The organism is Variovorax sp. GW531-E2 (assembly GCF_059423125.1).
In genome coordinates, this window is sequence record NZ_JBWKXQ010000021.1 from 1 (window position 1) to 53,750 (window position 53,750).

The window sequence follows — 53,750 nt, forward strand, 5'->3', positions numbered from 1 at the left end:
CCCCTGAAAAGCTCGTCGTCCCGCCCCGCCTTCGACAGCGAGGCGCTGCTGCGCGGCAGCGGGCTGCGCGTGACGCGCGCCGCCCAGACCGTGCTCGAGCTGCTCGAACACGGCTCGCAGCCGCTGACCCACGAGGAAGTGGCCGCCGCCTACACCGCCGCCACGGGCGAGCCGCCCGACCGCGTCACGCTCTACCGCGTGCTCGACCGGCTGGTCGAGGCCGGCCTGTGCGACCGCCGCGTGGGCGCCGACCGGGTCAACCGCTTCGCGCGGCACGTCGACACCGCCTCGGGCAACACCTTCGAATGCGACCAGTGCCACAAGGTGCTGGCCCTGCCCTCCGACCCCGAACTGCCCAAGGTGATGGGTCGGCTCGGCAAGGCGCTGCGCAAGCAGGGCATCGACACGCGGCACACGGCGCTCACGCTGCACGGCATGTGCGGCGACTGCGCCCGATAGCGTCATCGCGCTGCGCGATGTACGTCTCCCGGCACCACCGCCAGCCCGACCTCGGCGCGAGCCACGCGCTGATCGACGCGCACCCGCTGGGCGCCTGGGTCGTTCAGGGCGCCGACGGGCTGGTCGCCAACCACCTGCCCTTTCTGCTCGACCGCTCGCGCGGCCCGTTCGGCACGCTGCTCGGCCACGTGTCGCGTGCCAATCCCGTGTGGCGTCAGCTCGATGCCCCGGCCCCGTCGGTCGTGATGTTCCAGGGACCGCAGGCCTACATCACGCCCGGCTGGTACCCCGGCAAGGCCGAGCACGGCCAGGTGGTGCCGACCTGGAACTACGCCGTCGCCCACGCGCACGGCATCGCGCGCGCCATCGACGACGAAGCCTGGCTGCTCGACCTGCTCGCGCGGCTGACCGCGGCGAACGAGGCAGGCCAGCCCGTGCCCTGGCGGACCACGGACGCGCCCGAGACCTTCATCCGCAAGCTGGCGCGCGCCGTGGTGGGCATCGAGATCCCCATCGACCGCCTCGAAGGCAAGCTCAAGGCCAGCCAGGACGAAGCCCTGCCGGACCGTCAAGGCACCGTGCAGGGCCTGGCCGCCGTCGGCAGCGAGAACGCGTCGGCCATGGCGCGGCTGGTACAGCAGGCGATGCAGCCCGGCGCCGCCGACGACTGAACTTCGCCTTTACACGTTCCACGACGGAAACGGATCGGGCAGGTTCTGCCACCACGAGGGGCCGAAGCGCATCTCGTTGGGCGTGAGCAGGCAGGCATCGAGCCGCGCGCGCAGTGCGGCTTCGTCCATGCCGATGCCGATCAGCACCAGCTCCTGGCGCGCGTCGCCGGTGGCGTCGTCCCAGTTCTTGCGGATGAGTTCGAGCCCGTCGGGGTCGGTCGGCCAGTGTTCGCGCGGCACGGCCGCCCACCACAGGCCCGCCACGCCGTAGCGGCAGGCGCCGCCGGCCTGCGACCACGCACCCGCGCGGGTCGGCCGGCTCGCGAGCCAGAAGAAGCCCTTGGAGCGCACCACGCCCTCCCACTCGCTCTGCACCAGGTCCCAGAAGCGCTGCGGATGGAACGGCAGGCGCGACCGGTAGACGAAGCTGCGGATGCCGTAGGCCTCGCTCTCGGGCACGTGCTCGCCGCGCAGCTCGGCCAGCCAGCCCGGCGCCTGCTCGGCCTGCTCGAAATCGAACAGGCCCGTGTCGAGCACGCGGTCGAGCGCGACGCGGCCGAATTCCGATTCTTCGATGCGCGCACGCGGGTTGAGGCTGCGCAGGATGGCCATCAGCCGCTCGCGCTCCTCGCCCTTCACGAGGTCGGTCTTGTTGACCACGAGCACGTCGCAGAACTCGATCTGCTCGATCAGCAGGTCGACCACCGTGCGCGTGTCTTCGTCGCCCAGCGACTGGCCGCGCTGGCCCAGGCTGTCGGGCGAGCCGTAGTCGCGCAGGAAGTTGAAGGCATCGACCACCGTGACCATGGTGTCCAGCCGCGCCACGTCGGCCAGGCTCTGGCCGTCTTCGCCCGCGAAGGTGAAGGTCTCGGCCACGGGCAAGGGCTCGGAGATGCCGGTCGACTCGATCACGAGCTGGTCGAAGCGCCCTTCCTTGGCGAGCCGCTTCACCTCGATCAGCAGGTCTTCGCGCAGCGTGCAGCAGATGCAGCCGTTGCTCATCTCGACCAGCTTCTCGTCGGTGCGCGACAGCGCGGCGCCGCCTTCGCGCACCAGCGCGGCGTCGATGTTGACCTCGCTCATGTCGTTGACGATCACCGCCACGCGGCGGCCCTCGCGGTTGTGCAGGATGTGGTTGAGCAGCGTGGTCTTGCCGGCGCCCAGGAAGCCGGACAGCACGGTGACGGGAAGGCGATCGGCCATGAGGGCAGGCTCCATAGTTGCAACAGAATTGCATTATATGGATTGACGCAACTCAGTTGCATTTCATGCGAACGTGACCGACAGGCGCACGCTCGCCTACCATCCGGCACATGACCGATTTCTCTGCCTTCGTCGCCCCGCCGCCCTCCGACGCGCCGCACGCGGCCGTCGTCGCCGCCGCGTCGGCCTGCCTCGACCGTTTCACGGCCGCGTTCAACGCCTCGGACACGCGCAGCATGGACGCCGAGCTGCACTTTCCGCACACGATGCTTTCGGGCGCGCAGCGGCTCGACTGGCCCGCGCCCGGCCGGCACCCGGTGGATTTCTTCGACACGCTCAAGGCCAGCGGCTGGGCCTCCACACAGTACGAGAAGAAGGAACCCGTGCTCGTGAGCCACGACAAGGTGCACTTCGTCGTGCACTACACGCGGCGCGATGCGGCCGGCGCGGTGCTCAGCACGCACGCCAACCTCTGGATCGTCGTGCAGGCCGAGGGGCGCTGGGGCATCGCCCTGCGCTCGTACTGATCAAAAAACAAGGACCGTCTCCCATGTCCCTTTCCGCACTGCAGCTCGTCTGGCCCTCGCCCGAGCATTTACCCGGCTACATCGCTGCGCTCGAGCGCGGCTGGTCGCCCAACAACCTGCGCGCCGAAGCCGGCCGCGAAGAACTGGCGCTGATCCGCACCGACCCCGACGGCTTTCTCGCCGGCCTCGTCGACCGCGAAGCCAAGGGCCCGCCCATCGCGCTGCCCACAGGCGGCACCGTGCCCCGGTTGCCGGGCTACCGGCGCTGGCTCTGGGACGGCGAGTTCTGCGGCAGCATCCAGCTGCGCTGGCAGCCGGGCACCAACGCCCTGCCTTCGTACTGCCTGGGCCACATCGGCTACGGCGTGGTGCCGTGGAAAAGCGGCCGGGGCTATGCCACCGCCGCACTGCGCGCGCTGCTGCCCGACGCGCGCGCCATCGGCCTGGACCATGTCGAGATCACGACCAGCCCCGACAACCTCGCCTCGCAGCGCGTGATCCGTGCCAACGGCGGCGTGCTGGTCGAGGAGTTCATCACCGAGCCCGGGCTCGGCGGCGCGCCCGAGCTGCGCTTTCGCATCGACGTGCGCGCACTCGGCTGACGCTACATCTCGAACGGCTCGACCTGCCGCCCGTCGATGTCGGTGAAGCCGTAGGCACGCGCGAGGTCGGCCACGCGCAGCACCTGGCCGGTCTTGTCGAGCACCTGCGCATCGCCCGCCAGCGCGGCCACGGCTCGGCCCAGGTAGCGCGGCGATTCGGTGCGCGCCAGCGCGGGGCGTTCCTGCCAGTGCGCCTCGTCGGTCTTGTGGCCCGCGAGCACGAACTCGGTGCGCATCCAGCCCGGCGACACCGCCACCGAAGCCACGCCGTGCGGCTGCAGTTCCTGCGCGATGCCGAAGGCCAGCCGCGTCATCGACGCCTTGGCGAGGTCGTAGAACAGGTTGCCGCGCAGGTAGTGGCCGCGGTCCCAGAAGGTGGTGGTGACGATCAGGCCCTGCTTGCGCGCCACCATGCCCGGTGCAGCGCAGCGGCTGGCCACGAGGTGGTTGCGCACGCCGCGGTCGAACATCGAATCCCAGTTGGCGAGCGGGTGTTCCCAGAACGGCGCCTCGAAGACACCGGTGAAGCTTTCGTGGCCGCCCCAGGCGTTGTTCACGAGCAGGTCGAGCCGGCCCTGCTCGCGCTCGACGCGCGCGAACAGCGCCGCCACTTCGTCTTCCTTCGTGTGGTCGCAGGCCACAGCAATGCCGTGCCCGCCGAATTGCGTGACCTCGTCGGCGGTGTCGTCGATGGTGCCGGGCAAGGCGGCCAGCTCGGACAGGGCGAGCAGCTGCCCGTAGCTGTCGGCCGGCCGCGCGCGGGTGCTGCGCCCGGTCACGTACACGGTGGCGCCGGCCGCGCCCAGTTCCTGCGCGATGCCGCGGCCCGCGCCGCGGCTGGCGCCGGTGACCACGGCCACGCGGCCCGCCAGCGGACGGTGCGCGGCGTCAGGGGTGGAGGGGGCTGCTGTCATGTGTCGTTGCTCCTTCGTTCGGTGAGGGTCCTTGGGCAGGACAGGCCGCCACGATAGGCCGGCCTCAGCGCGCCGTCTTGGAAGAAACCGAAACCCGGCGCGCCCGAGGAACTCGGTGGGCGTCACGCCGCACAGGGCGCGGAACTCGTTGACGAGGTGCGACTGGTCGTAGAACCCGTGGTCCAGCGCCATGTCGGCCCAGGCCGGCGCGCTGTGCAGGCGCAGTGCGCGCAGGCAGGCATGCAGCCGCGCCAGCCGGCCCCAGGCGCGCGGCGACAGCCCGACGTGCGCATGAAAGAGCTGCTGCAGCCGGCGCTCGCCCACGCCGACCGCCTGCGCCACCTCGCGCAAGGCCTGGCGACCGTCGGTGGTGGCGATGAGCCGTGCGGCGTGCATCGCGGCGGCCGGTGGCGTGCCGTCACCGGCTTTCTGCAGGCGCTTCATCAGGGCCTGCTGCAGCAGCTGCGCGCGTGCGGCATCGTCGCGCGCTTCGGCCATGCGCGCGAGCAGCGTCGTGCCCTCGCCGCCCCAGAGTTCGTCCAGGTGCACCGCGCGGCCCGCGATCTCGCCGGCCGGCACGCCGAGCAACGCAGCTGCCGCGCCGGGGCGCAGCGCCACCGACAGGCCTTCGACCGTGTCGCGCATCCGCACCACGGCGGGTGCGGCGAAGGCGCCGATGGCTTCGACCGCCTGCCCCGGCGCGTCGTCGGCCGAGGGCGCATCGCCGAAGTTGAAGACCAGCCGGATCGCGCCGTCGGGCAGCACGCGCTCGCGCACCTCGTGGCCGGGCGCGAAGGTCTCGCGGTACATCAGCAGGTGCGAGACATGCGACTGCAGGGCCGGCGCGACCGGCAGCACGTGCAGCGTGTCGTCGGGCACGCCCGATTCCGGCCCGTGCAGCGGGTCGTCGTGAAGCCGGAGGAAAAGGCGTTCGCCCATGGCAGTCGATTGTGAGGAAAAACCCGCCGCCGCGCGACCCGGCGGGCACGGGCCGACAATCGGCCGGCGCCCCTTGTCCACCCGTCGTTCACATGCCCGATTCCGCCCTCCCCGTGCTCTATTCGTTCCGCCGCTGCCCCTATGCGATGCGGGCCCGGCTCGCGCTGGTGGCGAGCGGGCAGCACTGCGAGCTGCGCGAGATCGAGCTCAAGCGCAAACCCGCCGAGATGCTCGCGGCCTCGCCCAAGGGCACGGTGCCCGTGCTGGTGCTCGACGGCGGCGCGGCGGTGCTGGAGCAGAGCCTGGACGTGATGCTGTGGGCGCTGCGCCGCCACGATCCGCTGCGCTGGCTGACGCCGGAGCGCGGCACGCTCGACGACCTGCTCGCGCTGGTGGCGGCCTGCGACAACGATTTCAAGCCGCTGCTCGACCGCTACAAGTACCCGGCGCGCTACCCCGCATCGGAAGGCTCCGCGCGCGACGACGGCGCGCGCTTCCTGCAAGGGCTCGAAGACCGGCTCGCGATGTCGGCGCAGCTGGCCGGCACGCACGCCACGCTGGCCGACGCGGCGTTGATGCCGTTCGTTCGCCAGTTCGCGATGGTCGATGCGGCCTGGTTCGACACGCAACCGTGGCCGCGCCTGCAGGCCTGGCTCGCGGGCTGGACCGCGTCGGACATGTTCGCGCGCATCATGACCAAGTACACGCCCTGGCAGGCGGGCGAACCGGGCGTGAGCTTTCCGCCCGCCTGATCAGTACACGTCGCGGCGGTAGCGGCCTTCGGCGATGAGCGCGTCCATGCCGCTCTCGCCCAGCACCTCGGTGAGCGCCGCATCCACGCCCGGCGCCATGCCTTCGAGGCTGCCGCAGACGAAGACGATCGCGCCCTCTTCGTCCACCCACTGCTTCAGCACCTCGCCAGCCTCGCGCAGGCGGTCCTGCACATACACACGCTGCGCCTGGTCGCGCGAGTAGACGAAATCGGCGCGCGCCACGAGGCCGCCGGCCTGCCATGCCGCGACCTCGTCCGCGCCGAAGCTGTCGTGCGCCGCCTGCCGCTCGCCGAACACCAGCCAGTTACGGCCATGCCCTCGGCGCGCACGCTCGCGCAGCAGCGCGCGCAGGCCCGCAAAGCCCGAGCCGTTGCCGATGAAGATGCAGGGCCGCGCGTCGTCGGGCAGCGCGAAGCCCGGGTTGGCGACGAGGCGCAGCGCGAGTTCCGCGCCCATGGGCGCGCCGACCGTGAGCCAACCCGAGGCCACGCCCAGGCCGTTGTCGTGCCGTGCCTGGCGCACCAGCAGCTGGACGGCACCGTCGGACGGAATCGACGCGACCGAGTAGCTGCGCGGCGCGGGCGCCGGGGCGCCGTCGTCGTGCATCTGGCGCGGCACGATCTCGACCAGTGCGCCGGGCACCCAGTCCATCGCGCCACTGCCATCGACGCGCCGCAGCTCGATTTCGAACAGCGGATCGCCCTGGCTGCCCGCATTGAGCAGGCGCCGGCCATCGAGCCGCCAGGCGTCGAAGGCCGGTGCGGTCGGCACAGGCCACGTGGCATCACGCACCCCGAAGGTTTCGCGCAGCGCATCGTGCCAACGCGCGAGCGCTGCCGGGTCTTCGCCGTCCACCTCGATCATGGGGAACAGCGGCTGCGCGCCCTGGTTGTGCAGGTCATGGTCGAGCTTGCGGCCGAAGCCGCAGAAGGTCGCGTAGTGGCGATCGCCGAGCGCGAGCAGGCCGTAGCGCAGGTGGCGCAGGCCCGGACCGCCTTGCCGCGCGAACGCGCGGGCGAAGGCACGCGCGCTGTCGGGCGCCTCGCCTTCGCCGAAGCTGCTCGCCACCCACAGCACCTGGCGGAAATGCAGCAGCGCGTCAGCGCTCAGTGACGACACAGGCCGCACCACCGCCGCGACACCGGCGGCCTGCAACGCGCCGGCCGTCTGCAGCGCGAGGCGCTCGGCATGGCCGGTCTGGCTCGCGAAGGCGACCAGCACCTGCCCAGCGTCGCCCGCCGGGGCGGGCACGGCGACCGCATCGAGCCGCGCACGCTCGGCGCGCACGGCCTTCGCGATGCGGCGACGGCCGAGGTACATCATCCAGCCGCTGATCGCGAAGAGCGCCAGCCCCAGGCTCGTGAGCATCATCACGATGCGCCCCGGCAGGCCCCAGTAGGTGCCCATGTGCAGCGGGTAGATGCTGTTCACGAAGCGGCCCAGGGGCGGCTTGTCGGCATAGCGTTCGTGGCGCAGCGTCTCGCCGGTCGCTGCCTGCAGGTACAGGCGGTTGCGCGCGCGCTCGTGCTCGGCATGCATGCGCAGGTAGACGGCCTCCACCTGTGTGCCGTTGCGCGCGGGCAGCCGCAGCGTCACCTGGGTCCAGTCGCCGCCCGTGGTGTCGACGAAGGCCTGCCAGACGCGCGCCAGGTCGAGCGTCACCGGGGCATCGGCCGGCGCGCGTTCGGCGCGCACCACGCGGCCCTCGCCGACCGCGCCGTCGACCGCCTTGCGCAAGCCGTCGAAGGCCCAGTACATGCCGGTGGTGGTCGACACCACGTAGGCCAGCAGCGCGACGGTGCCGACCACCGCATGCAGGTTCCACAGGAAGGCACGGCCGCGCAGCGCGAAGTCGATGCGCAGCCACTGGCGCCACGCGAAGGGCCGGCGCGGCCAGCGCAGGTACAGACCCGACAGCGCGAGCAGCAGCAACAGGCCGGCCAGCGAGCCGGTGAGGGGCTTGCCGTCGTCGCGCGGCAGCAGCAGCCAACGGTGCAGCTCTTCCACGAACTCGAAGAAGTGCTCGCCCACGGGGTCGGGCAGCAGCGCGCCGGTGGCAGGATCGGCGAAGCGCGTCTCGCCGCGCCGCTGGCCGGGCGGCGGCGCGAAGCCGACGCGCGCGGGGCGCCCGGGCTCGGTCGACACGGCGACGGTCGCGATGCGCCGCCCGGGCATCTCGGCCTGCACGCGCGCAACGAGCGCAGGCGGGGCCAATGCGGGCGCGGCCGAGGCCGCGGGGATCGGGTTCAGCAGGTCGGTGATCTCGGCACGGAACGACAGCGTCGCCCCGCTCAGGCCGATGACGACCAGCACGCTGCCCGCCGTGATGCCGATGAACCAATGGATCTGGAACCAGACGCGACGCAGCAAAGCCATGAAAAACAGAAGAAAACGGGAAACAGGAAGCCCCGCCAAGGCGGGGCGCGCGGGTTCAAAGATCGATCTTGACCAGGGCCTTGATCGTACGCGGCGTGCCCACCGCCAGCCGCGTGCCGGCCGCCGACCAGTAGCGCTTGTCGCCCACGTTGTCGATGTTCAGCTGGAAGGTGGTGCGCTTGCCCATGAGCTGCGCCACGTAGCGCGCGCCGAGACCGAAGACCGTCGCACCGCCGATGAAGCCCTGGTTCAGGTCGTCGACAGGACGGCGCCCCGTGAAGTACGCGCCGCCGTTGACCGACAGCCCCGGCACGGCCGCGATGTCGTACGAGAGGAAGGCGCTCGCCGTGGTGCGCGCCGTGTTCTCGGGCCGCTTGCCGTCGTACTGCGCGTTGATGCGGCGGAACTCGGCATCGAGCCACTGGCCCGAGAGCTGCCACGCCAGCGCGGGCGTGAGCCGCCCCTGTGCCGACACCTCGAGGCCGCGGTAGCGCTGGCGCCCGCTGGCCACGAAGGTGTTGGCGCTGTCGGTGTAGGCGCCGGGCCGTTCGATGTCGAACAGCGCGCCCGACAGCAGCGTGCCGCCGCCGGTCAGCCAGCGCAGGCCGATTTCCTTCTGCCGGCTCACGCCCGGCGGCATGCGCGTGTTCTGGTTGGCGGTGCCGGCCGGCGCCACCTCGCCCTCTTCCACGCCCTGCGAGTACGACACGTAGGCCATGAGCTCGGGCGTGAACTTGTAGCTCAGCGCCGCCAGCGGCGTGGTCTTGCGCACGCTGTAGTCGAGGGCCGGCAGCGTGGCGCTCGCGCCCTGCCAGCTCTGGTAGCGCGTGTGGCGCAGGCCGGCCACCAGTTGCCACTGCGGCGAGAAGGTGATGCGGTCGAGCGCGTACAGGCCCAGCTCCTCGCTGTCCTGCGCGCCCGAGGTGGGCCGCGACGGCATCGCGCTCAGCGCCAGCGCGCCGATGGGCACGGGGCTGTACAGGTTCTGCAGCGTGGTCGCGCCGCCGTAGTTGCGCTGGAACACGGGCGCCTGCGTCTTGTCGCTGCGTGCCGCGCCGAGCGTCAGCTCATGCTGCAGCGCGCCGGTGGCGAAGGTGCCGAACAGCTCGGCGCGCAGCAGGTCGGAGCGTTGCTCGAGATGCTGCACGTTGCCCGTGAGGCGGCCGAGGCCGGTGCGCACGTTGTAGGTGCCGAACTGCGCCAGACGCCGGTCGCGCTCGGCCTCGGAATGGCCGGCTTCCACGCTGAGCGCCCACTGATCACTCAAGGCGTAGTCGGCGCGCAGCTGCGTGTTGGTGACCTCGGCCTCGAACACGGCCCAGGGCGGCGCGATCAGCTGGTGCGGATCGGGCAGCGCCGGCAGCGCGATGACGCCGTTCACGGCCGCAAGCCGCGCGATGCCGGCCTGCTCGGTGATGCGCTTGCGGTAGTGCTCGATGTCGGCCTTCAGCGTGAGCCGCCGGTTCACGCGCCAGTCGAGCGCGGCCGAGATGAACTTGCGGTCACCGTCCACGCCGTCGATGGTCGAGCCCAGCTGGCCGCCCGCCGCGTTCAGCCGCAGCCCGAACTGGTCGTTCTCGCCGAACTGGCGGCCGATGTCGACCTGCCCCTGCAGCCCGCCCTGGTTGTCGACGCTCATCCCGAGCGAGGTGACGGGCGTGCGCCCCGCGCGCTTGGTGACGAAGTTGATCACCCCGGCCGGCGTGGTGAAGCCGTAGTACAGCGCCGACGCGCCCTTGAGCACCTCGACGCGCTCCTTGTTCTCCATCGGAATTTCCGACACGTTGGGGATTGCGAGCGCGCCGTTGAGCCGGTAGTTGGTGCGGTTCTCCACGGCAATGCCGCGGATGACAAGCTGGTCGAAGGTGTCGCCGCCGTTCTGCTGGCGCGTCACGCCGGCCGTGTTGCGCAGCACGTCGTACACGCCCGCCGCGCCCTGCAGCTCGATCACCTCGCGCGTCACGGTGTTGACCGTGGCCGGCACGTCCATCACGGACGCGCCCCGGAACGTGCCCGCCTCGACCGTCTCGGCCAGGAAGCCGTTGGCGCGCGAGGCCTCGACGTTGACGGTGCTCAGTTCGCTTGCCCGCGATTCGGGGGCAGCGGACGCAGGCACGGATTGCGCCTGCGCTGCCTGCACGGCGGCGAGCGCAAGGCTCACACAAACTCTCTTCATTCAAATCCCTTGGATGTTCTTGGCGGCGCGCCTCCCGGCGGCCTGGTGACGCTTCCGGCGTGCGGAAGCGGGAGGGATTATGAATGAGAGGAGTTCTCATTTGACAACAGTTGCCGGACCCTGCCGATAGGATCGGACGCCAGAGCGTTCCATGTCGAAACGCCATCAAGGAGGAATTCATGGCTGCCAGTGAAACATCGACCGGACGGGACGCCCTGCGATGAAGACGGCCGGACGCCTGGCGCTCGGCGTGCTCGCCTGGGTCACCATGGTCCCGTTGCTGGGACTTCTGTGCATGTGGCTGGGCCCGTCGGTCCTTGACTCGCCCGAAGCCTCGCACGTCACCATGTATGCGGTCCAGGCCATCAACCTCGGCGCGGCCGCGCTGCTCTACTGGTATGCCGTGCCGAGCGTGCCGCACTGGGGCCGACGCGTGGCCTACTTCGTCGCCTTCGTGGTGCTGATGGTGGTCGCCAGCGCCCTCGTGGCCTTCGGCGTCAAACTGCTTTTCGTGGCGCTGGTGTTGTTCTGGCCTTGAGCTGGGGCCATGGAGACTTGGCCCGGTGGCACTTGCGGTGCGCGGAAGCGGCAGGGATCCCGGATGAGCGGAAGCCTCATTTGACAACAGTGTTTTGGCGCTCGCGCCCCTAGCATCGCCTCCAGAGCGTTCCATTTCGAAACGCCAATCAGGGAGGAAATTCATGAACACCAATGAAAACTCGGTGGGGCGTGCGCAGCACTCGACACCGACATTCACACTGTACGGCCGGGTGGCGGCCGGTCCTGCCGGGCTTGTGGGGACCCCTTATCCCAGCCTGCACATCTCGCTGGTCATCGATGACGCCTATTCGGGCCTCACGGTGATCGATGGTCAACCGACGATGGGCGAAGCGGGATTGCACAACGTGTTGCGGATCCGAACCAACATCTATGCCAACACGCTGCCCACCGAAGTCGTCGTCAAGATTCCGCTGGCGCCGCCCGGTGGCATGAGCCCCGAGGCGTTCGCGCGCACGCTGATGAGGCGCGCCACGGATTTTTCAAGCTACGTGTCCCCCTACAGCTTCCCCGCGCGCCTGCGAGGCGACCGAATGAACCCCGGCGAATACAACAGCAGTTCGTACCTCGCCGCACTGCTGCGCAGCGTGATGGGCTCGGTCCCCGATCTCGGGGTGTCCGGCTATCAGGCGCCCGGCTGGGAAAGCCCGATGCCTCTTCACTTCTTCAAGGGCGAGGCCATCCGATGAAGGCGGCGGGGCGGCTCGCGCTCGGCGTGCTCGCCTGGGCCGCCTTGATCCCGCTCGCGGGAGTTATCGGCATGTGGCTGGACCGGTCGGTCTTTCACTCTGCCGGGGCCACGCGCGTCATCGCCCATGCAATCGAGGGCATGCTGATCCTCGCGGCCGCGCTGGTCTACTGGCGCTGCGTACCGAGCGCGCCGAACTGGGGACGGCGCGTGATCTATCTCGTCGGCTTCGCGCTGCTGCTGACCGGCATTGGCTACGTGGTCCTCGGCGCGACCGTTGCCCTTGTGGTGCTGCTGTTCGGGCTTTGAGCCGCCCTGCCTCCGCTACCCCTTCATCGCCGCCGCCGACGCCCGCTGAATGCACTCGATGAAGTGCTGCGCCGCCGGCGTCGACGGCTGCCCGCGCCGGCGCACCACGCACACGTTCAGCATCGGCAGCGTCTCCCGCACATCGACGCGCCGGATGCCGTGGCGCTTGAAGCTGAGCCCGGCCAGCGGCTCGACGAAGAGGCCGATCAAATCCATGTGCCCCACCAGCGCCAGCGCCACGGTGACCGAGTGGCCCTGCAGCACGCGCGTGGGCGGCGGCAACCCGAGCGGGGTGAACAGCGGCGCCACGGCGTTGGTTCCGCCGTGGTCGTCGCCCGGCAGGACCCATTCGGCGGCATAAAGGTCGTTCAGCGAGCGCGCATTGCGCAGCGGATGGCGCTCGCGCAGGCCGACCACCAGCTGCACCGGGAACAGCTCCAGCGCCTCGAACTGCGGATCGAGCGTGCCGGGCACGATGTGCGCCACCGCGAAGTCGAGATACCCGTCGCGCAGCCGCGCGAGCATCCACGGCAGCACGGCCTCGCTGAACTGCACGTCGACCGCCGGCAGGCGGGTGTGGAAGTCCTTGAAGGCGGCGGGCAGCACGGTGAGCGCGAACGAGGCGCTCACGGCCAGCGAGACCGAGCCGGTGGCACCGTCGCGGATCTGCGCGATCTCGTCGCGGGCGCGTTCCATGTCGGCCAGCAGCAGCCGCGCGCGCGGCGCGAAGGCCAGGCCGAACTGCGTGAGCCGCACGCCTTTCACACTGCGCTCCACCAGCGGGGCGCCGACCTCGCGCTCCAGCTCGCGCACGATCTTGGTCACGGCCGGCTGCGAAATGCCGAGCACGCGCGCGGCAGCGCGGATGCTGAGTTGCTCGACCACGGCCACGAAGGCATGCAACTGATTGGGTTTCATCTTTGGAGTGACAACCAAAAGTTATCGTTGACGCCCAATTATTGTCTTTTCATGACAGCGGTGAGTCTCTAGCATCCGCCGCGGTTCGGGCCCACGCGGCCTGCGCCCCCGATACACACAGGAGACACATGAACACCCCCGCTTCCCAGCCCTCGCCTTCCTCGCCTGCACGCCGGCGCCAGACCATCGTGGCCACCACCATCGGCAACGGACTGGAATTCTTCGACTTCACGGTCTACGGCTTTCTCGCGCTGGTGATCGGCAAGCTGTTCTTCCCCACCTTCAGTTCCTACGGCCAGCTGCTGCTGACGGTGGCGAGCTTCGGCGTCGGTTTCATCATGCGGCCGCTGGGCGGCATCGTGATCGGCGCGTACGCCGACCGCGCGGGCCGCAAGAAGGCGATGACGCTCACGATCTTCCTGATGGCGCTGGGCTGCGCGCTGATCGCCTTCACGCCGACCTACGCGAGCATCGGCGTCGCGGCGCCGATCGTGATCGTGCTGGCGCGCCTGATCCAGGGCTTCTCGGCCGGCGGCGAGGTGGGCGCATCCACCACGCTGCTGGTGGAGCACGCCACGCCGGCCAACCGCGGCTACATGGCGAGCTGGCAGTTCGCGAGCCAGGGCCTGGGCGTGCTGATGGGTGCCGTGGTGGTCGGCGTGCTGACCGTCTCGCTGTCCGCCGAGGCCATGCAGAGCTGGGGCTGGCGCGTGCCGTTCGTGCTCGGCATGCTGATCGCGCCGGTGGGCATGTACATCCGCCGCCACCTCGAAGAATCACTGCACATCTCGCCGGAAGACGCCAAGGCACCGCGAGAGAGCAGCCTGAAGATCGTCTGCACGCAGCACGGCAGGACGGTGCTGGCCGCCATCCTCGCGCTGGTGGGCGGCACCACGGCGGCCTACGTGGTCACCTTCTACATGCCGACCTACGCGGTGCGCGAGCTCGGCCTCACGCCCTCGGTGGCGCTGTTCGGCGCGGCGCTCACGGGCCTGCTGTCGTTCGCGCTCGCGCCGTTCGTGGGCAAGTGGTCGGACATCGTGGGCCGCAAGACGCTCATCCTGTGGAGCCGCATCGTGATGGCGATCCTGATCTACCCGGGCTTCCTGTGGCTCAACGCCTCGCCCACGCCCGTGGTGCTGTTCACCGTGCTCGGCGTGCTGAGCATCGGCCTGGTGGTGCAGACGGTGCCGGGCATCACGATGCTGCCGGAGATGTTTCCCAAGCGCGTGCGCGCCAGTGGCATGTCGCTGGTCTACAGCGTCGGCGTGGCGCTCTTCGGCGGCTTCGCGCCCTTCATCAGCACCTGGCTGGTCAACGCCACCGGCAGCAAGCTCGCGCCGGCCTGGTACCTGGTAGGGATGACGCTGGTGTCGCTGCTGGGCCTGCTCTGGCTGCGCGACCACACAGGCCGCGACATCGATGCCGCCAACGCCCATGCGCCGGCCTGATACCGTCTTCCTCCTTCCCGCCTTCATGCACAGGAATCTTCCCTCCATGTCCCAGCCTGCCACCGCCGCCACCCGCCACTTCTCGGGCACGTACGTCGAAGCCCGCGCCAAGTTCCTCGAGGCCGCCGCGGCGCGCGGCGCCGCCATCGAGTCGTTCGTGCACCCCACGCACCGCGGCGCGCTCGGCGAAGAACTCGCCACCGACGTCGCACTGATCGGCGCGGCCGACGCGAAGAAGGTGCTGCTCGTCACCTCGGGCACGCACGGCCCCGAGGGCTTCTGCGGTTCGGGCGCTCAGGTGGCCACGCTGAACGACGCCGACCTGCTCGCGCGCCTCGAGCGCGCGGGCGTCGCGCTGCTGCTGGTGCATGCGGTGAACCCGCACGGCTTCTCGCACCTGCACCGCACCAACGAAGACAACATCGACCTGAACCGCAACCACATCGACTTCAGCGCACCGCTGCCGGTGAACGCCGAGTACGCCGACGTGGAGCCGCTGGTGCTGCCCGCCAGCTGGCCGCCGACGCCGGCCGACGACGCGGCGGTCGCCGCCTACATCGCCACGCACGGCATGACCGCCTTCCGCGCGGCCGTCACGCGCGGGCAGTACACCTCGCCCGACGGCCTGTTCTACGGCGGCACCGCGCCGTCGTGGAGCAACCGCACCATCCGCGCCATCCTGCGCGGCTACGCGGCCTCGGCCACGCACCTGGGCTGGATCGACGTGCACACGGGCCTGGGCCCCTACGGCCACGGCGAAAAGATCTACCCGGGCCGCAACACGCCCGAAGACCTCGCACTGGCCCACGCCTGGTGGGGCGCCGACGTGTTCGCGCCCTTCGCGGGCGACTCGGCCTCGGCCGACGTGTCGGGCCCGGTGATCTCGACCGCCTACGACGAATGCCCGAACGCGCGCGTCGCGCCCATGGGCCTGGAGTTCGGCACGCTGCCCGACCTGGAAGTGCTCGACCGCCTGCGCGCCGACACCTGGCTGCGCCGCCACCCCGAGGCGCCCGAAGCGCAGAAGCGCGAGATCCGCCGCCGCCTGCGCGACGCGTTCTACTGCGACAACGACGAGTGGAAGGGCATGGTGCTGGGCCAGACGCGCGTCGTGCTGCTGCAGACCTTGCAGGGGCTGAGCAAGGCCTGATCCCGGCGGAGGTCGGCTCAGCCGAAGTTCGGCGCGCGCTTCTCGCGCAGCGAAGCCACGCCTTCGCGCACGTCGGCGCCCGCGAAGCCCATGAACTCCAGCGCCAGCGAGGCGTCGAAGGTCGGCCCGGCCTGGCGCAGCCAGTTGTTCAGCGCGTACTTGGTGAAGCGGATCGCGCTCTGGCTGCCAGCCGCGAGGCGGTCGGCGATCTCGTAGGCCCGCGGCAGCAGGTCGGCCTCGTCCACCGCAAGCGACACCAGGCCGATGCGCTCGGCCTCCTCGCCGCTCACCGGCTCGCACAGCAGCAGGTGGTATTTGGCCTTGGCCATGCCGCACAACAGCGGCCACACGATCGCCGCATGGTCGCCCGCCGCCACGCCCAGGCGCGTGTGCCCGTCGACGATCTTCGCGTTCTTGCTCGCGATGGAGATGTCGGCCAGCAGCCCCGCCACCAGCCCCGCGCCCACGGCCGGCCCGTGCATGGCGCTCACGATGGGCTTGTCGCAGTTGACGAGGTTGTAGACCAGGTCGCGCGCTTCCTTCCACACGCGCTGGCGCACGGTGTCGTCGGTGGTCATGTCCTGCACCATGCCCAGGTCGCCGCCGCCCGAGAAGCCCATGCCCTCGCCGCGCAACACGGCGCAGCGCACCGTGTCGTCGGCCGCCACGTCGCGCCAGATCTCGGCCAGCTCGCGGTGGCCGTCATGGCCGGCCGTGGGCAGCTTGCCGTTGGCGGCGCGCATCTGGATGTCGAGCACCGCGCCGTTCGCGCCGCGGCGCGTGAGGGCGAGGGTCTGGTAGCGGGTGTAGTCCATGCGTGTGTCTCCGCCCCGCACGCACGGCCATGGCGCGGGGACTTCGTTCAATGAGAGGGAAGGACGAAAGGCCGGAGGCCTATTTTTGCGCGGCCAGCTCGCGGCAGCGCTTCACGTTCGCATCGAAACGCGGCGCCAGACCCGGCTCGCAGGCGTCGTCGGCGGGGTTCAGCCTGCACATGCCGACCACCGCGTAGTCCATGACGGCCGCCGTGCACATCGGGTAGGCGGCCAGCTCGGGGTTGGCCTTGGCCTTGAAGCCCCAGCGCTCGGAGAACTGCACCATGCGCGTCATCGCGCCGAGGAAGAAGCTGCGGTCCTTCGCGGCAATGGCCGCTTCCATGCGCGGCAGCTCCTCGTTGAGGTAGCCGACCGAGTCCAGCGGAAAACCGGCGGGGTCGGGCTGCGGCTGCGCGAAGGCCGTGGCGGCCATCACGGCCAGCGAGGCGCCCACGCAGGCGCGTCGCAACGGGAGAAAGAAGGCGGAACCGGTGGGCAGGTGGCGGTATGGCATGGCCTGCGATTCTGCAACGTTTGGAAGCATTTTTGCGTGCCGACCGATGCGCGCACGCGACGTTTTCAGGCGGCTGCCGGCCTCTCCGCGCGGCGCGGGACAATGGCCGCTTCCGTTTTCCCTTGCAAAGACCCCCATGGCCCGACGCCCCCAACGACAGCTGCGCACCATCGAGCGCGGCATCCTCTGCCTCCTGATCGGCGTCGCCGTGCTGCTGGGGCCGCGCTTCCTGCAGGACACGCGCTGGTTCGAGATGGTGGCCGGCGCGTACCTCGTCGGCTGGTTCGCGCTCGCGCTGGGGGTGGCGCTGGTCGGCGTCGGCCTGTTCCAGCGCGGCAAGCCGGAGCGCTGAGGCCCGGCCGCAAGGTCAGCAGGCGCTCAGTGCGCCGCCGCCTTCTTGCCGCGCAGCTTGCCGACGAGTTCCACCACGGCCAGCACGATGGCGCCGGCCACGATGCCGACGACGGCATTGACGCCCATCGAGCCCAGCGTGCCAAACACGCCGCCCGTGGCCTTGGCCCAGTCTTCGACCGCATGGCCGAACGCCGGCACGCCGTGCACCAGGATGCCGCCGCCCACGAGGAACATGGCGGCCGTGCCAGCCACCGACAGGCCCTTCATGAGCCAGGGCGCCGCCGCCAGGATGCCGCGGCCCAGGGCGCGCGCCGCCGCGCTGCTGCGCTGGCTCAGGTACAGGCCCGCGTCGTCCAGCTTCACGATGCCGGCCACGAGGCCATACACGCCCACCGTCATGATCAGCGCAATGCCGACCAGCACGCTGAGCTGCGTCGTGAACGGCTGGCCCTGCACGGTGCCCAGCGTGATGGCGATGATTTCGGCGGAGAGGATGAAGTCGGTGCGCACCGCGCCCTTGATCTTGTCCTTCTCGACCGCGACCACGTCGACCGTGGTGTCGGCCACGGCCTTCTGGTGGCGCGCGGTGTCGGCCTCGTGCTCCTTTTTGTGCAGGAACTTGTGGACCAGCTTCTCGGCGCCCTCGAAGCACAGGAACGCGCCGCCCACCATGAGCAGCGGCGTCACCAGCCAGGGCAGCCAGGTGCCGATGGCCAGTGCGGCCGGCACCAGGATCGCCTTGTTGACGAGGGAGCCCTTGCACACGGCCCACACCACCGGCAGCTCGCGCTCGGTGCGCACGCCGGTGACCTGCTGCGCGTTCAGCGCGAGGTCGTCGCCGAGCACCCCGGCGGTCTTCTTGGCAGCAACTTTGGTGAGGACGGAGACGTCATCGAGCACGGTGGCGATGTCGTCGAGCAGCAGGAGCAGGCTGGTGGCCATGGGCGAAAGTCGGGCTGTGGAAGAAGCGGCGAGCTTATCCGCAGCCGATGGCCGCGCCGGTGAAGACCGTACGCGGCATCCGGGGGTGGATCAGTCCACCGCCCGCTTCAGGCGGATTTCTTCGACGCGGACAGTGCCCAAGGCGGTGGTCTTGGCGGTCTTCATCTCGCGCTTGAAGCCGGCGAGTTCGTGGAAGCGCATGGCGCGGTCGTTGCGCAGCGGCACCCAGATGGTGACCGTGGTGCAGCCTTCTTCGGCCAGGCCTTCGCGGGCGGCGTCCCACAGGGCCACGCCGGCGCCCTTGCCCCAGTGCTCGGGCTTGACGTAGATGGCCCAGATCTCGCCCGTGGTGGGCGGCGTCTTGGGGTCGCGCGAGCGGTCGAAGCCCACGAAACCGACGATCTCGCTGCCGTGCGTCACCACATGGACCTGGGGTTCGCTGAATTCGATGGCCTCGCGCCACTTGGCCTCGCGCGAGGCGGGGGCCAGCACGCGCAGGTCGTCTTCGGACAGGATGCCTTCGTAGGCAGCCTTGGCAGAGAGGGCATGGACTTCGGCGACGGCCTTGGCGTCGCGCATCGTGGCGGGGCGAACTTCGTAATCGGACATGAAAGCGGAAAAACGTATGGAACCGGCTATTGTCGCCGCACCGCTAAACTCCTCCGGCATCCGCACGTATCAACTGGAGAAAGCACATGGCCAAGGGTCAGCAACGCACCAACAAGGAAGCGAAGAAACCGAAGAAGGACACCTCGCCGCCGAAGGCCCCCACCGGCGGCATCGAGCCCGTGCGCACCGTCACCACGGCGGTGATTCCGCGCGGCAAGCTCAAGAACAAGTGACCTAGTGACCGACGTCCCCGCGCCCGCCCCCAAGCCGGCGCAGCCGCGCAACCCGTTGCATGGCCTCACGCTGGAGGCCATCGTGACCGCGCTGGCCGATTACTACGGCTGGGAGCAGCTGGGGCACCTGGTGCCGATCCGCTGCTTCATCAGCGAGCCCAGCGTGGGTTCCAGCCTCAAGTTCCTGCGCAAGACGCCCTGGGCGCGCGACAAGGTCGAGAGCCTGTACCTCTTCATGCTGCGCGAGCAACGCCGCGAACAGCAGCAACAGCAGCAAGAACCTCCCGCGCGATGAAGGTCCGTCTCGAACCGTCGGGCCTCGAATTCGAGGCCGAGGCGGGCGTCACGCTGCTGCATGCGGCGGAGGCGGCCGGCATCGAGCTGCCCAGTTCGTGCCGCAACGGCACCTGCCGCACCTGCATCTGCCAGCGGCTCTCCGGCGAGAGCCGCCACCTCATCGAATGGCCGGGCCTGAGCTTCGACGAAAAGATCGACGGCTGGATTCTTCCCTGCGTGGCCGTGGCGCAGAGCGACCTCACGCTCGACGTGCCGCAGGCGCGCGCCCTCTTCGACTGACGATCAGGACCGCGCCGAAGCCGGTGCCGCGACCACCAGCCGGTCGCGCTGCGCCAGCGACGGAAACAGCCGGAACCACGTCAGCGCCACCAGCATCGTCCCCACGCCGCCGAGCACCACCGAGCCGACCGGCCCCAGCAGCGCCGCCGTGGCGCCCGACTCGAACTCGCCGAGCTGGTTGCTCGCGCCGATGAAGATCGAGTTGACCGCGCTCACCCGCCCGCGCATGGCGTCGGGCGTTTCCAGCTGCACCAGCGTCTGGCGGATCACGACGTTGACCATGTCGGCCCCGCCCGATACCGCGAGCGCAACGAGCGAGACGAGAAAGCTCTTCGACAAGCCGAACACCACCATGCACAGCCCGAACGCCCCCACGGCCAGCAGCAGCGTGCGCCCCACATTGCGCTCGACCGGCCGGCGCGTGAGCGCGATCGACATCACCAGCGCGCCCACCGCCGGCGCGCTGCGCAGCAGGCCCAGGCCCCAAGGGCCGGTGTGCAGGATGTCCTTGGCATAGATCGGCAGCAGCGCCACCGCGCCGCCCAGCAGCACCGCGAACAGGTCGAGCGACACCGCGCCCAGCACCGGCTTGCGCTGCCAGATGAAATTGACGCCCGCGAACACCGTGGCCAGCGTGACCGGCTCGCGCGCGGCCGGCGCGTGGTCGTAGCGCAGCCGCAGCACCAGCACGCAGGCCACCGCGAAGCACAGCACGCTCGCGCCGTACACCACCGCCATGCCTGCCACGAACAGCAGCCCGCCGAGCGCCGGCCCACCGATGATCGCGCCCTGCATGCCGGCCGAGCTGAACGCCATCGCGCGCGACAGCAGCAGCGGCGGCACCAGCAGCGGCGTGAGCGCCTGCTGCGCCGGCATCTGGAAGGCGCGCACCGCGCCCAGCACCAGCGACAGCCCGAGCAGCAGCCCGCGCGTGTCGTTCTTGTGCAGCACCGCGAACAGCAGCGCCAGTGCCACGGTGCCCTGCACCGCGAAGCACACCGCCACGATGCGGCCCCGGTGGTGCCGGTCCACCACGTGGCCGGCCAGCAGCGCGAGCAACAGCGCGGGCACGAACTGGTACAGGCCGACCAGGCCCAGGTCCCACGCGCTGCCGGTCAGCTCGTACATGTGCCAGCCGATGGCCACGAGCATCATCTGCGAGGCGGCGGTACCGAACAGGCGCGCCACCCACAGCTGCATGAAGGGGCGCTCGCGCCTCAGGTCGGTGAACGTGGGAGACAAGGGAGGAGAAGCGGCGCCGAGCATATCGGTCGAGGATAGCCCAGCCTTCTTCCGGCTTTCTGAGCCTCTCTACACTCGCTGTCCCCATGACCGCTTCGCCGCCCGACCTGCTCCCCGTTCACGAAGACGCCCACCTGCTGGTGCTCGACAAGCCCGCCGGCCTGCTGTGCGTGCCCGGGCGCGGCGAGGACAAGCAGGACTGCCTGAGCGCGCGCGCCCAGCGCCAGTGGCCCGACGCGCTCATCGTGCATCGGCTCGACATGGGCACCAGCGGCCTGGTAGTGATGGCGCGCGGCCTGGAGATGCAGCGCGCCCTGAGCGCGGCCTTCGCCGACCGCGAGGTGCACAAGCGCTACGAAGCCGTGGTCGATGGCGTGATGCCGCAGCGCGATGACTGGTCGCTCATCGACGCCCCGCTGATGGCCGACTGGCCGCGCCGACCGCTGCAGAAGATCGACCCGGCGGGCAAGCCCAGCCTCACGCGCTGGCGCGCGCTGAGCAGCGTGTCGCCGCCCGGCGGCCCTGCGGCCACGCACGTGCTGCTGGAGCCGCTCACCGGCCGCTCACACCAGCTGCGCGTTCACCTGCTGTCGATCGGGCACCCGATTTTGGGCGATGCGCTGTACGGCGACACCGCGCTGCAGGCACGCGCGCCGCGCCTGCTGCTGCATGCCAGGGAATTGGGGTTCGTGCATCCCGCGACGCGGGAGCCGTTGCACTTCGAACGTGCGGCGGGCTTCGTGCTCAGCGGCCCTTGACGACGAGCACCGGCATGGTGGCGTCCTGCAGCACGCGCTGCGTCACGCTGCCCAGCAGCAGTTTCTCGATGCCGCTGCGCCCGTGCGAGCCCATCACGATCAGGTCGGCCGCGATGGCGATGGCGGTGTCCACGATGCCTTCGTGCACCACGTGGCCGTCGATCACGCGCTGGTCGCTGTGCAGGCCTTCGGCCGCCAGGGCGGCCACGCCGCGTGCGAGCGCCGCGTTGGCGCTGGCGGTGGCCGCCGCGAGGTATTCGTTCTGGCCGAGCGCATAGTCCGCGCCCACGCCGATGAAGGGGTAGTTGTCGATCACGTGGATCAGCGTGATGCGGCTGCCGAAGGCCAGGGCGAGACCGCTGGCCTTGCTGACCGCGAGCATGGAAGTTTCGGAGCCGTCGATGGGGACCAGGATGTGATTGAACATGGCGGGACCTCGCTTAGCGTTCGCAGACAGACAGACTGACGGACCCGGTTCGCACCGGGTCGGGCCCCGAATTTAACCGCTATGCAGAACCCGCCCTGTAGGACTCCGACCAGCGAAGCCCGCAGGCGTCTCAATCCCCCTGGAAACCCTCGGAACGGCAGGTGACCACGAGCGTGTCGCGCCACCCATCGCCACCCTCTTCCAGCGGCTGAATCGGCGTCGATTCGTGGATCACGCGCGCGTCGTCCAGCAGCAGCAGCGTCCACGGCTCGGTCATGGTGAAGCGCTCGCCGCGCCGGCCGTTGGCCTCGAACACGCGCGTCTCGCCGCCCTTGATGCCTTGGCGCCCGATCAGCACCACCGCCACCAGGTCGACACCGTCGCGGTGCGCGCCTTCGGGCGTCGGGCGGCCGATGCCGCCGGCGGTGTCGATGCGGAACTGGTGTGCTTCCACGAACCAGCGCTGCGGTACGCCGCGCATGTCGCTGCTCACCTGGCCCAGCTGCTGCATCAGCCGCTGCCACACGGGCTGCGCCACCGTGGCCTCGAGCATCGGCGCGAACCAGCGCTGCATGCCGCCGTGCAGCGCGTTGTATTCGACCGGCTGCCAGTGCGCGCGGTGCGGCACCTGCGCCAGCGTGGCGTCGGGCTCGACCGTGAAGCAGGCGTGGCGCCGCGTGCGGTAGCGCCCGCCGTCCTTCAGGTACTCATCGGGCGGCAGGTCGTTCCAGTCGGCGTGCAGCGCCTCGAGCTGCGCCAGCGGCACACCGAGCCAGTCGCACACGCCCTGCGGGCTGAGCACCGCGTAGCCGTGCTCGCGCAGCGCCCCGGCCAGTTCGGCCGGCGGCGTGAACGGGGGAGCGAAGGCGGCGGTGCTCACTGGGCGCTGACCTTCACGTCCTTCCAGAACGCGACGCGGTCACGGATTTCCTCGGCTTCGGGCTTCGGGTCGGGGTAGTACCAGGCGGCGTCGGCGTGCAGCTCGCCGTTGACCAGCAGCGAGTAGTAGTTCGCCGAGCCCTTCCACGGGCAGGTGGTCTTGTGGTTGCTGAAGGTGACCACGTCGCGGTTGAGCGAACTCATCGGGAAGTAGTGGTTGCCTTCGACGAGCACGGTGTCGTCGCTTTCGGCGATGGTGACGCCGTTCCAGGTTGCTTTCATGGGATCGATCTCCGGGGAGGTGCAAGGTGCCGATGCCGCATTGCGCGCTCGGGACAGCGGCTATTGTGACGCTGGCGCGACGTGCTTTCCTTGCGCCGGGTCATCCCGGCCCGATGCCGGCAGGGTTTCCCCCGCAACCTCAGCCGCGACCGCGCCCCGTGCGCCCCGATGCCGGCTCGAGAAACAGCTGCCGGAAATAGTTGCGGAACGCGGTCATCGCCGGCGAAAACTCCACGCCCTGCTTCCACCCCAGCCCGATGTTCATCGTGGGCACCGCGTCGCGCAGGTTGATGGTCTCGATGCGCTTGCCCTCCAGCGACCACGGGCGGTAGACCATGTCCGACAGCACCGTCACGCCCAGCCCGTTGGCCACCGTGCTGCGCACCGCCTCCACCGAACTCGTGCGCAGCCGGATCTGCGGCTGGTGCGGCGTCTTGCTCCAGTACTTGAGCGCGGTGGCCGCGGCCTCGTCGACCGTGAGCATGATGTAGGGCTCGGCCGCCACGTCGGCCAGCGTCACCTCGGCCTTGTCCAGCAGCGGGTGCTTGGCCGGCACCCACAGCCGGCGCTGCGAGCCGAAAAAAGTTTCGAGCGACAGCTCACGCAGCACCACGTTCGACGTGAGCACCACGCCGATGTCGTAGCGCTGCGTGATCAGGCCCTCTTCGATGGCTTCGCGCGCCACCTCGTGCACCTTCACCGTCACCTGCGGATGCAGCTGTTCGAAGCGCTGCAGGTGGTGCGGCAGGAAGTAGCCCAGCACCGTGTAGCTCGCTGCGATGGTGAGCGAGCCCTCGACGTTCTCGCCCTCGTGCGGCATGCGCACCGCCTCGTCGGCCGCCGACAGCACCGCGTAGGCATGGCTGAGAAAGCGGCGCCCGGCCTTGGTGAGTTCCACGCCATGCGGGTGCCGCTCGAAGAGCTGCTGTCCCATCAGCTCCTCGAGCTCGCGGATGGCGGTGGTCACGGCCGACTGCGAGATGTTCAGTTGCAGCGCCGCGTGCGAGATGCGCCCCACCTCGGCCACCGCAGAGAAGTACTTGAGCTGGCGAAGGGTCAGGGACATGGCGCCGTCTTCCTAGGGTATTTACGGATACGCGCTGCCTGCCTCGGGCGAAAACCCGATACCGCGCGATCGCTTCCCTCCAGCGTAGCGCCCAATCCGGCCGCTTGCAGCATCTGTTTTTCAGATATCGGACCGCCTGAAAACAATGCTTTTCGGCCTTTCGACTGCTGGCTAACCTTCGCGCCAACCTGCATCGCCCCCTTGGCGATGCGCACCACACAAAGGCGGGACGACGTGACGAAGACAACGCGGATCGATCTGAATTCCGACATGGGCGAAGGCTTCGGCCCCTGGACCATCGGCGACGGCGTGGACGAGCAGCTCATGCCGCTGATCAGCTCGGCCAACATCGCGACCGGCTTCCATGCCGGCGACCCGAACATCATGCGCAGGATGGTGCTGCTGGCTCGCGAACACGGCGTGGGCATCGGCGCGCACCCGGGCTTTCGCGACCTCGTGGGCTTCGGGCGCCGCCACATCACGGCGCCGGCCGACGAGCTGGTGAACGACATGGTCTACCAGCTCGGCGCGCTGCGCGAGTTCGCGCGCCTGGCCGGCATGACGCTGCAGCACATCAAGCCGCACGGCGCGCTGTACATGCATGCGGCGCGCGACGAGGCGCTGTCGCGCGCCCTCGTCACCGCGCTGCAGCAGATCGAACCCACGCTGCGCCTGTTCTGCATGGAATCGTCCGTCACCTTCCAGGTGGCGCGCGAGCTGGGTCAGCCCGTGGTGCGCGAGTTCTATGCCGACCGCGACTACGACCTGAGCGGCTCCATCGTCTTCACGCGCCGCGTCGGCGCGCTCGACCCCGAGGCCGTGGCCGCCAAGGTGCTGCGCGCCTGCACCGAGGGCGTGGTGCGCACGGTCGAAGGCCAGGACGTGGCGGTCGGTTTCGACTCGGTCTGCATCCACAGCGACACGCCCGGCGCGCTCGCCCTGGTGCAGGCCACGCGCCGCGCGCTGGCCGACCACGGCATCGAAGTTGCAGGCCTGGCGGCCTGAGCCTTTCTTTCTTGTTTTCTGATCTTGTTCCAGGAGTGCACCGATGCCCGCTACCCATGACGTCCTGAGCCCGCTGCCGGGCACCTTCTACCGCCGCTCGGCACCCGACGCGCCGCCGTTCAAGGCCGAAGGCGACACCGTGGCCGTGGGCGACGTGCTCGGCCTGGTCGAGGTGATGAAGCAGTTCAGCGAAGTCACGGCCGACGCCGCGGGGCGCCTGGCCAGCTTCGCCGTCGAGAACGGCGAGCCGGTCGATCCGGGCCAGCTGCTGGCCGTCATCGAAACGGCCTGAGGCAGCTGCCCATGACCGCCGCATTCGACACACTGCTGGTCGCCAACCGGGGCGAGATCGCGGTGCGCATCATCCGCGCCGCCAAGGAGCTGGGGCTGAAGACCGTGGCCGTCTACAGCGACGCCGACGCGCAGAGCCTGGCCGTGCGCATGGCTGACAAGGCCGTGCGCATCGGCCCGGCGCACGCCACCAAGAGCTACCTGAGCATCGACGCGATCCTGCAGGCCGCCGCCGACAGCGGCGCCGGCGCGGTGCATCCAGGCTACGGTTTTCTTTCGGAGAACGCAGCCTTCGCCGAGCGCGTCGGGGCCGCGGGCCTGGTGTTCGTGGGTCCGACGCCGCATGCGATCCGCACCATGGGCGACAAGGCCGCGGCGCGCGCCGCCGCCCTGCGCGCCGGCGTGCCCACCGTGCCCGGCAGCGCGGGCGTGGTGACCGACCCCGACACCGCCGTCGAAGTCGCGAAGGACATCGGCTACCCGATCATGATCAAGGCCTCGGCCGGCGGCGGCGGGCGCGGCATCCGCGTGGCGCACGACGAGGCCGAGCTGCGCCAGCAGTTCGCCACCGCCACCGCCGAAGCGCAGGCGGCCTTCGGCAATGGCGAGGTGTACCTCGAACGCTTCATCCGCCAGGCGCGCCACATCGAGGTGCAGATCCTGGGCGACGGCGAGCGCGTGGTGCACTGCTTCGAACGCGAATGCTCGCTGCAGCGGCGCCGCCAGAAGGTGTGGGAAGAAGCGCCCTCGGCCGCCATCAGCGAGGCCACGCGCGCCGCGCTGTGCGAATCGGCACTGCGGCTCGCGCGCGCCGTGGCCTACCGCGGCGCGGGCACGCTCGAATACCTGTACGACGACGACACGCGCGAGTTCTTCTTCATCGAGATGAACACGCGCATCCAGGTCGAGCACCCGATCACCGAGATGGTCACCGGCGTCGACCTCGTGAAGGAAATGCTGCGCATCGCGCTGGGCCAGCCGCTGCGCCTGCAGCAGGACGACATCCGCCTGACCGGCGCGGCCATCGAGGTGCGCATCAACGCCGAGAACGCGGCGAAGAACTTCATGCCGAGCCCCGGCCTCGTGTCGCAGCTCGTGGTGCCGGGCGGCCCGGGCGTGCGCTTCGACACCTTCCTGTTTCCCGGCTACACCGTGCCGGCCTACTACGACTCGCTGCTCGGAAAGCTCATCGTGCACGACACCGACCGCGCCAGCGCCCTGGCTCGCATGCGGCGTGCGCTCGACGAGTTGCAAGTCGAAGGCATCCACACGACGATCCCGCTGCACCGTGCGCTGTGCGAGGACGCGGATGTCGCCAAGGCCGAGTTCCATACCGGCTTTCTCGAAACCTGGCTCGCGGCGAATCCACTCGCCGACGCGCCTCCCTTGTTGAAGGTGGCCGCATGACCGCTGCAAGCACCCTCCCCCCGCAAGCCCGCTACAGCTTCGGCGGCGACGAGCACCTGTTCGTCGAGATCAGCGAAGAGATGTCGCTGCCCGCCTTCTTCAAGGGCATGGCGATCTGCAACGAGCTGCGCCGCCGCGCGCTGCCGGGCGTGACCGAGATCTGCCCGGCCAACGCCGCGTACCTCGTGCGCTTCGACCCCGACACGATCGCGCCCGACACGCTGCTGGCCACGCTGAAGGAAATCGAAGCGGGCCTGGGCGATGCCGACCTGCAGATGCAGACGCGCATCGTCGAGATCCCGGTGCTCTACAACGACCCGTGGACGCACGAGACGCTGATGCGTTTTCGCGAGCGCCACCAGGACCCGTCGAGCACCGACATCGAGTACGCGGCGCGCATCAACGGCCACGCCTCGGTCGAGGCCTTCATCGAGGCGCACTCGTCGGCGCCGTGGTTCGTGTCGATGGTCGGTTTCGTGGCCGGCCTGCCCTTCCTGTTCCAAATGGTCGAGCGCCAGCGCCAGATCCAGGTGCCCAAGTACCTGAGCCCGCGCACCGACACGCCCAAGCTCACGCTGGGTCACGGCGGCTGCTTCAGCTGCATCTACTCGGTGCGCGGCGCGGGCGGCTACCAGATGTTCGGCGTCACGCCCGCACCGATCTTCGACCCGGCCCAGCGGCTGTCGTACCTCAAGGAGCTGATGGTGTTCTTCCAGCCCGGCGACATCGTCAAGTGGAAGCCCATCGACCGTGCCGAGTACGACCGCCAGGTGGCGCAGGTCGAGGCCGGCACCTACGCGCTGCGCATCGCGCCCGTGTCGTTCTCGCTCAACGAATTTTTGGCCGACCCCGACGGCTACAACCAACAGCTCCTGAAGGTGCTCCATGGCGATTGAAGCCCTCAAGCCCGGCCTCGCGACCAGCGTGCAGGACGCCGGCCGCCCCGGCTACTACCACCTGGGCATTCCGCTGTCGGGCGCGCTCGACCAGCAAAGCCTGGTGCTCGCGAACCTGCTGGTGGGCAACGACGAAGGCGCAGCCGTCATCGAAAGCACGCTGCTCGGGCCCGAGCTGCAGTTCGACGCGCCCGCGCTGGTGGCCGTGACCGGCGCCGACGCGAAGATCAAGCTCAACGGCAACGAGATGCCGCGCAATGAATCCTTCACGGTGCAGGCCGGCGACAAACTGAGCTTCGACTTCATGAAGCTCGGCGCGCGCATGTGCATCGCCGTGGCCGGCGGCATCGACGTGCCGGTGGTGCTGGGCAGCCGCTCGACTTACGGCCTGGGCGCGTTCGGCGGCTTCAACGGCCGCAAGCTGCTGGCCGGCGACAAGCTCCCCGTAGGTACGCCTTCGGCCAGCGCCCGCGCGGGCCGCACGGTCGATGCCGCATTGCTGCCGGTGCTCGAGAAGGAAGTGGCCCTGCGCGTGCTGCCGGGCATCTACTTCCACCGCCTGCAGGAGGTGTCGGTGCAAAGCTTCTTCGCCGACACCTGGACCGTCGGCTCCGAGGCCGACCGCATCGGCTACCGCTACAAGCACGGCACGCCGCTGAAGTTCCAGGACCGCACGCCGCCCTTCGGCGCGGGCGACGACCCGTCGAACATCGTCGATGCGGGCTACCCCTACGGCTCCATCCAGGTGCCGGGCGGGCGCGAGCCGATCATCCTGCACCGCGACGCGGTGTCGGGCGGCGGCTACGCGATGGTCGGCACCGTCATCAGCGCCGACATGGACCTCATCGCCCAGATGCAGCCCAACCACAAGGCGCGCTTCGTCGAGGTCGACATGGCGCAGGCGCTCGAGGCCCGCGCCGAACGCCGACGACGGCTCGACCGCCTGCGGGCCGCGCTCGCGGCCTGACGCGCGCCCGTCCTTCCCTTTTTCTTCACCGCTGTCACCCAAGGAGTTCTTCATGAACAGCTCGCCCCTGCGCGTTTCATTGATCGCCGCTTCGCTCGCCACCACCCTGGCGTGGCACGCCCCGGCCTCGGCCGCCGACTGGTTTCCCTACAAGGCCGAGGCCACCGAACCCGCCTTCTCGGCCGAGGGCACGAAGAAACCCATCGACTACACGCCGCTGGCCAAGGCGTCGAAGAAGTGGGACATCTGCGTGTCGTTCCCGCACATGAAGGACGCCTACTGGCTCGGCGTGGACTACGGCGTGATCGAAGAGGCGCGCCGCCTGGGCGTGAAGCTGCAGGTGGTCGACGCGGGCGGCTACACCAACCTGAGCAAGCAGGTCTCGCAGATCGAGGACTGCGTGGCGCGCGGCGCCAACGCCGTGGTCATCGGCGCGATCTCGGGCGATGGGCTGAACAACGTCATCAAGGCCACGGCCGCCAAGAAGGTGCCGGTGATCGACCTGGTGAACGGCATCAGCTCGCCCGACCTGTCGGCCAAGTCGCTTGTGTCGTTCCACACCATGGGCCACTCGACCGGCGAGTACCTCGCGAAGAAGCATCCGGCCGGTTCGCCGCCGGTGAAGGTCGGCTGGTTCCCCGGCCCGGCCGGCGCCGGATGGGTCGAGGCCGCGCACAAGGGCTTCATGGAAGCGATCAAGGGCAGCGCCGTGACGGTGCTCGATCCGAAGTACGGCGACACCGGCAAGGAGGCGCAGGCCAAGCTGGTCGAGGACGTGCTGCAGGGCAACCCCGACCTGGCCTACGTCGCCGGCACGGCAGTGACCGCCGAGGCCGCCACCGGCATCCTGCGCGCGCGCAACCTCGACAAGAAGGTGCAGGTGCTCTCGTTCTACATGACGCCGGGCGTGTACGAAGGCATCCAGAAGGGCCGCATCGTGGCCGCGCCGGCCGACTCGATGGTGATCCAGGGCCGCATCGCGGTCGACCAGGCCGTGCGCCTGCTGGAGAACAAGGACGTGGTGAAGCACGTCGGCCCGAAGATCTTCGTGGTCGACAGCGGCAACATCAAGAGCGTGAAGCAGGCCGACATCCTGCCGCCGACCGGCTTCAAGCCGGTGTTCGAGGTCAAGTAAGCCGGCCATGGCTCCCGTGCTGCTGCAGACCCTCGGCCTGGGCAAACGCTACCCCGGCGTGCTCGCGCTCGATGCGATGGACTTCGAGCTGCGCGCCGGCGAGGTGCACGTGCTGTTCGGCGAGAACGGCGCCGGCAAGTCGACGCTGATCTCGCTGCTGGCCGGTGCCAACGTGCCGACGGCGGGCGAGATCCGCATGCACGGCGCGCCGGTGAAGTTCGCCAACGTGCACGACGCGCGGCGCCACGGCATCAGCGCGGTGTTCCAGGAGTTCTCGCTGATCCCCACGCTGTCGGTGGCGCAGAACCTGAGCCTGGGCGAGGAGCCGTGCCAGGGCGGCCTGCTCGACCGCGCGGCGGTGCGCGAGCGCGCCCGCACGATGCTGGCCGACCTGGGCTTCGAGATCGACGTCGATGCGCCCGTGGCGGGCCTCACGCGCGCACAGCAGCAGATGGTGGAGATCGCCAAGGGCCTGCGCGGCGAGGTGTCGGTGCTGATCCTCGACGAACCCACCGCCTCGCTCACCGACACCGAGACGCAGCGCCTGTTCGAACTGGTAGCGCGGCTGAAGGCGCGCGGCGTGGGCATCGTCTACATCTCGCACCGCATGCAGGAGATTGCGCAGATCGCCGACCGCATCACGGTGCTGCGCGACGGGCGCAAGGTCACGACCGTGGAAGCCCATGCGACCAGCGCCGACCGGCTCATCGAGCTGATGAGCGGACGGGCCATCGACAACATCTACCCGCGCATCACGGCCAACCCCGGCGAGGTGGTGCTGCAGGTCGAAGGGCTGGCCTCGCCCAACGGCGTGCGCCACGCCAGCCTCACGGTGCGGCGCGGCGAAGTGGTCGGGCTCGCGGGCCTCGTGGGCTGCGGCAAGTCGGAGCTGTTCCGCGCGATCTACGGCCTCGACCCCGTGAGCGAAGGCCGCGTGCTGTTCAGGGGCCAGCCGCGCACCGGCGCGACGGTGCGCCAGCTGCTCGACGAGGGCCTGTTCTACCTGCCGCCCGACCGCAAGGGCGAAGGGCTGGTGCTCGGTTTCACCTCGCGAGCCAACATCACCTTGCCGCTGATGCACGGGCCGCTGCGCGGGCGCGGCGGCTGGCTGCGCAAGCGCCTCGGGCGGCGGCTTTCCACGAGCGCCGCCGAGCGCGTCGAGCTCGCGCCGCGCAACCTTGAACGGCCCGTGGGCCTGCTCTCGGGCGGCAACCAGCAGAAGGTGCTGTTCGGCAAGGGCATGACGCGCGACGCCGCGCTCTACGTGTTCGACGAGCCCACGGTCGGCGTCGACGTCGGCACCCGCAGCGCGCTGTACGAGGTGATCCGCAAGCTCTGCGAAGGCGGCGCCGCGGTGGTCGTGATCTCGTCCGACCTGCCCGAGGTGCTGCACCTGAGCCACCGCGTCTACGTGATGTGCCGCGGCGAGATCGCCGGCGAGCTGCACGGCGACGCCATCCAGGAAACCGCCGTGCTCAACCTGTTTTTCGGCCCCAGCGAGAACCCCTCCTCATGACTTCGCCTTCCCTCACTGCCGCCCCGGCGGCCCCCACGCCCGGCCTGGCCGGTCGCGCCCTCGGCCTGCTGCGCAGCCTCTTCCTGCGACTGGGCGTGCTGCCCTTCATGCTGGTGATCGCCTGCGTGGTGTTCGCCACGCTGTCCGACCAGTTCCTCACGGTACAGAACCTGGTGAACCTGCTGCGCCAGTCGGTCTACCTGATCCTCGTGTCGCTGGGCCAGATGCTGGCGCTGGTGACCGGCGGCTTCGACCTCTCGGTGGGCACGGTGATGGCGATCACCTCGGTGGTCTCCGCGCTTGCCATGCAGGCGCTGGGCGCGGCTTTTCCCGACGCGGCCTGGATGGTGGTGCTCGTGGGCTGCGCCTGCGGGATGCTCGCCGGGCTGGTGGTGGGCCTCGTCAACGGCTTCGGCGTGGCGGTGATCGGCGTATCGCCCTTCATCGTGACGCTGGGCGTGCAGTCGATCGGCTTCGGCTTTGCGCTGTTCCTCACGGGCGGCGTGCCGGTGTCGGGCATGCCGGCGCAGTTCAGCGAGCTGTTCGGTTTCGGCACCGTGCTCGGCGTGCCGGTGCCGATCCTCGTCACGGCCGTGTGCGTGGCCGGCATGGGCCTGCTCATGGGCCGCCTGCCGACCGGCACGCACCTGCTCGCGGTGGGCGGCAACGCCAAGGCTGCGGCGCTGTCGGGCATCGACACGCGTCGCGTGCTGCTCATGGCCTACCTGCTGTGCGCGGGCCTCGCGGCCGTGAGCGGCCTGCTGCTCACGGCGCGCGTGGAAACCGGCGAGGCCAACCTCGGCGGCACCGTGGCGCTCGAATCGATCGCGGCCTGCGTGATCGCCGGCGTGAGCCTGCGCGGCGGCATCGGCCGCGTGCCCAACGTGGTGATGGGCGCCATCTTCATCGGCCTGGTGCAGAACGGCATGAACCTGGCCAGCGTGGGCTCGTACCTGCAGATGGTGGTACTGGGCGCCCTGCTGATCGTGGCCGTGGTCGCCGACCAGATCCGCCATCGCATGGTGGCACCGGGCAGCCACTGAGCTTCACACCCCCACACAAGCAACGAAGGAAATCTCATGACATCCAGGACCAACGCCGCCATCGACGCGCGCCGCATCGCCGCCACGCCGCGCGGCGTCGGCATCGGCTTTCCCATCTATGCAGAGCGCGCGCTCAACGCCGAGCTGTGGGACGTCGAAGGCCGGCGCTACATCGACTTCGGCTCGGGCATCGCGGTGCTCAACACCGGCCACCGGCATCCGCGCGTGGTGGAGGCCATTCGCGCGCAGCTCGAGTGCTTCACCCACACGGCCTACCAGGTGGTGCCATACGAAAGCGTGGTGTCGCTGGCCGAGCGCCTGAACCGCCTCACGCCCGGCACCCACGCCAAGAAGACCGCCTTCTTCACGACCGGCGCCGAGGCGGTCGAGAACGCCATCAAGATCGCGCGCGCCGCCACGCGCCGGCCCGGCGTGATCGCGCTGGGCGGTGGTTTTCACGGCCGCACCTTCATGGGCATGGCGCTCACGGGCAAGGTGGTGCCGTACAAGACCGGCTTCGGGCCCTTCCCCGGCAGCATCTTCCACGTGCCCGCGCCGATCGCGCTGCACGGCGTGTCGGTGGACGATTCGCTGCGCGCCATCGACAAGCTGTTCAAGGCCGACATCGAGCCCGAGCAGGTGGCGGCCATCATCCTGGAGCCGGTGCAGGGCGAAGGCGGCTTCTACGCCGCGCCGCCCGCCTTCATGCGCGCGCTGCGCGAGATCTGCGACCGCCACGGCATCCTGCTGATCGCCGACGAGATCCAGACCGGCTTCGCGCGCACCGGCAAGTGGTTTGCCATGGATCATTACGACGTGGTGCCCGACCTCATGACCATGGCCAAGAGCCTGGCCGGCGGCACGCCGCTGTCGGCCGTGTGCGGGCGCGCCGAGATCATGGACGCGCCCGCCCCCGGCGGCCTCGGCGGCACCTACGCCGCCAACGCGCTGGCGATTGCGGCGGCGCATGCGGTGCTCGATGTGATCGAGGACGAACGCCTGTGCGAGCGCGCGCAGGTGCTGGGCGACCGGCTCAAGGCGCGCCTCGAAGGGCTGCGCGCGAAGGTGCCGCAGATCGCGGACGTGCGCGGCCTGGGCGCGATGGTGGCGGTCGAGTTCGCGGGCGCCGACGGCGCGCCCGACCCCGAGTTCACGAAGCAGGTGCAAACCCGAGCGCGCGACGCGGGTTTGCTGCTGCTGACTTGCGGCGTGCACGCCAATGTGGTCCGCTTCCTGTTCCCCCTGACCATCGAAGACGCGGTGCTCGGCGAAGGCCTCGACATCCTCGCCGCCGCCCTGCAAGCCTGAGACAAACCACCCATGCCACTGAAACTCCAAGACCCGACCCTGCTGCGCCAGCAGGCCTGCATCGCCGGCGCCTGGGTGAATGCCGACAACGGCACCACCGTCGCCGTCACCAACCCCGCCACCGGCGAGCACATCGGCACCGTGCCCATGTGCGGCACCGAGGAAACCGTGCGCGCCATCGCCGCCGCCGAAAAGGCCCAGAAGGCCTGGGCCAAGGTGCCCGCCAAGGAACGCTCGGCCATCCTGCGCAAGCTCAACGACCTGATGCTCGCGAACGTGGACGACCTCGCGCTCATCATGACCACCGAGCAGGGCAAGCCCCTGACCGAGAGCCGCGGCGAGATCGCCTACGCCGCCTCGTTCATCGAGTGGTTCGCCGAAGAAGCGCGCCGCGTGTACGGCGACACCATTCCCGCACCGCAGGCCGACCGCCGCATCCTGGCGCTCAAGCAGCCCGTGGGCGTCACCGCCGCCATCACGCCCTGGAACTTTCCCACCGCCATGCTCACGCGCAAGGCCGGGCCCGCGCTCGCGGCCGGCTGCGCCATGGTCGTGAAGCCGGCCACGCAGACGCCGTTCTCGGCGCTGGCCTTTGCCGTGCTCGCCGAACGCGCGGGCGTGCCCAAGGGCCTGCTGTCGGTGCTCACCGGCTCGGCCAGCCAGATCGGCGGCGAGATGACGCGCAGCCCCATCGTGCGCAAACTCACCTTCACCGGCTCGACCGAGGTGGGTCGCACGCTCATGAAGCAGTCGGCCGACACGATCAAGAAGCTGTCGCTCGAACTCGGCGGCAACGCGCCCTTCATCGTGTTCGACGATGCCGATGTGGATGCCGCCGTCGAAGGCGCGATGGTCTCGAAGTACCGCAACACCGGCCAGACCTGCGTGTGCGCCAACCGCTTGTACGTGCAGCGCGGTGTGCTGGAAGCCTTCACGCAGAAGCTCGTGGCCAAGGTCAACGCACTGAAGGTCGGCAACGGCACCGAGGCCGGCGTCAACCAGGGCCCGCTGATCGACGCCAAGGCGGTCGAGAAGATCGAGGAGCACGTGGCCGACGCCGTCGCCAAGGGCGGCACCGTGCTCGCGGGCGGCAAGCGCCATGCGCTGGGCGGCCTGTTCTACGAGCCGACCGTGATCGGCGGCGCCACGCCCGACATGCTGTTCGCGCGCGAGGAAACCTTCGGCCCGCTGGCGCCGATCTTCGCGTTCGACACCGAGGCCGAGGCCATCGCCGCGGCCAACGACACCGAGTTCGGCCTGGCCGCGTACTTCTACAGCCGCGACATCGGCCGCATCATGCGCGTGGCCGAGGCGCTCGAATCGGGCATCGTGGGCGTGAACACCGGGCTGGTGTCGACGGCCGAGGCGCCGTTCGGCGGCGTGAAGCAGTCGGGGTTGGGGCGCGAGGGCTCGAAGTACGGGCTCGACGACTTCCTCGAGATCAAGTACGTGTGCCTTGCGGGGCTGGACAGCTAGGAACTCGCTGCCCGTGACAACGTACCAAGGCGCTTGCCATTGCGGCGCGTGCCGCTTCGAGGTGGACACGGACCTCGACCATGTCCGCAGCTGCAACTGCTCCGTGTGCCGGCGCCGCGGCGCGCTGATTCACCGCGTGCCCGCATCGGCGCTTCGCCTGCTCACGCCGCTGGAAGACCTCACGGTCTATGAATGGCACACACGGACCGCACGCGACTACTTCTGCCCCACCTGCGGAATCATGCCGTTCCGGATTCCCAGCGCGCCGACCGCGCAAGAGACGGCCGAAGGCAAGCTGCCGTTCACGGGATGGGCCATCAATGCGCGCTGTCTTGAAGGCGTCGATCTGGCCAGCGTGCCGGTCCGGCTCGTGAACGGCGCGGACCTGTCCTGAGGCTCAGCTTAGGAGCCAGTGCACGCTGAACAGCCGCTCGGGGTCGGTCCACACCGCCCCGACGCGGAAGCCCGCGCGCACCGCCAGGGCCTGCAGGCCCTCGACGGTGAACTTGTGCGAGTACTCGGTGTGCAGGGTCTCGCCTTCCTCGAACGAGAAGCGCTCGCCGCGCAGCTGCACGCTCTGCGCCCGCCGGCTCACGAGGTGCATCTCGATGCGGCGCATCGGTGCGTTGTAGAAGGCCGCGTGCGAGAAGCCGTCGAGGTCGAAGTCGGCCGACAACTCCGCGTTCGCGCGCCGCAGCAGGTTGAGGTTGAACGCCGCCGTCACGCCCTGCGCGTCGTTGTAGGCCGCGTGCAGCCGGTCGGGGTCTTTCACCAGGTCGACGCCGATCAGCAGGCCGCCGCCGCGCAGCATGCGCGCCGCGAGCTGCAGGAACGCCAGCGCCTCGTCGGGCTCGAAGTTGCCGATGGTCGAGCCGGGAAAGAAGCCCACGCGCCGGCCCGCCCCGGCCAGGGGCGCGGGCAGCACGAGCGGCATGGTGTAGTCGGCCGCGATGGGCTGCACGGCCAGCGCCGGGTAGTCGGCCTTCAGGCGCGCCGCCGCGGCTTCGAGGTGCTCGCCCGAGATGTCGATCGGCAGATAGCGCTTGGGCGATTCGAGCGCGTCGAGCAGCAGCCGCACCTTGGTGAGCGAACCCGCGCCGAACTCGACGATCTCGGCGTTCGGCCCGATCTGCGCGGCGATCTCGCCGGCGCAGGCGCCCAGGATGCCCAGCTCGGTGCGCGTGGGGTAGTACTCGGGCAGCTCGCAGATGCGGTCGAACAGCTGCGAGCCGGCCACGTCGTAGAAGAACTTGGGCGAGATGTGGCGCGGTGTGCGCGCCAGGCCGGCCTGCATGGCGCGGCCGAACTCGGACCACGGGGCGGTGTCGGTCGGTGTCGCGGCTTCCTGTCGCTGCAGGTGGCTGGCGAGGGCGAACGGGGCGGTCGGATTGCGCATGGTGCTCGGCTCCATCGAGGTGTCGGTCAAAGGTCTTTCGCGAGCCGCAGCCCCGAGAACTGCCAGCGTGCCGCCGGCGGAAAGAAATTGCGGTAGCTTGGCCGCGTGTGGCCGGCCGGCGTGGCCACGCTGCCGCCGCGCAGCACCAGCTGGCCCACCATGAACTTGCCGTTGTATTCGGCCGCGATGCCGGGCAGCGGCCGGAAGCCCGGGTACGGGTCGTACGAGGAACGCGTCCATTGCCAGACATGGCCGCTCATCTGCGCAATGCCGGGCGCGTCGAAGGCGGCCTCCCATTCGAACTCGGTGGGCAGCCGCGCGCCGGCCCATTCGGCGTACGCGGCGGCCTCGTAGAAGCTCAGCTGGGACACGGGCGCATCGGCCTCCATCGGCCGCACGCCGTGCAGGCCGAACACCTGCCAGCCGCCGGGCGCGGCAGGGCCGCCGCCGGCGCCGAGGGTGGCGATGCGCGGGTCGTCGGCTTCGAGCCAGTAGGCGGGGTGGCGCCAGCCTTGGGCCTGCACCGTGGCCCAGCCGTCGGACAGCCACAGCTCGGGCCGCCGGTAGCCGCCGTCGGCGATGAACTGCGCGTAGTCGCCGCAGTTCACGAGCCGGTCGGCGATGGCATAGGGGCGCAGCAAGGCGGCGTGGCGCGGCGTCTCGTTGTCGAAGCAGAAGTCCTCGCCCGCATGCCCGACCTCGACCGTGCCGCCCGGCTGTTCCAGCCAGCGCACCTCGGCCGGCACGGCGGCCAGCCGCCGCGCGGGGCCGCTCGCGGGCTTGTACGCCGGCAGCAGCGGGTTGCACGACAGGGCATGCAGGATGTCGGTGAGCAGCAGCTCCTGGTGCTGCTGCTCGTGGTTCAGCCCGAGCGCGACGATGGACTCGATGGCCACCCAGTCGAGCGCCTCCGGCGCCGCCAGCAGCGCGAGCACCGCCTCGTCGACGTGGCGGCGGTAGGCGTGCACTTCGTCGAGCGACGGCCGCGTGAGCAGGCCGCGCTGCGGCCGCGGGTGGCGCGGGCCGAGCGCCTCGTAGTAGGAGTTGAAGAGGTAATGAAAACGCGCATCGAAGGGTCGGTACCCCGCCGCATGCGGCTGCAGCAGCACGGTCTCGAAGAACCACGTCGTGTGCGCCAGGTGCCATTTGGTCGGGCTGGCGTCGGGCATCGACTGGATGCACTGGTCCTCGGCGGACAGCGGCGCGGCCAGCGCCAGGCTGGCGGCGCGCACCGTGCGGAATTGCTCGCGCAAGGCGCTCGCCACGGGGGCGATCGGCCGGGAAAACGTCATGGTGTCTCCAGTCGGGTGAGCCGGAAGTTTTAGCCCATACCGGCGACAAAAGCACGTAGGACAAGACGCCGCCGCCGCGCCGCCGCAGGAGCCCGTCCTGCGCGCAAGCGGCCCGGAACGCCCCGGCCCGCTGCGTATGATTCGGGCGATGCAAACCCCCTCTCCTTCGGCCAGGCCCCACGTTGTCATCATCGGCTGCGGTTTCGGCGGACTCGAGGCAGCGCGCAAGCTGCAGCGGGCCGACGTCGATGTGACGGTGATCGACAAGACCAACCACCACCTGTTCCAGCCCCTGCTGTACCAGGTGGCGACCGCCGGGCTCGCGGCGCCGTCGATCGCGGCGCCGGTGCGCGCCCTGTTCCGCAAGCAGGCCAACGTGACCACGCTGCTGGCCGAGGTGACGGGCATCGACCCGGCCGCGCGCACGGTGCAGCTGGCCGATGGCAGCCAGGTGGCCTACGACCACCTGATCGTGGCGGCCGGCGCCACGCACAGCTACTTCGGGCACGACGAGTGGGCGCCCGCCGCCCCGGGATTGAAGACGCTGGCCGACGCCTTCGAGATCCGCCGCCGCGTGCTGATGTCCTTCGAAACGGCCGAGACCACCGCCGACCCCGAGCGCCGCCGCGCGCTGCTCACCTTCGTGGTGATCGGCGCCGGGCCGACCGGCGTCGAGATGGCCGGCACGCTGGCCGAGATCGCCAAGCACACCCTCGCGGGCGAGTTCCGCCGCATCGACCCCGGCAGCGCGCAGGTGCTGCTGGTCGAGGGCGGCCCGCGCGTGCTGCAGGCCATGCCCGAAAGCCTGAGCCAGAAGGCGCTCGAACAACTGGAACGGCTCGGCGTGGAAGTGCGGCTGAACGCGCGCGTCACCGCCATCGACAACGCCGGCCTCGAAGTGCAGACCGGCGGCGGCCCCGACGGCGCGCCGCTGCAGAGCTACCGCATTCCCAGCAGCTGCGTGGTGTGGGCGGCCGGTGTCGCGGCCTCGCCGCTGGGCCGGCTGCTCGGCAGCGCCACGGGCGTCGAGTGCGACCGCGCGGGCCGCATCAAGGTCGAGCCCGACCTGAGCCTGGCCGGCCACCCCGAGATCAGCGTGGTGGGCGACCTGGCCGCCGCCATGAGCCACGCGCCCGGCAAGCCGCCCAAGCCGGTGCCCGGCGTGTCGCCCGGCGCCAAGCAGGCGGGCCGTGCGGCGGCGGCGAACATCCTGCGCCGCCTGGCGGGCCAGCCCACCGTGCCGTTCCGCTACGCCGACTACGGCAACCTGGCCACCATCGGGCGCAACTCGGCCGTGGTCGACCTGGGCACGCCCTTCGGCCCGCTGCGCTTCAGCGGCCGGCCCGCATGGCTGTTCTGGCTGTTCGCGCACGCGTACTTCCTCATCGGTTTTCGCAACCGCGTCGTCGTGATGTGGGACTGGGCCAGCGCCTACTGGAGCTTCCAGCGCAACGCGCGCGTGGTGGCCGACGTGCAGGGCCGCAGCGAGTCGTAGGCACCTCCCACGCCGCGCGATGACGTTGCTCTGGTGGGTCGTCTTTCATGCGCTCGATGCGCTGTTCTGGCTCTGGATCCTGCGCTGGGGTGGCGCGGCCTGGCTCGAAGGCACATTCCTCTCGGGCTTTCTCGTGAGCATCTTCGCGCCACGCTGGGGCGCCGAGGGCCTGCGCATGTTCGCGCTGCTGATGCTGGTCGTGTGCGCGATCAGCTTCGTCTGGGGCCTGCTCATGCCCGAGATGCGCTGCTGGTACTCGGGCCACTGCTGAAGCCCCGAGGGCGCCCCGCGAGGCGCCCCTGGCCACGTCAGGTGCCGCGTCAGCTGCCGATCACCCCACCGTCGATCTTCGTGATGACCACGGTCGCCGAGCGCGGCCGGCCCGCGCCGTCGGGCCACTTCGACACGGCGAGCGGACGCTCGGGGTCGCTGCGCTCGTTGGCCGGCTCGCCCGGGTGCTGGATGTTGATGAACAGCGTGCGCAGGTCGGGCGTGGCCGTGAGGCCGGTGATCTCGCAGCCGGCCGGGCCGAGCAGAAAGCGGCGGATCTCGCCCTTGGTCGGGTCGCAGGCCAGCATCTGGTTGTTGGGCAGGTTCGTGTACTCGCCCTTGCCGAGCGTGGAGGTCGACACGTCGGTCTGGATCCACAGCACGCCGCGCGCATCGACCATCAGGCCGTCGGGGCTGCCGAAGGCGTCGCCCTTGACGTTGCCCTGCGCCTCGTAGCGCGTCTGCTTCGGGTCGCCCGCGAGCACGAGGTGGTTCCACGCGAACTTCGTGGCGTCGAGGTCGCCGCTTTCCTTCCAGCGGATGATCTGGCCCATCGTGTTGTTGGAGCGCGGGTTGGCCGCGTCCATGAAGGGCTGGCCCGGGGCGCCGCGGTTGCTGTTGTTGGTGAGCGTGCAGTAGACCTCCTTCGTCAGCGGATCGACGGTGGTCCACTCGGGGCGGTCCATCTTCGTGGCGCCGAGGATGTCGCTGGCCTGGCGCGACTTGATGAGCACGTCGCCCTGCGTGGCGAAGCCCTTGTCGGCCACCAGCCCGCCCTTGCCCTGCACCAGCGGCAGCCATTCGCCCGTGCCGTCGACGTCGAAGCGGCCCACGTACAGCGTGCCGTGGTCGAGCAGGTCGCGGTTGGCGGCGGCGCCACCGGGGCGCACTTTGTCGCGGCTCACGAACTTGTAGATGTACTCGAAGCGCGAGTCCTCGCCCATGTAGACCACGGCGCGGCCGTCGTCGGTGAGCGCCACGGCGGCGCCTTCGTGCGCGGCGCGGCCCAGTGCGGTGCGCTTGCGCGGCGTGGAGTTCGGGTCTTGCGGATCGATCTCGACCACCCAGCCGTAGCGGTTCGATTCGTTCGGGTGCTTGGCGACGTCGAAGCGTTCTTCGTGCTCGTGCCAGCGGTACTTGGCGCCGTTGCCCTTCTTGAGGCCCCAGCGTTTCTGGTGCGCGTCGGGCGTGGCGGTGCCCTCGAAGTAGTCGGCGAAGTTTTCCTCGCAAGTCAGGTAGGTGCCCCACGGCGTCTGGCCGTTGGCGCAGTTGTTGAAGGTGCCGAGCACCTGCGTGCCCGAGGGATCGCCCGCGGTGCGCAGCATCGGGTGGCCGGCCGCGGGGCCAGTGAGCGTCATCGGCGTGAGCGCGGTGATGCGGCGCGCGAAACGCGAAGGCAGCACCTGCTGCCAGGCCGCGCCGTCGCGCTGCAGCTCGATCACCGACACGCCGTGCGCGTGCATCGACTTGCGCACCTTCGCGGCGCTCCAGGTCTTCATGCCGTCGGTGTGCAGCAGGCCATCGTCCACGTACTCGTGGTTCAGCACCAGCAGGCCGCGGTTCGATCCATCGAGCGGGAAGAAGGCCATGCCGTCATGGTGCATGCCGGCCTGCAGCGCCTGGTCGTCGGCGGTGTCGGAAGCATCGGTCTTGAAGGCGGGCATGCGGCCCGCGATGCCCGTGGGGTCGCCCCAGCGGTACAGCACCTGCGTGCGATAGCCCTCGGGCACGACCAACTGGTCGACCGCCGCCATGGGCACGCTCTTGAAACCGATGCTGCGGCCCAGGCCGCTCACTGCGTTGCTACTGCCGGCGCCCGTGCTGGCACAGCCCGCCAGCGGACCGAACAGGCCCGCCACGGCCGCCGCCAGGCCGCCGCGCACGAAGACCCGCCGCTGCGGATCGGACACGTCGTGGATGGTGGGATTGCCGGAGGGGTTCGAGTCCTCCATGCGCGCGAAGTCTTTGGCCATGTCCTGGGGGTCCGTGGGAATCGTGGGAACACGCGATGCTCCCGCGCGCCCATGAAGCCGTCATGACAGGGGTTCGAAGCGCACGTCGCCCCAGGGCCGCGAGCCGCCGTGGTTGTTGCTGTTGCGCGGCTGCTCCCGGCGTTCGCGTCGCCAGTCCCAGGGCGGCGTCGGCGCGGTATCGGCCCACAGGCCCAGGTGCTGCGCACGCGCCGCGGCTTCGAGGCGGAACAGGTCGCCGCCGCGCTTCTTCGCGATGCCGTGGTAGTCGTACACCCAGGCCCAGCCCTCGGCCACCAGGCGGCGGCCGGCGTCTTCGCCGTTGCAGCGCACGTCGGCCACGGTGCGGCCGTAGCGGTCGGTGTCGCGCTCGGTGATGACGGCCTTCTCGGCGTAGCACAGGCGGCTCAGCGCCTGGCGGCTGCGCTGGCCGTAGGGCTGCGCTTTCTCCGGCGCGTCGATGGCGGCGATGCGCACTTTGACCTGTTCATAGGCGCCGCTGCGGCCGCAGCGCGCGGTGAGCGTGTCGCCGTCGCTCACGCCCACGACGAGGCAGGTGCGCGGCGATGCGGCGTGGGTCAGCAGCGGGAGGGAAAGGCCGAGGGAAAGAAGCAGGAAGGCGGGACGAAAGCGCATGCGGAAAGGGAGCGGAACACGGGGCCAAGAATGGCCGACGATTCTCGGCGCGAAGTGCGCGCTTCGCCCTGCGGATGCATTTGTTTTCGTCTTCGCTCAGCGCGCAGCCGGCGCGGCCGTCGACTTGCGCACCACCAGCTCCGGGCGCAGCACCACGGTGGAGGCCGACAGCGCCTGCCCGTCGATCTCCTCGAACAGCATCTCGGCCGCGCGCCAGCCGAGTTCGCGGTGCGGCAGCCGGATGGTGGTGAGCGGCGGATCGACCATGTCGACCAGCGGCATGTCGTTGTGGCCGGTGATCGAGATGTCTTTCGGCACGCGCAGGCCGGCCTCGCGCAGCGCGTCGTAGGCGCCCAGCGCCACGAGGTCGTTGCAACAGACCACGGCCTGCGGCGCGGCGCCGGCCGCGAGCATCTGCTTCATCGCGGCCGCGCCGGCCTCGCGGCTGTAGCTCGCGCACTCGACGATGCGCGCCGGCTTCATGCGGTGGTCGCGCAGCGCCTGCTCCACGCCCAGCAGGCGGCCCACGCCGGTGGGGATGGTCTGCGGCCCCGCCAGGTGCGCGATGCGCTTGTGGCCCAGGCCCACGAGGTGATCGACCGCGAGCTTCATCGCCAGCCGGTCGTCGCTCACCACGGCGGGCAGGCGGCCGGTCTCGTCGGCGCGGTTGACGAGCACCGCCGTCATGCCGGCCTTGGCGACGAAGTCGACCAGCGGGTCGTCGCGCGTGGCGGTGGCCAGGATCACGCCGTCCACGCGCTGCGCCAGCATGCGCTCGAGCACCGGCCGCGCGAGCGCCGGATCGACCACGTTGGTGACGAACACGAAGTAGCCGCGCGCGGCCGCGCTGGCCTCGATGCCTTGCAGGATCGGCGGAAACACCGCGTTCGTGATGTCGGGCACCAGCACGCCGATGGTGTGGGTGCGGCCCGTGCGCAGCGCCGAGGCCGCGCGGTTGGGCCGGTAACCCAGGCGCTGCGCGGCCTCCTCGACCACGCGCAGCACCTCGTCGCTGATCAGCGAGCGCTTCTCGGGGCTGAGCGCACGCGACACGGTCGACACATGCACCCCGGCGGCACGGGCGACGTCGCGGATGGTGACGGGGCTGGAGGGGGGATGGGTGCTCATTGGTGCAAACGATTGTTGGTCATCCGGTGCGCATCGGTTGGCGAATTCCCATTCTGACGTCTCGGATACCTGCCATTTTACTTTTCCGGAATCTGCCGTAATATCATGCAAACGATTGCAAGGATTGCAGATGAACATCGCCACCTCCCCCGATTCGGTGCTCGGCTTTGCGCTCGACGCCATGCAACGCACCCCCGATCCGCGCCTGCGCACCGTGATGGACGCGCTCACGCGCCATCTGCATGCCTTCGTCCAGGAGGTGAAGCTGACCGAGGAGGAGTTCGAGCAGGCGCTCGAATTCATCGTCGCCATCGGCCACGCCACGGGCGAGACCAAGAACGAGGTGGTGCTGGCGGCCGACATCCTGGGCGTGTCCACCGTGGTGGCGCTGCAGAACAACCAGGACCCGCACGGCGAATCGCCGGCCGCCCTGCTGGGCCCCTTCTGGCGCGCCAACTCGCCGGCCTGCGCGGCGGGCGAGAGCATTGCGCGCTCGGGCACGCCGGGCACGCCGCTGGAGGTGACGGGCACGGTGCGCGACGTGGGCGGGCAGCCGATGGCCGATGTCACGGTCGACGTGTGGCAGGCCTCGCCGGTCGGGCTCTACGAGAACCAGGACCCGGAACAGGACGACATGAACCTGCGCGGGCGCTTCACCACCGACGCGCAAGGCCGCTTTCATTTCCGCAGCGTGCGCCCCGCCGGCTACCCGGTGCCCACCGACGGGCCGTGCGGCGTGCTGCTGCGCGCGCAGCAGCGCCACCCGAACCGGCCCGCGCACCTGCACTTCATGCTGAGCAAGCCGGGCCACAAGGTGCTGGTCACGCAGGTGTTCGCCGACGACGACGAGAACCTGGAGAGCGACCCGACCTTCGGCGTGACGCGCCAGCTCATCGGCCGCTTCGCGCTCGCGCCCGACGGCGGTAGCGCCACGCTGCAGTACGACTTCCAGCTGGAGCCGGGCGAGATGAAGTTCCCCCGCCCACCGATCCCCTGATTCCGCAACTTCCCTTCATCCCATGAGCTTCGATCCCCAATCCCGACTCCACGGCAAGATCGCCGTCATCACCGGCGGCCTCGGCGCCATCGGCTATGCCACGGCCACGCGGCTGGCCGCGCTGGGCGCCACCTGCGTGCTGCTGCACCGCAGTGGCGACGACAACGCCGCCGCGCGCGCCGCCGCCCTGCCCTCGGACAGCGGCCAGCGCCACGGCGCGATCCGCGCCGACATCGTCGACACGCCGAGCCTGCAGGCCGCCGCCGCCGAGGTGAAGGCCGCGCACGGGCGCTGCGACATCCTGGTCAACAGCGCGGGCCACACGCAGCCCGTGCCGGCCGGCGACCTCGACGCGCTGACCGACGACCTCATCGACGACCTGCTGCGCGCCAACTTCCGCGGCGTGTTCGCCACCATCCGCGCCTTCGCGCCTATGCTCAAGGCCACCGGCGACGGGCTGGTGGTCAACATCTCGTCCATCGCCGGCTTCACGGGCGTGGGCAGCAACCTCGCGTATGTCGCGGCCAAGGCCGGGCTCGACGTGGTGGGCGATGCGCTGGCCAAGGCGCTGGCGCCGGCGGTGCGCGTGGTGTCGGTGTCGCCGGGCGCGGTCGAGTCGGGCTTCGTGCCCGGGCGCGGTGCCGAGTTCGCCGACAAGATGGCCAGCACCACGCCGCTGGGACGCATCGGCAAGCCCGACGACGTGGCGGCCACCGTGGAGGCGCTGGCCACCACGCTGCGCTTCGTCACCGGCACGCGCATCGTGGTCGACGGAGGGCGCCACCTGTGAACAACGCGAAGACGCTCATCACCTGCGCCGTCACGGGCAACCTCGTGAAGCCCGAGCAGACGCCGCACCTGCCGATCACGCCGGTGCAGATCGCCGACGAATGCCTGGCCGCCGCCGAAGCCGGCGCGGCGCAGGTCCACATCCACGTGCGCCACCCGGAGACGGGCAAGCCTTCGATGGAGATCGAGCTGTACCGCGAGGTGGTCGACCGCATCCGCCGCGAGAACCGCGAGCTGATCGTGAACCTCACGACCGGGCCGGGCGGGCGCTTCATTCCGAGCGAGGACGACCCGAAGATCGCCGCGCCCGGCACCACGCTGTTGCCGCCCGAGAAGCGCGTGGAGCACATCGCGCTGATCCGGCCCGACGTGTGCTCGCTCGACCTCAACACCATGAACTCCGGCCCCGACGTGGTGATCAACACGCCGAGGAACGTGCGCCGCATGGCGAAGGTGATGCGCGAGGCCGGCGTGAAGCCCGAGCTGGAGATCTTCGACTCGGGCGACATCCACCTGGCGCTGGACCTCATCGCCGACGGCACGCTCGACGGGCCCGCCATGTGGACCTTCGTGCTCGGCGTGAAGTACGGCTTCGCGCCCACGCCCGAGACGCTGCTCTATGCACGCAACCTGCTGCCGCGCGGCGCCTTCTGGAGCGCCTTCGGCATCGGCCGCACGGAGTTCCCGATCGTCGCGCAGTCGTGGCTGCTGGGCGGCCACGTGCGCGTGGGCATGGAAGACAACATCTACCTCGAGAAAGGCGTGCTGGCCGAAAGCAACGCGCAGCTCGTGGCGAAGGCGCGCGACATCCTGCGCAGCCTGGGCGGCGAGGTCGCCAACCCGCGCGAGGCCCGCGCGATGCTGGGGCTGGCCGACACCCGCGCCGTTCAGGGAGCCGCACGATGAGCGCCATCCTTCATGAACCGCGCGCACTGCGCGTGAACGGCAAGGCCGCCAACCTCGAGGCGCTGCACCTGGAGGCCGCGCCGCAGCCCGAGCCCGTGGCGCCGCCCGGCCATGCCGTGGTGCGCGTGGCCGCCGCCGCCGTGAACCCGAGCGACGTGAAGGCCGCGCTGGGCCTCATGCCACAGGCCACCTGGCCGCGCACGCCGGGGCGCGACTTCGCGGGCACCGTCGTGAGCGGCCCGTCGGCATGGATCGGCCGCGAGGTCTACGGCTCGGGCGGCGATGTCGGCATCACGCGCGACGGCTCGCATGCACGCTACCTCGTGCTGCCCGAGGCGGCCCTGCGCGCCAAGCCGAAGGGCATCTCAATGGACGAGGCCGGCGCGGTGGGCGTGCCCTTCGTCACGGCCTACGAGGGCTTCCGGCGCAGCGGCATGCCGCAGGCGGGCCAGACGGTGCTGGTGCTGGGCGCCAACGGCAAGGTCGGGCAGGCGGCGGTGCAGCTGGCCGCGCAGGCCGGCGCGCGCGTGATCGCGGTGCAGCGCGGCCCGGGGCCCTTCGCGGGGTTCGCGAGCGCGCCGGTCGACGTGGTCGATGCGCGCCACCACGCCGACGTGGGCGCGCAGGTGCGCGAGCTCACCGACGGGCGCGGCGCGCACCTCGTCTACAACACCGTGGGCAGCGCCTACTTCGAGGCCGCCAACAAGGCGATGGCCAAGGGGGCCACGCAGATCTTCATCGCCACGCACGACCGCGCGGTGCCCTTCGACATCTTCGCGTTCTACCGCGGCATGCACACCTACGTGGGCATCGACTCGCTGGCGATGGACTGCGTGGCCTCCACCGCGCAACTCGACGCGATGCGCGAAGGCTTCGAGCGCGGCACGCTGAAACCCTTTCCCGTGGCACGCCACTTCGCGCTCGACGAGGCGCTCGACGCCTACCGGCTCGTGCTGTCGGGCAGCACCGACCGCGTCGTGCTGCGCCCCTGACCCCCCACCAGGACATCCACCATGCATGTGACCCGTTTCAGCGAGGCGCCGCACTACGAGGCGCCCAACCACTTCGACATGCGCTGCCTGCGCCTGCAGGGCAAGGAGGCCGGCCCTTCGACGCAGATGTGGATGGGCATGAGCCAGATCCTGCCGGGCGGGCACACCGGGCTGGACGGCTCGCCGATGGAGAAGCTCTACCTCGTGCTCGAGGGCGAGCTGCACGTCGTCGGCGAACTCGACGGCGCGCACCAGGAAGACGTGCTCCAGCCCTACGACAGCTGCCGCTTCGCGCCCGGCGAGAAGCGCCAACTCGAGAACCGCAGCAACCGCCCGGTTCTGGTGGCGCTGGTGATGGCGAACGCACCGCCCGCCTGACGCCCTCCTTTCCCAGTCAGTCATTCATCGCTCGCACCAACAAATCAACGGAGACAAGACGCATGAAGAAGACATTCCCCTGGAGCCGCCGACAGGCACTCACGATCGCCGCGGCGCTGGCGGCCTGCACGCTCGGCGGCGCCCATGCACAAAGCGCGTGGCCGGGCACGCAGCCCATCAAGCTGGTCGTGCCCTTCACGGCAGGCAGCGGCACCGACATCGTCGCGCGCCTCGTGGCCGAGAAGCTCGGGCCCGCGCTGGGCACCAGCGTGATCGTGGACAACCGCCCCGGCGCGGGCGGCACGCTGGGCGCGGCCATCGCCGCCAAGGCGCCGGCCGACGGCTACACGCTGCTGGTGCATTCGGCCGGCCACCTCGTGAACCCGTGGATCTACAAGGGCCTGTCGTACGACACGCTCAAAGACTTCACGGGCGTGACGCCGATGGCCAGCCTGCCCAACGTGCTGGTGACCTCGCCGTCGCACTTCACCGACGTGAAAGACCTCGTGGCCAAGGCGAAGGCCAAGCCCGGCGGGCTGAACTACGGCTCCGCGGGCAACGGCTCGGCCACGCACATGAATGCCGAGGTGTTCCGCCTCGCGGCCGGCGTCGACGCGCAGCACGTGCCCTTTCGCGGCACGCCCGAAGCCATGACCGAGGTGATGGCCGGGCGCGTCGACTGGTTCTTCGCGCCGATGGTGTCGGCGCTGCCGCTGATCAAGAGCGGCAAGCTCAAGGCGCTGGCCGTGGGCACCGCCGGCCGCTCGTCCGCCCTGCCCGACGCGCCCACCACGGTGGAGGCCGGCGTGCCGGGCTCGGCCTACCTGTTCTGGGTCGGCCTGTTCGCGCCCGCCAAAACGCCGCAGCCCGTGGTGGAACGGCTGCAGGCCGAGGTCGCGAAGATCATGGTCGCGCCCGAACTGAAGGAGCGGCTGGAGAAGCTCGGCGCCGAACCCTTCACCATGCCCTCCGTGCAGTTCAACAAGTTCATCGCCGACGAGACCGCGAAGGCACAGCAGGTGGTCAAGGCCGCAGCCATCAAGGTGGACTGACGGCGGGCGCCGCGCGACTCAGCGCAGCAGCGCCACCAGCACCGGCGCCAGCCCCGCACCACCGGCCACGGCGGCAGCGCCGGCGCCCCACGCCACGGCGCGTGGGCGGTACGGCAACAGCAAGGCCACCGGCAAAGCACCCGCCGACAGGAAGCCCGGCCACGCGACCGTCCCGACCGTGGGGCCCCACGCCATCACGCAGGGCACGACGGCCGCGGCCAGCAGCACCATGCCGATCGCGCGCAAGCCCGTGCGCCGGCGCGCGGGCACTTCGCGTCCGCGCGTCAGCTGCTCGTGGTGCCGGTCCATGGCAAAGCTCAGGCACGCCATGCCCGCATACGCCAGCGCAAGGCCAAGCCACGAAGCCCATGCCGTCGTCATCGCGCCGCCTTTCGCAGCAGATGGCGCAGCGCGCCCAGCGCCGCAAACCCGAAGGCCACGACACCCAGTTCGACCCCGAGGCTTTCCCAATCGCTGCGCAGGAACTGCGCCAGCAAGTGATCGCCCGTGGTCACGAAGTTGAGCACCGGCAGCAGCAGGCACAACGCGGCCAGCGCACCGAGCTGCTCGCGCCACGCGCGCGCCGGCTGGCGCACGAAGGCATGCACCAGCGCCAGCGCCCACAGCGCGAAGAAGACCTGCAGTTCGCGGTCCGCGCGGTGCCCGATGCCGACCGGCACCAGCCGGTTGGCCCACAGGTAGCCCACGCAGGCGATCGCCAGCCCGGCGATGGCCGCGACGTTCAGCGCCTCGACCAGCCGGTAGACCCGCGCCGTCGCGCCGCCGAACTCGCCCAGGTGCTTCTGGCGGCGCTTGACGATGAACAACACGGCGCCCGAACCCATCATCGCGGTGCCCGCGAGACCGCACAGGAAGTAGAGCCACTTCATCGGCCAGCCGCCGAAGGTGACCATGTGCAGCCCGCCCATGGCCGACTGCGCGAGCATGGCGGCCCCGCCGTCCGCGGCGCCCGGCAGGCGCACGCGCTGCACCTCGCCGCTGGCGGCCGAGAACTGCACCATGCCGGTGGTGGCGCTGAGCCGGCGCGCGGATTCGTCGTCGCTGTTCCATCCGTACACGCCGATGCGCGCCCCCGCGTCGCCCGGGTGGTCGATGACGACCGCGCGCACCGGCTGGCCCATGCGCTCCTGGCCGCGCGCCGCGAACGGTTCGAGCACGGGCACGGGCATCGCGCGGCCGGTGGCGGCGGGCTTGTCGCTGTCGCCCAGCTCGGACACGAAGCGCACCTGCGCCTGCGGGCCCGTGCCGTAGTGCAAGACCTTGGGGGCCGGCATGAAGCTGGTGCCCGAGATCACGAGGCCGGTGTAGGCGATCATGAACTGGAAGGGCAAGGTCAGCACCGCCACGGCGTTGTGCGCGTCGAGCCAGCTGCGCTGGCCTTTCTTCGGCCGGAAGGTGAAGAAGTCCTTGAAGATGCGCTTGTGCGTGATGACGCCCGACACCAGCGCCACCAGCATCGCCATCGCGGCGATGCCGACGATCCACAGGCCGACGGTGCCGGCGTGCAGCTCGTAGTGGAAGTCGACGAAGTGGTGGCCGCCGAGCGTGGCGCGCGCCGCGTGGCCGCCGTCTTCCTTCAGCGGCTTGCCGGTGGCGGGGTCGAGCGCGACGCCTGCGTACTGCCGGTTGGCGTCGAACCAGAACACCCGCAACTCGCCGCCGCCCTGCGCGTCCGAAGGCCACAGCTCCCACATCGAGGCGCCCGGGTGGTGCTCGGCCATGTAGGCCATGCCCCAGGCCAGGCGCTGCGCGCGGTCGGCCGTGGGCTCGCCCTTCTCCTTCTTGGCTGCGGCGGCGGCTTCCTCGGCGTGGTGCTCCGGCGTCATCCAGTGGGTGATGGGCTCGTCGAACACGGCCAGCGTGCCGGTGAGGAACACCGCGAACAGCAGCCACGAAAACCACAGCCCGCACCAGGTGTGCAGCCAGGCCTGGGCCTGGCGAAAGCCCCCTTGCGACGGCGCCTTGGTTGTCTTCGTGCTCATGCCCCGCCTCCCGCGCCGCGCAAGGCCAGGCCGAGCCCGGCCAGCACCACGGCGGGCAGCACAAGGCCGGCCCAGGCGCGCGACAGCGACACGGGCGCAAAAGCCCAGATCACGGCGACGGTGTAGACCGCGAAGCTGAATTGCATGCCCCCGAGCGCGGCCTCGGCGGGGCCGGCCGGCAGCACGGCGGCCAGGAAGACGGCGGCGGCCGAGGCCAGCGCGTAGCCGCCGAACACGGCGGCCGCGACGCGGGACAGCAGCCGCAGGGCGGGAGAAAAGGAGGAGGTGCGGGTGTTCATCGGGGACCGGAAAACGGGGCGCGGACATGCGCCCCTCCCCTACATGACAAACGAGAACGAAAAAAGGGTCATGCCCCCCGCCTTTTCCCGCTCAGAACGCGTAGCTCAGCGTCGCCACCGCGTTGCGCGGCGTGCCGAAGTAGGCCTGCCCGTCGATGTTGCTGTAGTACTTCTTGTCGAACAGGTTCTCGATGTTCAGCTGCAGCGCCAGCTTGGGCGTGAAGGCGTAGCGCGCCATCAGGCTCACGACCGCGCGCGATCCCTGCTGGTAGCGCAGGTCGACATCGCCCACGCTGTACGCGTAGGAGGTGCGGTTCTGCCAGTTGACGCCGCCGCCCAGCGTGAGCCGGTGCCACGCGCCGGGCAGCCGGTAGGTGGTGAACAGCGTGGCCTGCGTGGTCGGCATGGCGGTGTTGATGCGGTTGCCGTTGCCTTCGCGGCCCAGCGTGCGCGCGATGCCCGCGTTGAGCTGCCAGCCCGGGGCCAGTTCGCCCGACACCTGCAGCTCGATGCCCTTGCTGGTCACGCCGCGCGCGCCGTAATAGGCGCCTTCGCTCGAGTTGGGCACGAGCTTGGTGCCGTCGCGCTGCGCCACGTTCTCCTGCTCGGCGCGGAAGACGGCGATGGAGGTGTTGAGCTTGCCGTTCAGGTGCTCGCCCTTGAGGCCGATCTCGTAGCTCTTGCCGGTCACCGGGTCGAGGTACGAACCGCTGGCGTCGCGGTAGTTCTGCGGCTGGAAGATGTCGGTGTAGCTCGCGTACACCGAGTAGTTCTCGCTCAGGTCGTACACCAGGCCCGCGTAGGGCGTGAACACCTCGTGCTTGCGCGTGACCGGTGCGTCGGCGGTCAGGCGCGTGGAGCGCCAGCTGTTCTGGCGCCCGCCCACGATGAGCTTGAGCGAATCGGCCAGCGACAGGCGCGCGGCGCCGTAGGTGCCGGTCTGGCGCGTCTTGGTGATGGCCGAGACCTTCAGCGGGTCCCAGCCCGGCTCGGGGTATGACGCAGCGTTCCAGTCGTAGAAGTTGCCGGTGTCGGGCAACGCGCTGGTGCGCGGATGGCTCGCCTCCACGTAGCGCGACTGGCTGTTGCTGACGCCCACCACGAGTTCGTGCGTGCGCCCCAGCAGCGTGAAGGGGCCGGTGGCCTGCAGGTCGAGGCTGTTCTGGCGGAACTGGTGCTCGAAGTAGCCGGGCAGCGAGCCCAGGCCGGTGCCCGTGAGACGGTCGAGGTCGCCGTACAGGTACAGCAGCTTGGCGTTCTGCCTGCTCTGCCGGTGCGAGCCGTTGGCCTTGAGCTTCCAGCCGTTGTCGAACTGGTGCGTGAGGTTCGCGAAGGCGGTGGTGGTGGTCGTGTCCCAGTGGGTCCACGGCGTGCCGACGGTCTTGGAGCGGTCCCAGCGCGTGGCCGTGCCGTCGCTGAAGGTCAGCGGCAGGCCGCCCCAGGTCGACGAGGTGGGCCGCGTGGCCTGCGACTCGATGCCCACGCTGAGCGTGGTGCTGGGCGTGAGGTCGGCATCGACCACGCCGTACAGCACGTGCTTGCGGCCGTGGTACATGTCGATGAAGGAATCGCGGTCTTCCGTCATGCCGATGAGGCGGGCGCGCACACGACCGTCTTTCGTCACCGGGGTCTGCAGGTCGACCGTGCCGCGGCGCAGGTTCCACGAACCCAGCGCGAGCGACGCGTTGCCGGCGAACACCTTGCTGTCGGCGTGCTTGCGCACCAGGTTCACCGAGGCCGAGGGGTTGCCCGCGCCGGTGAGCAGCCCCGTCGAGCCGCGCACGACCTCGATGCGGTCGTACAGCACCGGGTCGTTGGTGGAGGCGCCGAAGAAGTCGGTGGTGACCGTGGTCGGCACGCCGTCGTACTGGTAGTTGTCGATGTAGAAGCCGCGCGCGTACAGGTCGGTGCGGTCGCTGTCGGAGCTCACCGAGAACACGCCGGGCACGCTCTGCATGGCCTGGCCGAGCGACAGCAGGTTCTGGTCCTCGATCTGCTGGCGCGTGATGACGGTGACCGACTGCGGCGTCTCGCGCGGCGAGAGCGCCAGCCCGGTGGCCGCCGCCGTGGCGCGCGTGGTGTAGGCGCCGGTGCCTTCGGTGGTGCCGCTGCGGTCGGCCTCGGCCGTGACGGTGACAGGCGAGAGCGTGTCGATGCCGCCGGCCCCTGCGGCGGGCGTGCCGGCCTCGCGGCGGTTCAACGTGTAGCTGCCGTCGGTGCGCGCTACCACCTGCAGGCCACTGCCCGCAAGCAGGCGCTCGATGGCTTCGCGTGCGGTGTAGCGGCCCGCCACTGCGGGGCTGCTGCGCCCCTGCGTGAGCGCGGGGTCGAACGACAGCGCGATGCCGTTGCCGGCTGCGAAGGCGGCCAGCGTGCGGCCCAGCGGGCCGGCGGGAATGTCGTAGGCGCGGGACGCGGCGGCGTCGAGCGAGGACGACGACGCTTGTGCGAAGGCCGGCCCTCCCGCGCCGGCCAGACCGCCGAGGGCAAGCGCCACCAGGGCATGGCGAAGGACGGTGTTCAGGCGGCGCTCTGCGAACGGGCGCAAGGCGGACGGGCGGGATGCGGACATGGAGACGGGCCTTTCGGTTGGGCAACGGTGGGTTCTTCACCCTCCTTGCCAGCCGAAACGAAAAAAAGTCTCACCCCCGGATCGATATATTTTTCGAAGCGCTCGTCGCGCCTTCTTCTT

58 protein-coding genes and 1 pseudogene (1 of these 59 running past the window's edge) are annotated in these 53,750 nt (G+C 70.2%); 34 read left to right on the forward strand and 25 right to left on the reverse strand.

What is annotated here, in order from left to right; translation table 11 throughout:
* Positions 1-3 precede the first annotated feature (3 nt).
* Together AC07XP_RS14345 and AC07XP_RS14350 are read left to right on the forward strand one after the other, a co-directional pair.
* On the forward strand, positions 4-459 hold the full coding sequence (locus AC07XP_RS14345) for a Fur family transcriptional regulator (RefSeq protein WP_495265109.1): 456 nt from the start codon (positions 4-6) through the stop codon (positions 457-459).
* A 17-nt stretch (positions 460-476) separates the two neighbouring features.
* Positions 477-1,130, forward strand: a complete 654-nt coding sequence (locus tag AC07XP_RS14350; RefSeq protein WP_495265054.1) for an FMN-binding negative transcriptional regulator — start codon at positions 477-479, stop codon at positions 1,128-1,130.
* Positions 1,131-1,139: 9 nt separating this feature from the next.
* On the opposite strand, the gene zigA is transcribed toward AC07XP_RS14350, so the two are convergent.
* Complete coding sequence (gene zigA / locus AC07XP_RS14355) at positions 1,140-2,333, reverse strand: zinc metallochaperone GTPase ZigA (RefSeq protein ID WP_495265055.1); 1,194 nt, start codon at positions 2,331-2,333, stop codon at positions 1,140-1,142.
* Positions 2,334-2,443: 110 nt separating this feature from the next.
* Here zigA and AC07XP_RS14360 point away from each other — a divergent pair, with 110 nt between their 5' ends.
* Together AC07XP_RS14360 and AC07XP_RS14365 are read left to right on the forward strand one after the other, a co-directional pair.
* Positions 2,444-2,860 (forward strand): hypothetical protein, encoded by a 417-nt coding sequence (locus AC07XP_RS14360; protein ID WP_495265056.1) that lies wholly within the window; start codon positions 2,444-2,446, stop codon positions 2,858-2,860.
* A gap of 23 nt (positions 2,861-2,883) precedes the next feature.
* Positions 2,884-3,462, forward strand: a complete 579-nt coding sequence (locus AC07XP_RS14365; protein ID WP_495265057.1) for a GNAT family N-acetyltransferase — start codon at positions 2,884-2,886, stop codon at positions 3,460-3,462.
* A 2-nt stretch (positions 3,463-3,464) separates the two neighbouring features.
* Here AC07XP_RS14365 and AC07XP_RS14370 read toward each other — a convergent pair whose 3' ends face one another.
* Positions 3,465-4,376, reverse strand: coding sequence for an SDR family oxidoreductase (locus AC07XP_RS14370; protein WP_495265110.1), 912 nt, complete (start codon positions 4,374-4,376; stop codon positions 3,465-3,467).
* 165 nt (positions 4,377-4,541) lie between these two features.
* Positions 4,542-5,315 (reverse strand): annotated as a pseudogene (locus AC07XP_RS14375) (DUF6597 domain-containing transcriptional factor); the annotation flags it as partial.
* Between the two features lie 92 nt (positions 5,316-5,407).
* On the opposite strand from AC07XP_RS14375, the gene AC07XP_RS14380 reads away from it, so the two are divergent.
* On the forward strand, positions 5,408-6,067 hold the full coding sequence (locus AC07XP_RS14380) for a glutathione S-transferase (RefSeq protein ID WP_495265058.1): 660 nt from the start codon (positions 5,408-5,410) through the stop codon (positions 6,065-6,067).
* Here AC07XP_RS14380 and AC07XP_RS14385 read toward each other — a convergent pair whose 3' ends face one another.
* Positions 6,068-8,464 carry a PepSY domain-containing protein gene (locus tag AC07XP_RS14385; RefSeq protein ID WP_495265059.1) on the reverse strand — a complete coding sequence of 799 codons (2,397 nt, stop codon included), beginning with the start codon at positions 8,462-8,464 and terminating at the stop codon, positions 6,068-6,070.
* Between the two features lie 55 nt (positions 8,465-8,519).
* A complete protein-coding gene (locus tag AC07XP_RS14390; protein WP_495265060.1) occupies positions 8,520-10,640 on the reverse strand; it encodes a TonB-dependent siderophore receptor in 2,121 nt (706 codons plus the stop codon).
* A 220-nt stretch (positions 10,641-10,860) separates the two neighbouring features.
* Here AC07XP_RS14390 and AC07XP_RS14395 point away from each other — a divergent pair, with 220 nt between their 5' ends.
* The 3 genes from AC07XP_RS14395 to AC07XP_RS14405 all read left to right on the forward strand — a co-directional run bounded on the left by AC07XP_RS14395 (position 10,861) and on the right by AC07XP_RS14405 (position 12,195).
* Positions 10,861-11,178, forward strand: a complete 318-nt coding sequence (locus AC07XP_RS14395; RefSeq protein WP_495265061.1) for a hypothetical protein — start codon at positions 10,861-10,863, stop codon at positions 11,176-11,178.
* Positions 11,179-11,341: 163 nt separating this feature from the next.
* Entirely contained in the window at positions 11,342-11,887 is a 546-nt protein-coding gene (locus AC07XP_RS14400; RefSeq protein WP_354343669.1) for a hypothetical protein, read from the forward strand.
* A complete protein-coding gene (locus AC07XP_RS14405; RefSeq protein ID WP_354343670.1) occupies positions 11,884-12,195 on the forward strand; it encodes a hypothetical protein in 312 nt (103 codons plus the stop codon). Before AC07XP_RS14400 ends, AC07XP_RS14405 begins: the two co-directional genes overlap by 4 nt.
* A gap of 15 nt (positions 12,196-12,210) precedes the next feature.
* On the opposite strand, the gene AC07XP_RS14410 is transcribed toward AC07XP_RS14405, so the two are convergent.
* On the reverse strand, positions 12,211-13,113 hold the full coding sequence (locus AC07XP_RS14410; protein WP_492680489.1) for a LysR substrate-binding domain-containing protein: 903 nt from the start codon (positions 13,111-13,113) through the stop codon (positions 12,211-12,213).
* A gap of 128 nt (positions 13,114-13,241) precedes the next feature.
* Between AC07XP_RS14410 and AC07XP_RS14415 the strand changes: the two genes are divergently transcribed.
* Positions 13,242-14,564 (forward strand): MFS transporter, encoded by a 1,323-nt coding sequence (locus tag AC07XP_RS14415; RefSeq protein WP_495265062.1) that lies wholly within the window; start codon positions 13,242-13,244, stop codon positions 14,562-14,564.
* A gap of 46 nt (positions 14,565-14,610) precedes the next feature.
* Complete coding sequence (locus AC07XP_RS14420) at positions 14,611-15,714, forward strand: M14 family metallopeptidase (protein WP_495265063.1); 1,104 nt, start codon at positions 14,611-14,613, stop codon at positions 15,712-15,714.
* Between the two features lie 17 nt (positions 15,715-15,731).
* Here AC07XP_RS14420 and AC07XP_RS14425 read toward each other — a convergent pair whose 3' ends face one another.
* Positions 15,732-16,529 carry an enoyl-CoA hydratase/isomerase family protein gene (locus AC07XP_RS14425; RefSeq protein ID WP_070062549.1) on the reverse strand — a complete coding sequence of 266 codons (798 nt, stop codon included), beginning with the start codon at positions 16,527-16,529 and terminating at the stop codon, positions 15,732-15,734.
* Between the two features lie 79 nt (positions 16,530-16,608).
* On the reverse strand, positions 16,609-17,043 hold the full coding sequence (locus AC07XP_RS14430; RefSeq protein WP_223301410.1) for a hypothetical protein: 435 nt from the start codon (positions 17,041-17,043) through the stop codon (positions 16,609-16,611).
* 136 nt (positions 17,044-17,179) lie between these two features.
* Here AC07XP_RS14430 and AC07XP_RS14435 point away from each other — a divergent pair, with 136 nt between their 5' ends.
* Positions 17,180-17,395 (forward strand): hypothetical protein, encoded by a 216-nt coding sequence (locus AC07XP_RS14435; protein WP_495265064.1) that lies wholly within the window; start codon positions 17,180-17,182, stop codon positions 17,393-17,395.
* Positions 17,396-17,421: 26 nt separating this feature from the next.
* Here AC07XP_RS14435 and AC07XP_RS14440 read toward each other — a convergent pair whose 3' ends face one another.
* The gene (locus tag AC07XP_RS14440; protein WP_495260352.1) at positions 17,422-18,339 is read right to left on the reverse strand and encodes a DUF808 domain-containing protein; all 918 of its coding nucleotides are present in this window, start codon (positions 18,337-18,339) and stop codon (positions 17,422-17,424) included.
* A gap of 90 nt (positions 18,340-18,429) precedes the next feature.
* Positions 18,430-18,948, reverse strand: coding sequence for a GNAT family N-acetyltransferase (locus AC07XP_RS14445; protein ID WP_062477596.1), 519 nt, complete (start codon positions 18,946-18,948; stop codon positions 18,430-18,432).
* A gap of 86 nt (positions 18,949-19,034) precedes the next feature.
* Between AC07XP_RS14445 and AC07XP_RS14450 the strand changes: the two genes are divergently transcribed.
* The 3 genes from AC07XP_RS14450 to AC07XP_RS14460 are packed head-to-tail and all read left to right on the forward strand — an operon-like array spanning position 19,035 to position 19,757.
* A complete protein-coding gene (locus tag AC07XP_RS14450; RefSeq protein ID WP_167395057.1) occupies positions 19,035-19,181 on the forward strand; it encodes a hypothetical protein in 147 nt (48 codons plus the stop codon).
* A 4-nt stretch (positions 19,182-19,185) separates the two neighbouring features.
* Positions 19,186-19,476 carry a VF530 family protein gene (locus AC07XP_RS14455; RefSeq protein ID WP_062477599.1) on the forward strand — a complete coding sequence of 97 codons (291 nt, stop codon included), beginning with the start codon at positions 19,186-19,188 and terminating at the stop codon, positions 19,474-19,476.
* Positions 19,473-19,757, forward strand: coding sequence for a 2Fe-2S iron-sulfur cluster-binding protein (locus AC07XP_RS14460; protein WP_307696131.1), 285 nt, complete (start codon positions 19,473-19,475; stop codon positions 19,755-19,757). Before AC07XP_RS14455 ends, AC07XP_RS14460 begins: the two co-directional genes overlap by 4 nt.
* A 3-nt stretch (positions 19,758-19,760) precedes the next feature.
* Here the strand turns inward: AC07XP_RS14460 and AC07XP_RS14465 are convergent, their stop codons facing one another.
* The gene (locus AC07XP_RS14465; RefSeq protein WP_495265111.1) at positions 19,761-20,957 is read right to left on the reverse strand and encodes an MFS transporter; all 1,197 of its coding nucleotides are present in this window, start codon (positions 20,955-20,957) and stop codon (positions 19,761-19,763) included.
* Between the two features lie 128 nt (positions 20,958-21,085).
* On the opposite strand from AC07XP_RS14465, the gene AC07XP_RS14470 reads away from it, so the two are divergent.
* Positions 21,086-21,757: an RluA family pseudouridine synthase gene (locus tag AC07XP_RS14470; protein WP_495265065.1), complete on the forward strand. Its 672-nt coding sequence runs from the start codon at positions 21,086-21,088 to the stop codon at positions 21,755-21,757.
* Here the strand turns inward: AC07XP_RS14470 and AC07XP_RS14475 are convergent.
* The 4 genes from AC07XP_RS14475 to AC07XP_RS14490 all read right to left on the reverse strand — a co-directional run bounded on the left by AC07XP_RS14475 (position 21,744) and on the right by AC07XP_RS14490 (position 24,411).
* Positions 21,744-22,184 carry a universal stress protein gene (locus AC07XP_RS14475; RefSeq protein ID WP_056579296.1) on the reverse strand — a complete coding sequence of 147 codons (441 nt, stop codon included), beginning with the start codon at positions 22,182-22,184 and terminating at the stop codon, positions 21,744-21,746. The genes AC07XP_RS14470 and AC07XP_RS14475 overlap by 14 nt on opposite strands.
* A gap of 130 nt (positions 22,185-22,314) precedes the next feature.
* Positions 22,315-23,064, reverse strand: coding sequence for a 2OG-Fe dioxygenase family protein (locus tag AC07XP_RS14480; protein WP_495265066.1), 750 nt, complete (start codon positions 23,062-23,064; stop codon positions 22,315-22,317).
* Entirely contained in the window at positions 23,061-23,345 is a 285-nt protein-coding gene (locus tag AC07XP_RS14485) for a DUF427 domain-containing protein (RefSeq protein ID WP_056579293.1), read from the reverse strand. Before AC07XP_RS14485 ends, AC07XP_RS14480 begins: the two co-directional genes overlap by 4 nt.
* Before the next feature lie 139 nt (positions 23,346-23,484).
* Positions 23,485-24,411, reverse strand: a complete 927-nt coding sequence (locus AC07XP_RS14490; RefSeq protein WP_070062541.1) for a LysR family transcriptional regulator — start codon at positions 24,409-24,411, stop codon at positions 23,485-23,487.
* A gap of 234 nt (positions 24,412-24,645) precedes the next feature.
* On the opposite strand from AC07XP_RS14490, the gene AC07XP_RS14495 reads away from it, so the two are divergent.
* The 11 genes from AC07XP_RS14495 to AC07XP_RS14545 are packed head-to-tail and all read left to right on the forward strand — an operon-like array spanning position 24,646 to position 35,849.
* Positions 24,646-25,416 carry a 5-oxoprolinase subunit PxpA gene (locus AC07XP_RS14495; protein WP_495265067.1) on the forward strand — a complete coding sequence of 257 codons (771 nt, stop codon included), beginning with the start codon at positions 24,646-24,648 and terminating at the stop codon, positions 25,414-25,416.
* Positions 25,417-25,459: 43 nt separating this feature from the next.
* Positions 25,460-25,708 (forward strand): acetyl-CoA carboxylase, encoded by a 249-nt coding sequence (locus AC07XP_RS14500; RefSeq protein ID WP_307587499.1) that lies wholly within the window; start codon positions 25,460-25,462, stop codon positions 25,706-25,708.
* A gap of 11 nt (positions 25,709-25,719) precedes the next feature.
* Positions 25,720-27,114 (forward strand): acetyl-CoA carboxylase biotin carboxylase subunit, encoded by a 1,395-nt coding sequence (locus AC07XP_RS14505; RefSeq protein ID WP_495265068.1) that lies wholly within the window; start codon positions 25,720-25,722, stop codon positions 27,112-27,114.
* Entirely contained in the window at positions 27,111-28,010 is a 900-nt protein-coding gene (locus tag AC07XP_RS14510) for a 5-oxoprolinase subunit B family protein (protein WP_495265069.1), read from the forward strand. The genes AC07XP_RS14505 and AC07XP_RS14510 overlap by 4 nt, the downstream gene beginning before the upstream one ends.
* Positions 28,000-28,977, forward strand: coding sequence for a 5-oxoprolinase subunit C family protein (locus AC07XP_RS14515; RefSeq protein ID WP_495265070.1), 978 nt, complete (start codon positions 28,000-28,002; stop codon positions 28,975-28,977). The genes AC07XP_RS14510 and AC07XP_RS14515 overlap by 11 nt, the downstream gene beginning before the upstream one ends.
* Before the next feature lie 52 nt (positions 28,978-29,029).
* Complete coding sequence (torT, locus tag AC07XP_RS14520; RefSeq protein ID WP_495265071.1) at positions 29,030-30,112, forward strand: TMAO reductase system periplasmic protein TorT; 1,083 nt, start codon at positions 29,030-29,032, stop codon at positions 30,110-30,112.
* Positions 30,113-30,119: 7 nt separating this feature from the next.
* Complete coding sequence (locus AC07XP_RS14525; RefSeq protein ID WP_495265072.1) at positions 30,120-31,628, forward strand: sugar ABC transporter ATP-binding protein; 1,509 nt, start codon at positions 30,120-30,122, stop codon at positions 31,626-31,628.
* Positions 31,625-32,671, forward strand: a complete 1,047-nt coding sequence (locus tag AC07XP_RS14530; RefSeq protein ID WP_139705676.1) for an ABC transporter permease — start codon at positions 31,625-31,627, stop codon at positions 32,669-32,671. The genes AC07XP_RS14525 and AC07XP_RS14530 overlap by 4 nt, the downstream gene beginning before the upstream one ends.
* Before the next feature lie 36 nt (positions 32,672-32,707).
* Complete coding sequence (gabT, locus tag AC07XP_RS14535; RefSeq protein WP_495265073.1) at positions 32,708-33,979, forward strand: 4-aminobutyrate--2-oxoglutarate transaminase; 1,272 nt, start codon at positions 32,708-32,710, stop codon at positions 33,977-33,979.
* A 12-nt stretch (positions 33,980-33,991) separates the two neighbouring features.
* On the forward strand, positions 33,992-35,455 hold the full coding sequence (locus AC07XP_RS14540) for an NAD-dependent succinate-semialdehyde dehydrogenase (RefSeq protein ID WP_495265074.1): 1,464 nt from the start codon (positions 33,992-33,994) through the stop codon (positions 35,453-35,455).
* A gap of 13 nt (positions 35,456-35,468) precedes the next feature.
* Positions 35,469-35,849 carry a GFA family protein gene (locus tag AC07XP_RS14545; protein ID WP_369646298.1) on the forward strand — a complete coding sequence of 127 codons (381 nt, stop codon included), beginning with the start codon at positions 35,469-35,471 and terminating at the stop codon, positions 35,847-35,849.
* 3 nt (positions 35,850-35,852) lie between these two features.
* On the opposite strand, the gene egtD is transcribed toward AC07XP_RS14545, so the two are convergent.
* On the reverse strand, positions 35,853-36,851 hold the full coding sequence (gene egtD / locus AC07XP_RS14550) for an L-histidine N(alpha)-methyltransferase (RefSeq protein WP_354343698.1): 999 nt from the start codon (positions 36,849-36,851) through the stop codon (positions 35,853-35,855).
* Positions 36,852-36,877: 26 nt separating this feature from the next.
* Complete coding sequence (gene egtB, locus AC07XP_RS14555; RefSeq protein ID WP_495265075.1) at positions 36,878-38,143, reverse strand: ergothioneine biosynthesis protein EgtB; 1,266 nt, start codon at positions 38,141-38,143, stop codon at positions 36,878-36,880.
* A gap of 148 nt (positions 38,144-38,291) precedes the next feature.
* On the opposite strand from egtB, the gene AC07XP_RS14560 reads away from it, so the two are divergent.
* Entirely contained in the window at positions 38,292-39,638 is a 1,347-nt protein-coding gene (locus AC07XP_RS14560; protein ID WP_095747680.1) for an NAD(P)/FAD-dependent oxidoreductase, read from the forward strand.
* 19 nt (positions 39,639-39,657) lie between these two features.
* A complete protein-coding gene (locus AC07XP_RS14565) occupies positions 39,658-39,909 on the forward strand; it encodes a hypothetical protein (protein ID WP_070062528.1) in 252 nt (83 codons plus the stop codon).
* A 49-nt stretch (positions 39,910-39,958) separates the two neighbouring features.
* Here the strand turns inward: AC07XP_RS14565 and AC07XP_RS14570 are convergent, their stop codons facing one another.
* The 3 genes from AC07XP_RS14570 to AC07XP_RS14580 all read right to left on the reverse strand — a co-directional run bounded on the left by AC07XP_RS14570 (position 39,959) and on the right by AC07XP_RS14580 (position 43,642).
* Positions 39,959-41,881 carry a PhoX family protein gene (locus AC07XP_RS14570; RefSeq protein ID WP_495265076.1) on the reverse strand — a complete coding sequence of 641 codons (1,923 nt, stop codon included), beginning with the start codon at positions 41,879-41,881 and terminating at the stop codon, positions 39,959-39,961.
* Between the two features lie 60 nt (positions 41,882-41,941).
* The gene (locus AC07XP_RS14575; protein WP_495265077.1) at positions 41,942-42,514 is read right to left on the reverse strand and encodes a thermonuclease family protein; all 573 of its coding nucleotides are present in this window, start codon (positions 42,512-42,514) and stop codon (positions 41,942-41,944) included.
* Between the two features lie 96 nt (positions 42,515-42,610).
* A complete protein-coding gene (locus AC07XP_RS14580; protein WP_062477653.1) occupies positions 42,611-43,642 on the reverse strand; it encodes a LacI family DNA-binding transcriptional regulator in 1,032 nt (343 codons plus the stop codon).
* A 130-nt stretch (positions 43,643-43,772) separates the two neighbouring features.
* Here AC07XP_RS14580 and AC07XP_RS14585 point away from each other — a divergent pair, with 130 nt between their 5' ends.
* From AC07XP_RS14585 to AC07XP_RS14610, 6 genes are all read left to right on the forward strand, one after another.
* Positions 43,773-44,639 (forward strand): dioxygenase family protein, encoded by an 867-nt coding sequence (locus AC07XP_RS14585; protein WP_354343708.1) that lies wholly within the window; start codon positions 43,773-43,775, stop codon positions 44,637-44,639.
* A 22-nt stretch (positions 44,640-44,661) separates the two neighbouring features.
* Positions 44,662-45,429: an SDR family NAD(P)-dependent oxidoreductase gene (locus AC07XP_RS14590; RefSeq protein ID WP_495265078.1), complete on the forward strand. Its 768-nt coding sequence runs from the start codon at positions 44,662-44,664 to the stop codon at positions 45,427-45,429.
* On the forward strand, positions 45,426-46,334 hold the full coding sequence (locus AC07XP_RS14595; RefSeq protein ID WP_495265079.1) for a beta-keto acid cleavage family enzyme: 909 nt from the start codon (positions 45,426-45,428) through the stop codon (positions 46,332-46,334). The genes AC07XP_RS14590 and AC07XP_RS14595 overlap by 4 nt, the downstream gene beginning before the upstream one ends.
* Complete coding sequence (locus AC07XP_RS14600; protein WP_495265080.1) at positions 46,331-47,326, forward strand: quinone oxidoreductase family protein; 996 nt, start codon at positions 46,331-46,333, stop codon at positions 47,324-47,326. Before AC07XP_RS14595 ends, AC07XP_RS14600 begins: the two co-directional genes overlap by 4 nt.
* Positions 47,327-47,347: 21 nt before the next feature.
* Positions 47,348-47,704 carry a cupin domain-containing protein gene (locus tag AC07XP_RS14605; protein WP_495265081.1) on the forward strand — a complete coding sequence of 119 codons (357 nt, stop codon included), beginning with the start codon at positions 47,348-47,350 and terminating at the stop codon, positions 47,702-47,704.
* 62 nt (positions 47,705-47,766) lie between these two features.
* A complete protein-coding gene (locus AC07XP_RS14610; protein ID WP_495265082.1) occupies positions 47,767-48,756 on the forward strand; it encodes a Bug family tripartite tricarboxylate transporter substrate binding protein in 990 nt (329 codons plus the stop codon).
* A gap of 18 nt (positions 48,757-48,774) precedes the next feature.
* Here the strand turns inward: AC07XP_RS14610 and AC07XP_RS14615 are convergent, their stop codons facing one another.
* From AC07XP_RS14615 to AC07XP_RS14635, 5 genes are all read right to left on the reverse strand, one after another.
* Positions 48,775-49,137 (reverse strand): DUF3325 domain-containing protein, encoded by a 363-nt coding sequence (locus tag AC07XP_RS14615; RefSeq protein ID WP_495265083.1) that lies wholly within the window; start codon positions 49,135-49,137, stop codon positions 48,775-48,777.
* On the reverse strand, positions 49,134-50,759 hold the full coding sequence (locus AC07XP_RS14620) for a PepSY-associated TM helix domain-containing protein (protein WP_495265084.1): 1,626 nt from the start codon (positions 50,757-50,759) through the stop codon (positions 49,134-49,136). Before AC07XP_RS14620 ends, AC07XP_RS14615 begins: the two co-directional genes overlap by 4 nt.
* On the reverse strand, positions 50,756-51,058 hold the full coding sequence (locus tag AC07XP_RS14625; RefSeq protein WP_495265085.1) for a DUF3649 domain-containing protein: 303 nt from the start codon (positions 51,056-51,058) through the stop codon (positions 50,756-50,758). Before AC07XP_RS14625 ends, AC07XP_RS14620 begins: the two co-directional genes overlap by 4 nt.
* Positions 51,059-51,149: 91 nt before the next feature.
* The gene (gene fhuE, locus AC07XP_RS14630; RefSeq protein ID WP_495265086.1) at positions 51,150-53,630 is read right to left on the reverse strand and encodes a ferric-rhodotorulic acid/ferric-coprogen receptor FhuE; all 2,481 of its coding nucleotides are present in this window, start codon (positions 53,628-53,630) and stop codon (positions 51,150-51,152) included.
* 70 nt (positions 53,631-53,700) lie between these two features.
* Positions 53,701-53,750, reverse strand: partial view of a FecR domain-containing protein gene (locus AC07XP_RS14635; protein ID WP_495265087.1) — the 3' portion only. Its footprint extends 997 nt past the window's final position; only the last 50 of its 1,047 coding nucleotides appear in the window; the start codon falls outside the window, past its right edge; its stop codon occupies positions 53,701-53,703.

Excerpts from the sequence above, each read along its gene's own strand:
- AC07XP_RS14460 (WP_307696131.1), top strand. The coding sequence starts at position 19,473 with ATGAAGGTCCGTCTCGAACCGTCGGGCCTCGAATTCGAGGCCGAGGCG.
- AC07XP_RS14590 (WP_495265078.1), top strand. The coding sequence starts at position 44,662 with ATGAGCTTCGATCCCCAATCCCGACTCCACGGCAAGATCGCCGTCATC.
- AC07XP_RS14475 (WP_056579296.1), bottom strand. The coding sequence starts at position 22,184 with ATGTTCAATCACATCCTGGTCCCCATCGACGGCTCCGAAACTTCCATG.
- AC07XP_RS14440 (WP_495260352.1), bottom strand. The coding sequence starts at position 18,339 with ATGGCCACCAGCCTGCTCCTGCTGCTCGACGACATCGCCACCGTGCTC.
- AC07XP_RS14405 (WP_354343670.1), top strand. The coding sequence starts at position 11,884 with ATGAAGGCGGCGGGGCGGCTCGCGCTCGGCGTGCTCGCCTGGGCCGCC.
- AC07XP_RS14565 (WP_070062528.1), top strand. The coding sequence starts at position 39,658 with ATGACGTTGCTCTGGTGGGTCGTCTTTCATGCGCTCGATGCGCTGTTC.
- AC07XP_RS14560 (WP_095747680.1), top strand. The coding sequence starts at position 38,292 with ATGCAAACCCCCTCTCCTTCGGCCAGGCCCCACGTTGTCATCATCGGC.
- gabT (WP_495265073.1), top strand. The coding sequence starts at position 32,708 with ATGACATCCAGGACCAACGCCGCCATCGACGCGCGCCGCATCGCCGCC.
- AC07XP_RS14530 (WP_139705676.1), top strand. The coding sequence starts at position 31,625 with ATGACTTCGCCTTCCCTCACTGCCGCCCCGGCGGCCCCCACGCCCGGC.
- AC07XP_RS14470 (WP_495265065.1), top strand. The coding sequence starts at position 21,086 with ATGACCGCTTCGCCGCCCGACCTGCTCCCCGTTCACGAAGACGCCCAC.
- AC07XP_RS14365 (WP_495265057.1), top strand. The coding sequence starts at position 2,884 with ATGTCCCTTTCCGCACTGCAGCTCGTCTGGCCCTCGCCCGAGCATTTA.
- AC07XP_RS14625 (WP_495265085.1), bottom strand. The coding sequence starts at position 51,058 with ATGAACACCCGCACCTCCTCCTTTTCTCCCGCCCTGCGGCTGCTGTCC.
- fhuE (WP_495265086.1), bottom strand. The coding sequence starts at position 53,630 with ATGTCCGCATCCCGCCCGTCCGCCTTGCGCCCGTTCGCAGAGCGCCGC.
- AC07XP_RS14350 (WP_495265054.1), top strand. The coding sequence starts at position 477 with ATGTACGTCTCCCGGCACCACCGCCAGCCCGACCTCGGCGCGAGCCAC.
- AC07XP_RS14485 (WP_056579293.1), bottom strand. The coding sequence starts at position 23,345 with ATGAAAGCAACCTGGAACGGCGTCACCATCGCCGAAAGCGACGACACC.
- AC07XP_RS14515 (WP_495265070.1), top strand. The coding sequence starts at position 28,000 with ATGGCGATTGAAGCCCTCAAGCCCGGCCTCGCGACCAGCGTGCAGGAC.
- AC07XP_RS14430 (WP_223301410.1), bottom strand. The coding sequence starts at position 17,043 with ATGCCATACCGCCACCTGCCCACCGGTTCCGCCTTCTTTCTCCCGTTG.
- AC07XP_RS14380 (WP_495265058.1), top strand. The coding sequence starts at position 5,408 with ATGCCCGATTCCGCCCTCCCCGTGCTCTATTCGTTCCGCCGCTGCCCC.
- AC07XP_RS14490 (WP_070062541.1), bottom strand. The coding sequence starts at position 24,411 with ATGTCCCTGACCCTTCGCCAGCTCAAGTACTTCTCTGCGGTGGCCGAG.
- torT (WP_495265071.1), top strand. The coding sequence starts at position 29,030 with ATGAACAGCTCGCCCCTGCGCGTTTCATTGATCGCCGCTTCGCTCGCC.
- AC07XP_RS14400 (WP_354343669.1), top strand. The coding sequence starts at position 11,342 with ATGAACACCAATGAAAACTCGGTGGGGCGTGCGCAGCACTCGACACCG.
- AC07XP_RS14615 (WP_495265083.1), bottom strand. The coding sequence starts at position 49,137 with ATGACGACGGCATGGGCTTCGTGGCTTGGCCTTGCGCTGGCGTATGCG.
- AC07XP_RS14580 (WP_062477653.1), bottom strand. The coding sequence starts at position 43,642 with ATGAGCACCCATCCCCCCTCCAGCCCCGTCACCATCCGCGACGTCGCC.
- AC07XP_RS14450 (WP_167395057.1), top strand. The coding sequence starts at position 19,035 with ATGGCCAAGGGTCAGCAACGCACCAACAAGGAAGCGAAGAAACCGAAG.
- AC07XP_RS14540 (WP_495265074.1), top strand. The coding sequence starts at position 33,992 with ATGCCACTGAAACTCCAAGACCCGACCCTGCTGCGCCAGCAGGCCTGC.
- AC07XP_RS14410 (WP_492680489.1), bottom strand. The coding sequence starts at position 13,113 with ATGAAACCCAATCAGTTGCATGCCTTCGTGGCCGTGGTCGAGCAACTC.
- AC07XP_RS14570 (WP_495265076.1), bottom strand. The coding sequence starts at position 41,881 with ATGGCCAAAGACTTCGCGCGCATGGAGGACTCGAACCCCTCCGGCAAT.
- egtD (WP_354343698.1), bottom strand. The coding sequence starts at position 36,851 with ATGCGCAATCCGACCGCCCCGTTCGCCCTCGCCAGCCACCTGCAGCGA.
- AC07XP_RS14395 (WP_495265061.1), top strand. The coding sequence starts at position 10,861 with ATGAAGACGGCCGGACGCCTGGCGCTCGGCGTGCTCGCCTGGGTCACC.
- AC07XP_RS14385 (WP_495265059.1), bottom strand. The coding sequence starts at position 8,464 with ATGGCTTTGCTGCGTCGCGTCTGGTTCCAGATCCATTGGTTCATCGGC.
- AC07XP_RS14575 (WP_495265077.1), bottom strand. The coding sequence starts at position 42,514 with ATGCGCTTTCGTCCCGCCTTCCTGCTTCTTTCCCTCGGCCTTTCCCTC.
- AC07XP_RS14370 (WP_495265110.1), bottom strand. The coding sequence starts at position 4,376 with ATGACAGCAGCCCCCTCCACCCCTGACGCCGCGCACCGTCCGCTGGCG.
- AC07XP_RS14390 (WP_495265060.1), bottom strand. The coding sequence starts at position 10,640 with ATGAAGAGAGTTTGTGTGAGCCTTGCGCTCGCCGCCGTGCAGGCAGCG.
- AC07XP_RS14505 (WP_495265068.1), top strand. The coding sequence starts at position 25,720 with ATGACCGCCGCATTCGACACACTGCTGGTCGCCAACCGGGGCGAGATC.
- AC07XP_RS14415 (WP_495265062.1), top strand. The coding sequence starts at position 13,242 with ATGAACACCCCCGCTTCCCAGCCCTCGCCTTCCTCGCCTGCACGCCGG.
- AC07XP_RS14445 (WP_062477596.1), bottom strand. The coding sequence starts at position 18,948 with ATGTCCGATTACGAAGTTCGCCCCGCCACGATGCGCGACGCCAAGGCC.
- AC07XP_RS14605 (WP_495265081.1), top strand. The coding sequence starts at position 47,348 with ATGCATGTGACCCGTTTCAGCGAGGCGCCGCACTACGAGGCGCCCAAC.
- AC07XP_RS14420 (WP_495265063.1), top strand. The coding sequence starts at position 14,611 with ATGTCCCAGCCTGCCACCGCCGCCACCCGCCACTTCTCGGGCACGTAC.
- AC07XP_RS14360 (WP_495265056.1), top strand. The coding sequence starts at position 2,444 with ATGACCGATTTCTCTGCCTTCGTCGCCCCGCCGCCCTCCGACGCGCCG.
- AC07XP_RS14500 (WP_307587499.1), top strand. The coding sequence starts at position 25,460 with ATGCCCGCTACCCATGACGTCCTGAGCCCGCTGCCGGGCACCTTCTAC.
- zigA (WP_495265055.1), bottom strand. The coding sequence starts at position 2,333 with ATGGCCGATCGCCTTCCCGTCACCGTGCTGTCCGGCTTCCTGGGCGCC.
- AC07XP_RS14610 (WP_495265082.1), top strand. The coding sequence starts at position 47,767 with ATGAAGAAGACATTCCCCTGGAGCCGCCGACAGGCACTCACGATCGCC.
- AC07XP_RS14620 (WP_495265084.1), bottom strand. The coding sequence starts at position 50,759 with ATGAGCACGAAGACAACCAAGGCGCCGTCGCAAGGGGGCTTTCGCCAG.
- AC07XP_RS14600 (WP_495265080.1), top strand. The coding sequence starts at position 46,331 with ATGAGCGCCATCCTTCATGAACCGCGCGCACTGCGCGTGAACGGCAAG.
- AC07XP_RS14465 (WP_495265111.1), bottom strand. The coding sequence starts at position 20,957 with ATGCAGCTGTGGGTGGCGCGCCTGTTCGGTACCGCCGCCTCGCAGATG.
- AC07XP_RS14425 (WP_070062549.1), bottom strand. The coding sequence starts at position 16,529 with ATGGACTACACCCGCTACCAGACCCTCGCCCTCACGCGCCGCGGCGCG.
- egtB (WP_495265075.1), bottom strand. The coding sequence starts at position 38,143 with ATGACGTTTTCCCGGCCGATCGCCCCCGTGGCGAGCGCCTTGCGCGAG.
- AC07XP_RS14435 (WP_495265064.1), top strand. The coding sequence starts at position 17,180 with ATGGCCCGACGCCCCCAACGACAGCTGCGCACCATCGAGCGCGGCATC.
- AC07XP_RS14525 (WP_495265072.1), top strand. The coding sequence starts at position 30,120 with ATGGCTCCCGTGCTGCTGCAGACCCTCGGCCTGGGCAAACGCTACCCC.
- AC07XP_RS14510 (WP_495265069.1), top strand. The coding sequence starts at position 27,111 with ATGACCGCTGCAAGCACCCTCCCCCCGCAAGCCCGCTACAGCTTCGGC.
- AC07XP_RS14585 (WP_354343708.1), top strand. The coding sequence starts at position 43,773 with ATGAACATCGCCACCTCCCCCGATTCGGTGCTCGGCTTTGCGCTCGAC.